Source organism: Paracoccus versutus (genome assembly GCF_000763885.1).
Taxonomy (GTDB): Bacteria; Pseudomonadota; Alphaproteobacteria; order Rhodobacterales; family Rhodobacteraceae; genus Paracoccus; species Paracoccus versutus.
In genome coordinates this window covers 1-56,058 of record NZ_JRKO01000027.1, presented here as the reverse complement: position 1 = coordinate 56,058, position 56,058 = coordinate 1, and the positions used below count along the sequence as shown (strand labels likewise).

The following is a 56,058-nucleotide window of genomic DNA, read 5'->3' as shown; positions in this document are numbered from 1 at the left end:
GGATCCGCGCCGTGCGCCAGGTCGAAAGCCGGGGTAATCCGCAAGCCGTCTCGTCGAAAGGCGCCATGGGGCTGATGCAGGTCGTGCCGGAGACATGGGCGGCGCTGCGCGCCCGCCATGCGCTCGGCAGCGATCCGTTCGATCCCCGCGACAACATTTTTGCGGGCGCCGCCTATCTGCGCGAGATGCACGACCGCTACGGCAATGTCGCCGCCATGCTGGCCGCTTACAATGCCGGGCCTGGACGCTACGACGAGCATCTGGCCTCGGGCCGGGCCCTGCCGGCCGAGACCCGCGCCTATGTCGCCACGCTGGCGCCGCTGCTGAGCGGCGACCCGCTTCCCGGCACCGTTTCCGCCGCCGCGCCGCCGCCCGACTGGCGCGAGGCGCCACTCTACGTCGGCACCTTGATCGACAGCCCGGATTCGGAGCGACCCCAGCCCGGCGGTCTGTTCGTGCGCCGATCCGATACAGAACCACCGCAGTCCGATGGCGCATTGGTTGCCGATCCAGAGCCGCCTGCCGAACCTTCCGACACCGCTCCATACGCCGTCGCACCGCAATCCGACAGCCTGTTCATTCGCCGATCCGACGCGGGATCAGTGCAATGAAAAATCATTCCATTCATCCCACGACGTGTCCACTCGGAGGGCTCGGCAGATGAAGATCGCCTATGCGGACCCGCCCTATATCGGCTGCGCACATCTCTACCGCGACCGTCCCGATTACGCCGGCGAGGTCGATCATGCGGCGCTGATCGACCGGCTGGAACGCGATTACGACGGCTGGATCCTGCACGCCGCCGCGACGCCTCGCTCTTTCGCCCTTCTCGCGCCGCTGGTCAAGCCGACGGGCGCGCGCTGGATGGCCTGGGTGAAGGGTTCCGCTGCCTTCAAGCGCAATGTCCCGGTGGCTTATGCTTGGGAACCGGTGATCGTCAAACCCGCCCGCAAGCATGCGGTCAGCAAGCGGCTGGTGCTGCGCGACTGGGTGCAGGAAAGCATCGCTCTGCGCCGCGGACTGACCGGCGCCAAGCCGGAAGCCGTCTGCCACTGGGCCTTCGAGATGGCCGCCGCGAGGCCCGAGGACAGGCTCGACGATCTGTTTCCCGGCACCGGCGCCGTCACCGCCGCGTGGCACACATGGCAGCGGAAGTTCACCCTGCCGGACGATCTGCAGCCTGCTCTGCCGCCGTCGGACAGCGCTCGTCGGGGACGATCCCGCCTGAGGAATCCGTCATGACCGCATCCGTACTTTTCCTGCACGTTGGCAGCCGCGCCGTCGCCCGCTGCTGCGATGAATGGCGACCCGTCGCCGAGTCGATGACAAGGGGAGGGGGTGAAGTCGAGCGATCCTGCTCAGCTTCGACACATGGTTCCGCCGCGAGTATGGATATCCCGCAGCATCGCCCGCAGCACGGCGAAGTCGATCCGATCGGTATTGCGATAGCGCACGCAGCCTTTGCCGCAATCGATGCCGGCAAGCCGTTCGCGAAACCGCTCGACCGTCGTGGGGCCGGCGTAGAAGGCGATGTGGCGTTTCTGTGCATTGAAGCTGACGGCATTGTCCCGGCCGGACGGGCCATAACCGGGCATGCCCCATTGCATTCGCTCCTCCCAGTTGGCCAGTTCCTGACGGCAGGCCGCCCGCAACTGCTCGAAGATCGGCCGTTCGGCTGCCGCGAGACCGTCGAGCCAGTCGTCCACGCTCGTTGCCTGCGATTGCACCATGCCCGGTCCTTCCCCGCCATCGTTCGCCGCCATCGCCGCCATCGCCGCCAGGCGGTGTCCGGCAGCCGTGCCGCCAAGGCTATCATCTCCGACCGACCGAGCGAAGGGATGAGATGCGCGCGCCGGTCGGCCTCCGCCTCATCGGCGCCCGATTGGTTGCGCGATCCGCAGCCCGCTCTGCCGCAGTCGGGCAGCGTCCGCAGGAGGCGCTCCCGCCCGGGAGGGGCCTCATGAGCCCCAATCGCCGAAATCGCACTGTAGCGTATCCCAGCGCAGGAACGGGCGGCGCGGTCCTTTGGGCCACGCCGCCCTCAGGGCTATGGCAAGGTAAAAGCCCCGGCCCGTCAAAGACCTACGCCATTGACATGGCAGGTCTTTTCCGGGGCCGGTCGGTCGGCGGCGGTGCCGCTTTTTCGGAGTTTCGCCGCGATTTCAACGCCGATTTCGGCACTGTTGCGCAACTCGCGGGGCAGGGAGGTCTGTCATGAGTCATGACGACCGTGAATTCCGCATCCGTCCGGGCAGGCCGCGCTCGACCCCGGCGCCCCGCAGCGGCAGCTTCGTCAATCAGGTGCTGCGCGCGGCGCGGAAGGCGGGGCCGGTCCGAAAGGCGGCATCGGCTGGGGGCTCGTCGTCCTCGGGGCGATCCGTCCGCACCGGCCACTCCACATTCGGGCGTGGGCGGGCCAGCTTCAGCCGCTCGCGGCTGTTCTCGCCGCAGCGCCGGGTGGTGGTGAAGGCGCGGGTGGTCCGGCACAGGGGCCGGTCCTTCCGTTCGGCACCGATGACGGCCCATCTCGCCTATCTCCAGCGCGAGGGCGTCCGCCGCGACAACGGCGACGGGCTGATGTTCGATGCCACCTCCGACGATGCCGACGATCCCGCCTTCGCGGAACGCTGCCAGGACGACCGGCACCATTTCCGCTTCATCGTCTCGCCCGAGGATGCCGCCGACATGACCGATCTGCGCGCCTTCACCCGCGATCTGGTGAAGCAGATGGAGGCCGATCTCGGCACGAAGCTGGACTGGATCGCCGCCGATCACTGGAATACCGACAACCCGCATGTGCATCTGCTGCTGCGCGGCAAGGACGAGACCGGCAAGGATCTGGTCATCTCGCGCGACTATATCAGCTACGGGCTGCGCTCGCGGGCCGAGGATCTGGTCTCCCTCGAACTCGGCCCGAAGCAGGAGCACGAGATCCGATCCGCGCTGGAACGCGAGGTGACGGCGGAACGCTGGACCCGGCTCGACGCCGCGATCCGGCGCCAGGCCGACGAGCTGGGATTCATCGACCTGCGCCCCGATGCCCCGATCAAGGGTGAACCGGCGGGCCGGAGTCCCGAACCTCGTCGGCTGATGATCGGGCGGCTGCAGCATCTGGAGAAGATGGGTCTCGCCACATCGGCCGGTCCCGGCGAATGGATGCTGGGGCTGGAGGCGGAAACCACCCTGCGCGACCTCGGCCGGCGCGGCGACATCGTCAGCCGGATGCATCGCGCCTTCGCCGGGCGCGGCGAGGAACGGGGCGTTCTGGACTATGTCACCGACAGCGGCCAGGACGGCGCGCCCGTCATCGGGAGGCTGGTCGATCTCGGGCTGCATGACGAGCTGACCGGCGAGGCCTATGCGGTGATCGACGGCACCGACGGCCGCGCCCATCACATCCGCCTGCGCGGGATCGAGGCCTTCGACCAGGCCCCGCCGCTCGGCGGCATCGTCGAGTTGCGCCGCTTCGGCGGGCCCGAGGATCCGAACCCGACCCTGCGGCTCGCCCATCGTTCCGATCTGGATCTGCAAGCCCAGATCACGGCACCCGGCGCCACCTGGCTCGATCACCGGCTGGTCGAGCGCCGGCCGATGCCGCTGGCCATGGGCGGCTTCGGCAGGGAGGTGCGCGAGGCGATGGATGCCCGCGCCGAGCATCTGGCCGGGGAGGGCCTGGCCCGGCGCGAGGTTGGGCGCATCCTGCTGCGCCGCCATCTGCTCGCCACCCTGCGCCGCCGCGAACTCGATGCCGTCGGCGCCGATCTGGCCGCCAGGACCGGGCGGCAATATGTGCAGGCCCGGCCCGGCGATCATGTCGCCGGCACCTGCGGCCGGCAGATGTCGCTCTCCTCGGGCCGCTTCGCCGTCATCGACGACGGGTTGAGCTTCCAGCTTGTGCCCTGGTCGCGGGATCTCGAAGGCCAGATCGGCCGGCATGTCTCCGGCGTGGCGAAACCCGGCGGCGGCATCGACTGGTCGCTGGGGCGCAGGCGCGACCTTGGGCTGTAGCGCAAGAACCCTTGTCGAAAGGAGGTGTTTCCATGTCCGGCACGAAGATCCTCTGGGGCCAGATCATCGTGGTTTTCCTGATCGTGCTGATCTTCGTCTGGTCCGGCACGCAATGGACCGCCTGGCGGCTCGGCTTCCAGCCCCAGCTCGGCCCGGCCTGGTTCGAGTTCTGGGGCATCCCGGTCTATTACCCGCCGGCCCTGTTCTGGTGGTGGTATTTCTACGACGCCTACGCCCCGCGCATCTTCATGGAGGGCGGCATCATCGCCGCCTCGGGCGGGTTCCTCGCCATCGGCATCGCCATCCTGATGTCGGTCTGGCGCGCCCGCGAGGCCGAGGACGTCGAGACCTACGGCTCGGCCCGATGGGCGGGGCGGGCCGAGATCGAGCGGGCGGGACTGCTCGGCCCCGACGGTGTTGTGCTGGGGCGATACGATCAGGACTACCTGCGCCATGACGGGCCGGAGCATGTGCTCTGCTTCGCTCCCACCCGATCCGGCAAGGGCGTCGGGCTGGTGGTGCCGACGCTGCTGACCTGGCCGGGCTCCGCCATCGTCCACGACATCAAGGGCGAGAACTGGCAGCTCACCGCCGGGTTCCGGGCGAAACATGGCCGCGTCCTCCTGTTTGACCCGACCAATGCCCGGTCCGCCGCCTACAATCCCCTGCTGGAGGTCCGGCGCGGGGAATGGGAGGTGCGCGACGTCCAGAACATCGCCGACATCCTGGTCGATCCCGAGGGCTCGCTGGAAAAGCGCAACCATTGGGAAAAGACCAGCCATGCCCTGCTGGTCGGCGTCATCCTGCATGTGCTCTATGCCGAGGAGGACAAGACCCTGGCGCGGGTCGCGGCCTTTCTCTCCGATCCGCGCCGCTCGATCGAGGCGACGCTGGCGGCGATGATGAAGACCCCGCATCTGGGCGAGACCGGCCCGCATCCGGTCATCGCCAGTGCCGCGCGCGAGCTGCTGAACAAATCCGAGAACGAACGCTCCGGCGTGCTGTCGACGGCGATGTCCTTCCTCGGCCTCTATCGCGATCCGGTGGTGGCGCAGGTGACCAGCCGCTGCGACTGGCGCATCTCCGATCTGATCGCAGGCGAAACCCCCTCGACGCTCTACCTCGTGGTACCGCCTTCGGACATCTCGCGCACCAAGCCGCTGATCCGGCTGGTGCTGAACCAGATCGGCCGGCGCCTGACCGAGGATCTGCATGCGAAGGACCGCCGACACCGGGTGCTGATGCTGCTCGACGAGTTCCCGGCGCTCGGGCGGCTGGACTTCTTCGAGAGCGCCCTCGCCTTCATGGCCGGCTACGGCATCAAATCCTTCCTGATCGCCCAGTCCCTCAACCAGATCGAGAAGGCCTATGGCCCCAACAACTCGATCCTCGACAACTGCCATGTCCGGGTCAGCTTCGCCACCAACGACGAGCGCACCGCGAAACGGGTCTCCGACGCCCTCGGCACCGCCACCGAGATGAAGGCGATGAAGAACTATGCCGGCCACAGGCTGGCCCCCTGGCTCGGTCATATCATGGTCTCGCGCTCGGAGACCGCAAGGCCACTGCTCACCCCCGGCGAGGTCATGCAGCTGCCGCCGGAGGACGAGATCGTCATGGTCGCCGGCACGCCGCCGATCCGGGCCCGGAAGGCGCGTTATTTTGCCGATCCGCGCTTCCGCGAGCGAGTGCTGTCCCCGCCCGATCCGCGCGAGGTCGTGCCGTCGCCACGACGGGATGACTGGACCGGGCTGAAGCCAACGAAGCAGGCGGCGGATCGGGCAGGGGCCGGCGAAGCGGCCAAGGCAAAACGTCAGGACAAGGCCAATTCCGGCCTGCGCCGCGAGCCGGAACTGCCCGAGCATGTCGAGATCGTCCATGAGAGGAAGGAACCATCGCCGGAGGACGAGTTCAGGCAGCTGCTCGGCGACGATCAGGAGGATGCCGCGCGCCAGCGCCAAGCCCTTCGCCGAAGGATGGCGGGCGTCGCTCGCCAGACCTCGATGGATCCCGGCGACGACATTCCGATGTGACGACATTCACCCGCAGAAAGGAGCCCGGCCATGCGCCAGCGTCTGAACGTCTATTTCCCACCCGCCCTGCTGCGGCAGATCTCCGATCTGGCCGAGAACAGGAAGGTCTCGCGCTCGGCCATCGTCGAGGCGGCCGTCGCATCCTTCCTCTCGCCCGACGATGCCGACCGGCGCGAGGCGGCCTTTACCCGCCGGCTCGACCGCATGTCGCGCCAGATCATGCGGCTCGAACGCGATGTCGGCCTCTGTGCCGAAACGCTGGCGCTCTTCGTCCGCTTCTGGCTGACCGTCACGCCGCCGGTCCCGGCCGAGGGCTATGCCGCCGCCCAGGCCAAGGGCCGCGAACGCTTCGAGGGCTTCGTCGAGACCCTCGGCCGCAGGCTGCAATCCGGCGAGAGCTTTCTCAGGGAAATCCCGGAGGATGTGGCGGGGGCGGGGGATGATCCGGCTAAACCCGACCCTGCTGTCGATGGCGAGGACACTGTTTCATGAATGATGGCAGTCCGCCCAACACGCATATTGCGTATTGCCGTTTGGCATATGTAAACTATATTGATGCCAGTCGCAGGAGGCGCAGATGCAGCTTCAACCCATCGCCGCAACACCGGCCCGTGTCGGCAGCCCGGTCATCACCGACGAGGAGGCCGGCGCGCTGGCGCGCACCACGGTCAATCTGTTTCGCGCCTGGGGCCTGACCGATGCCGAGGCGCGAACCCTTCTGGGCGGCATGGCGGCCCGGACCTGGGCGCGCTGGAAGGATGGCGAGATCGGCCGGATCGACCGGGACCTGAGGATGCGCATGGCCCATCTCATGGGGATTCATAAGGGGCTGCGCTATCTCTTCAAGGATCCTGCCCGGGGGTATGCGTGGGTGCGCAAGCCCAATGCGGCCTTCGGCGGTCGTTCCGCCCTCGACATCATGCTGCGCGGCGAATTGGCCGATCTGGCCCTGATGCGGGAATGGCTCGATGCCGAGCGCGGCGCATGGTGAGCGGCCTTGCCGTGAAGCGGCGGGTGAAATGGGACAAGACCTGGCGCATCATCCGCTCGATCTGGCCGCCGGTCGACCTGTTCGAGGACATCGCCGATCCGCGCGACTGGGAGGCGCTGGTCTCGGTCGAGGCCAAGACCAATCCCCGCATCCGCAACGAGGTTGGCGATCTGGGCAAGGTGCCCGCCGCGCGCCGGGTCGGCGGGCCGGGCGCCAGCCTGGTCATGGCGCCCTTCGTCCATTGCTCGACCGCGCGACCGGGGCGCTTCACCGACGGCAGCTACGGCATCTACTATGCCGGGGATCGGGAGGATGTCGCGCTGGCCGAGACCATCCATCACCACGCGAAGTTCATGGCGGCAACGGATGAGGCGCCCGGCTGGACTTCGGACTTCCGCGCGATGATCGGCTCCATCGACCGGGAGTTGCATGATGTGAACGCCGTGCCGGACGTCCTGCACCCGACGGATTACGCGCCGTCGCAGGCGGAAGGCGCGGGGCTTCGCGCGGCCGGCAGCGACGGTCTGCTCTGGAACAGCGTCCGCATGCCGGGCGGCCGATGCATCGGCGTCTTCTGGCCCGACGTGGTGAGCATCCCGGTGCAGGGCTCGCATTTCTGCTATCACTGGAACGGCGAGCGGGTGGATTTCGTCAAGCGCCACGATACCGGAGAGATTCTGGAAGTCAGTTGATGCCTGCGGCTCTATCTTAGGTATAGGTAGGATACGATGTAACCGCTTGTATCCATAGAGGCTTTCATGCGAGTCTCCTTGCAGCATTGTGGAAAGAAGCGGCCGGATTGGTTGGTTGGGGGCATCGTGGATTCTGAAAATTCCAAGCAGGGGGTGCTGTTCGATGATCGCTTCCTGGACCGCTATGCCGGGCCGATCATTTCCGATCCGGCTGTCGCAATCGTCGAACTTGTCGCTAATGCTTGGGATGCCTACGCGACTCGTGTCGATATCGTCTGGCCAAAGCGTACGGAAAACATAGCTTTCTCCATTAGAGACAATGGCAAAGGGATGACCCCGGAGCAGTTCCGGCGGCGTTGGAAGACGCTCGACTATAACAGAGTTGCCGATGAGGGCAGTAAATCGGCGCCTCCTGACGACCTGAAGGATGCACCTCCCCGACATGCATATGGTCGTAACGGCAAAGGTCGACATGCGGCGTTCAAGTTTTCCGACCCCTATCTCGTTCGAACTTGGCGTGACGGGAAAGAGGTGACCTACGAGGTGCGCCGGGGGACAACCCAGCCGTTCGACGTTGAGGAAATGGCATCGCGAGACAGTGTTTCAGGGCATGGGACAGAAATTCTGTCGACTGCGTCAGAGGGAGTGGCCTTTGACGCCGAAGCTGTCCGAGAGGTTCTCGGTACTCGTTTTCTTGCAGATCCGAATTTTGTCGTTTCCGTCGACGGCACATTGGTGACGTTTGATGATATTCCAACGCGGAATATCCAGAAGGAAACCGTGAACGTTCCCGGTTTTGGTGCGGTGGAAATTATCGTAATTGATAGCCAGAAAGCCGACAGGACAACGCGCCAACACGGCATAGCGTGGCGCGTCAAGTCACGGCTTGTGGGTACACCCGGCTGGGTTGGTTTTGATCATGAGAGGATTCTGGACGGCCGCACCTCGGAAGCGAAACGCTTTCAGTTCATCGTATCTGCGGACCATTTGGAGGATGCCGTTCTTCCCGACTGGACAGGATTCATCGTAAATCATCCAGCTTGGACAGAAACAAAGCCGCTGGTTCACGCAAAAATCAAGGAATATCTTTCGAGCTTCACAGCCGAGCGGCGACGTGAAGCCAAGGCATCTATCCGGGAAAGCAACGTGGCTACCGTCCGGAGATTGCCCCCAATCGGACGTGAGCGCTGGAACCAGTTTGTGGATGAAGTGATCGACGCCTGTCCGACCATCTCCACCGACGAGGTTGGCAAGGTTGCCGGGATTCTGGCGAATCTTGAACTGTCGACCTCGAAATACGGTTTGCTGAGCAAGCTGCATGAGCTGCCGCCGGGCGACCTGGATTCTCTTTACCAGTTGCTCGATGACTGGACGTTGCGTCTCGCCAAGGATGCATTGGACGAAATTCAGACACGTCTGAAACTTATCAAAGACCTCGAAGAGAAACTGCATGACGAGAGCTCTGACGAGGTGGGTGATCTACAACCGCTGTTTGAGCGTTCACTGTGGGTCTTTGGTCCCGAGTTTGAAAGTCTCGAGTTTACCAGCAACCGGGGTATGACAACGGTCATTCAGCAACTTTTCGGAGGGACGAGCACTGGTAGCCGCCAGCGGCCTGATTTTGCCATGCTGCCGGACGGTAGCGTAGGTCTATACAGCCGGGACGCGCATGATTTCGGCCATGATGTCGATGGCGTTGCACGACTGGTCATCGCAGAGATCAAGAGGCCTGGAGTTGTGATAGGTACCGATCAGAAAAATCAGGCCTGGCGATATGTGAGCGAGCTCATCGCGCGCGGGTACGTGACCGAGGTAACCACTACGACCTGCTATGTACTGGGTTCAAGGATTCATGCGGCCGAACGCGGAAACAGAACGGAATGGGACAGTCGTGTGACCATTATTCCCATGACCTACGATACTTTCGTGCGCCGCGCCGAGAAACGCATGCTGGGTCTGCAGGAGAAGCTGAAAGACGCGCCCTTTCTCAAGGAGCGGGGGTTGGACGGGGGAGAGTTCGTCGAAAAGCCTCAAGCCACGACGGAGGACCTTTTCGCCACACCGTCAAGATAGTCAGTGACCGGGACCTGCCATGACCACGGAACCGGAAGGCTTGTGATTCCGCTTCGTTCATAGGCATTGAGGTGTCGTGTGGATCAGGCAAAACCGCCGTTTCCCTGTCTTTCTACGCCAGACTACGACGGCAGCTGAATAGCTGTTGCGCCGCTGCGTTTTGAGGCTCTTTTAGTCGACCCCATCCGGGGGCCTTCTTCTTGCCACCCCGGGGAAACGGGGGACGGGATGGCAGGTTCGGACCACATCGAGGCAAGAGTGGAGCGCGGCGCCCGCATGCTCCGCACCGCGCTCGGGCCTGCCATCTCCGCCCTGCTGCGGGATCCCGAGATCGTCGAAGTGATGCTGAACCCGGACGGCCGGATCTGGGTCGACCGGCTGTGCGACGGGCTGGCGCAGACAGGGCAAACACTGTCCCCATCCGATGGCGAGCGGATCATCCGGCTGGTCGCGCATCATGTCGGCGCCGAGGTCCATGCCTGGTCCCCGCGCGTCTCGGCCGAACTGCCGGACACCGGCGAACGCTTCGAGGGGCTGCTGCCGCCGGTGGTCGCTGCTCCGGCCTTCGCGATCCGCAAGCCCGCCGTCGCCGTCTTCACGCTCGACGATTATGTCACCGCCGGGATCATGATCCGGATGCAGGCGGAGGCGTTGCGCCTCGCGGTCGCGACCCGCGCCAATATCCTCGTCGCCGGCGGCACCTCCACCGGCAAGACCACGCTGACCAACGCGCTGCTGGCCGAGGTGGCGAAGACGCAGGACCGGGTCGTCATCATTGAGGATACCCGCGAACTGCAATGTGCCGCACCCAATCTGGTGGCGATGCGCACCAAGGATGGCGTCGCCAGCCTGTCCGATCTGGTTCGCTCGTCCTTGCGCCTGCGCCCCGACCGCATTCCGATCGGCGAGGTGCGCGGCGCCGAGGCACTGGATCTGCTGAAAGCCTGGGGGACCGGCCATCCGGGCGGCATCGGCACCATCCATGCCGGATCCGGTCTCGGTGCGCTGCGCCGCCTCGAGCAACTGATCCAGGAAGCCGTGGTCACCGTGCCGCGCGCCATGATCGCGGAAACCATCGACCTCGTCGCCGTCCTGTCCGGGCGCGGTGCTGCGCGCCGGCTGGCCGAGCTCGCCCGCGTTGGTGGGCTGGGGCCGGACGGCGACTACCGCATCGCCTCCGTCATTCCCGATACCAACACCTCAGAAAATACTGGAGAACCAGAATGATCCGTCCTGCCCTGCGCCTCCGCCATCACGCCGCGACGGCGGCGACCGCGCTCTATGTCAGCCTGTTCATGGCCCCGACCGCCCATGCCGCCGGTTCCTCGATGCCCTGGGAGGCGCCGCTGCAATCCATCCTCGACTCCGTCGAGGGGCCGGTGGCGAAGATCGTCGCGGTGATCATCATCATCGTCACCGGGCTGACGCTGGCCTTCGGCGATACCGGCGGCGGCTTCCGGCGACTGATCCAGATCGTCTTCGGCATTTCCATCGCCTTCGCCGCATCCAGCTTCTTCCTGTCCTTCTTCAGCTTCGGCGGCGGGGCGCTGGTCTGATGGCCGGGAGTATTGAGGCGCTTGAGGCGGTTCCTGGTTTCTCGGTGCCGGTGCATCGCGCCCTGACCGAGCCGATCCTGCTCGGCGGGGCGCCCCGGAGCGTTGCGATCCTGAACGGCACGCTGGCTGGAGCGGTGGGTCTCGGCTTGCAACTCTGGCTGGGGGGTCTCCTGATCTGGGCCGTCGGCCATATCGCGGCGGTTTGGGCGGCGAAACGTGATCCGCTCTTCGTCGAGGTCGCGCGGCGCCATCTGCGCCTGCCCGGACGGCTGGAGGTCTGAGCGATGAGCGGCCCGATCAAATCAGTCTTCGCCGAACTCCTTGTCGTGAACGGGCGCATCCGCAAGCTCCCGGTCGAGCGAGGTCCGAAAGGCGATGCAGCCGCGCATGAACTTCGGCCAGGGCGGCACCGCCACGTCCGGATCGATGGGCTCGGGGAGCAGACCCCAGAGCTGCGGATGAAACCAGCACAGATCGTGGCCCGAACTGTCGCGATGCGCACGGATGCCAGCACGCAGCCGCTTCACTTCCGCGACCAGCGCATCGCGGTCCATGCCGTCGAGGTCATCGTCCATTCCTTGCTCCGTTCAGGTTGCCGCGAGGAGGTTCCAACATGATGAACCTTGCCGAATACCGCCGCAATGCCTCGCGCCTCGCCGACTACCTGCCTTGGGTGGCGCTGGTCGGCGAGGGCATCGTGCTGAACAAGGACGGCTCGTTCCAGCGCACCGCGAAGTTCTGCGGTCCCGATCTCGACAGCGCCGTCGCCGCCGAACTCGTCGCGGTCGCCGGACGGCTCAACAACGCCTTCCGCCGCCTCGGCTCCGGCTGGGCGATCTTCGTCGAAGCGCAACGCTCCGAGGCGGCAACCTATCCCGACAGCCGCTTTCCCGATCCGGCCTCGGCGCTGCTCGATGTCGAGCGCAAGGCAGAGTTCGAGCAGGAAGGCAGCCATTTCGTCTCCGGCTATTTCCTGACTTTCCTCTGGCTGCCCCCGGCCGAGGAAGCCGCCCGCACTGAGGCATGGCTCTACGAGGGGCGCGAGACGTCGGGCGTGAACCCCTGGGAACAGGTGCGTGGCTTCGCCGATCGCAGCGACCGGGTGCTGGCGCTGCTCGATGGCTTCATGCCGGAATGCGCTTGGCTCGATGACGCCGCCACGCTGACCTACCTGCATTCGACGATCTCGACCAACCGGCAGCGCGTCGCCGTGCCGAAGGTGCCGGTCTATCTCGACGCCTTGCTGGCCGATCAGCCTCTCACCGGCGGGCTGGAGCCGCGTCTCGGTGACCGGCACTTGCGCATCCTGACCCTCAACGGTTTTCCGACCGCGACGACGCCCGGCATCCTCGACGATCTGAACCGGATCGCCTTTCCCTATCGCTGGTCGACCCGGGCGATCCTGATCGACAAGCCCGAGGCCGCGCGGCTGCTGACCAGGATTCGGCGGCAGTGGTTCGCCAAGCGCAAGAGCATCGCCGCGATCCTCAAGGAGGTGATGACCAGCGAGCCCACCGCCCTGGTGGACACCGATGCTGCCAACAAGGCCGCCGATGCGGACATGGCGCTTCAGGAGCTCGGCGCCGACATCGCCGGCATGGGTTTTGTCACGGCGACGATCACTGTCTGGGACGCGGACGCCCGCGTCGCTGACGAGAAGCTGCGGCTGGTCGAGAAGATCGTCCAGGGCCGGGATTTCACCGCGATGATCGAGACGGTGAATGCCGTCGATGCCTGGCTGGGTTCGCTGCCGGGACATGCCTATGCCAACGTCCGCCAGCCGCCGATTTCGACGCTGAACCTGGCGCACATGATCCCGCTTTCGGCAGTCTGGGCCGGAGAGGCGAAGGACGTTCACTTTGATGCCCCGCCGCTGCTCTACGGGCGCACCGAGGGATCGACCCCGTTTCGGTTCTCGCTGCATGTCGGCGATGTCGGCCATACGCTGGTCGTCGGACCCACCGGCGCGGGCAAATCCGTGTTGCTGGCGCTGATGGCACTGCAGTTCCGCCGCTACGCAGGATCGCAGGTGTTTGCCTTCGATTTCGGCGGCAGCATCCGTGCGGCCGCGCTCGCCATGGGCGGCGACTGGCATGATCTCGGCGGCGAGCTGACCGAGGCAGCCGAGACCTCGGTTTCGCTGCAGCCACTGGCCCGTATCCACGAGACGGCGGAACGCGCTTGGGCCGCCAACTGGATCGTCGGCATCCTCCGGCGCGAGACCGTCGAGATCACGCCCGAGGTGAAGGAACACATCTGGACGGCGCTGACCTCGCTCGCTTCGGCCCCGGTCGGCGAGCGCACCCTCACCGGGCTTGCGGTCCTGCTGCAATCCAACGAGTTGAAACAGGCGCTGCGGCCCTATTGCGTCGGCGGTCCCTATGGGAGGTTGCTCGACGCAGAGAACGAGCATCTGGGTAATGCTTCGATTCAGGCCTTCGAGATCGAGGGGCTGGTCGGCACCGGCGCCGCGCCCGCGGTCCTGTCCTACCTGTTCCATCGCATCGGCGACCGTCTCGACGGACGGCCGACGCTGCTGATCATCGACGAGGGCTGGCTGGCGCTGGACGACGACGCCTTCGCCGAACAGCTGCGCGAATGGCTGAAGACGCTGAGGAAGAAGAACGCCTCGGTGATCTTCGCCACGCAAAGCCTGTCCGACATCGACAATTCCGCCATCGCCCCGGCAATCATCGAAAGCTGCCCGACCCGGCTGCTGCTGCCGAACGAACGCGCCGTCGAGCCGCAGATCACCGCCATCTATCGCCGCTTCGGGCTGAACGACCGCCAGATCGAGATCCTCGCCCGGGCGACGCCCAAGCGCGACTATTACTGCCAGTCCCGGCGCGGCAACCGCCTGTTCGAGTTGGGGCTCAGCGAAGTCGGTCTCGCGCTCTGCGCCGCCTCCTCAAAATCCGATCAGGCGCTGATCGGTCAGATCCTCGCCGAGCATGGGCGCGACGGTTTTCTGGTTGCCTGGCTCAAGGCGCGCGGCGTCGACTGGGCGGCGGAACTGATCCCGGATCTCGACAATCTGGCTCCCAATGAGGTTGGCGTGCCCCTTTTTGAACCGAGTGGTTCGAAGGCCGTGCCCGCTGACGCCGACATCGACGCCACCACCGCCCGCGAACCAGACGATTCCGTTCCGGCTGAACCGGAACCCGGACCCACTGACGCCACAGAGGAGATTCTTCCATGACACGAACCCGCATGCCCCGCGTCGCCAGCACCGCGGCACTGGCCCTCGCCTTGGCGGCACCGCTCGCGTTGGCCCCAATTCTCACGACACCGGCCCATGCCTTCTTCGGTGGCTTCGGGCGCATCGTCTACGACCCCACCAACCATGCCGAGAACCTGCTGACTGCGGCGCGGACGCTGGAGCAGATCAACAACCAGATCGCCTCGCTGCAGAACGAGGCGCAGATGCTGATCAACCAGGCCCGCGATCTCGCCAGCCTGCCGCATAGCTCGCTGCAGCAGTTGCAACAGAACGTCAGCCGCACGCAGCAGCTGCTCGACGAAGCCCGGAACATCGCTTTCGAGGTGCAAGAGGTCGATCAGGCGTTCGAGCGGGAATACGGCACGCCAGATCTGTCCATGTCCGAGCAGCAACTGCTGACCGACGCCCGGACCCGCTGGCAGAACAGCGTCGGCGGGTTGCAAGACGCAATGCGGGTCCAGGCGGGCGTCACTGGCAATATTGACGCCAACCGCGCGGAAATGGCTGATCTGGTCAATGAGAGCCAGAACGCGGTCGGCGCGCTGCAGGCCACCCAGGCCGGCAATCAGCTTCTGGCGCTCCAGTCTCAGCAGATCTCCGACCTGATTGCCGTGGTTTCGGCGAATGGCCGCGCCGAGGCTCTGACCGAGGCCGAGCGCGCCACCGCTGCCGAACAGGGCCGCATCCAGCGCGAGCGGTTCCTGACCCCCGGCGCCGGCTACCAGCCCGGCAATGCCCGGATGTTCAACGACTGACCGCCCAAGGAGGCGCAACCATGGAGGGCAAGGCGATGGCCCGGCTGATAGCCATCCTGTTCCTGGCGATCGTCATGACCGTGACGCTGATCCGGATGGAGCAGACCGGCGACCTGCCGCCGCTGCCCGGGCGGCAGATTCAGCCGCAGGCCGAGGATCCGCTGCGCGAGGACCAGCGCCGTTGCCAGCGGATGGGCGAGGCTGCGGCCAATGATGCCGACTGCCTGCGCATCTGGGGCGAAACCCGCGACCGTTTCCTCGGGCGGGCACCGGCGCAATCTACGCCCCGCCCTGCCACCTCCCCTGAAGCGGAGTGACGGCACATGGGCGGGTCCGGGGTCATCGACGAGTTCCTGGCGGTCTTCACCAGCTATATCGACTCGGGCTTCGGGCTGCTGGGCGGCGAAGTCGCTTTCATCGCCTCGACGCTGATCGTCATCGACGTGACCCTGGCCGCCCTGTTCTGGGCCTGGGGGGCCGAGGACGACATCGTCGCCCGGCTGGTGAAGAAGACGCTCTTCGTCGGGGTCTTCGCCTACCTGATCTCGAACTGGCACAGCCTCGCCCGCATCGTCTTCGAGAGCTTCGCCGGGCTCGGGTTGCTGGCTTCCGGCACCGGCTTCTCCGCCGCCGATCTCATGCGGCCCGGCCGTGTCGCCCAGACCGGGCTGGATGCCGGGCGGCCGCTGCTGGACTCCATCTCCGATCTGATGGGCTGGGTCGCGGTTTTCGAAAACCTGATCCAGATCCTCTGCCTGTTCTTCGCCTGGGCGCTGGTGATCCTCGCCTTCTTCATCCTCGCCGTGCAGCTCTTCGTCACCCTGATCGAATTCAAGCTGACCACGCTCGCCGGTTTCGTGCTCATCCCCTTCGGATTGTTCGGAAAGACGGCATTCATGGCCGAACGCGTGCTCGGCAATGTCGTCTCCAGCGGTATCAAGGTGCTGGTGCTGGCGGTGATCATCGGCATCGGCAGCACCTTGTTCGGAAGATTCACCACGGGCTTCGGCGGCGCCGCGCCCACTGTGGACGATGCCATGGCCATCGTGCTGGCGGCGCTGTCCCTGCTCGGCCTCGGCATCTTCGGTCCGGGCATCGCCACCGGCCTTGTCTCCGGCGGGCCGCAACTCGGCGCGGGCGCCGTGGCCGGTACCGGGCTGGCCGTGGGTGGCGCCGCGCTGGCCGCCGGCGGCGCCACGGTGCTCGGTGCCAAAGGTGTCGCAGCGACGGCGCGGGGCGGGGCCGCCACGGCGGGGGCCGCCTCCACCGCCTATAGCCTCAACTCCGCCGGACAATCCGGGATCGGCGGCGCCCTCTCCGGCGCCGCCGGCGTCGGCAAGGGCGCGGGCATCGCCGCCATGACCCCGCTGCGCCGGGCGGCGGCCAGTCTCAAGGCCAGCCGCGAAGCCGGCGTGAAGGCCGGTTTCACCAGCACCGGGGGATCGACCACGCAGGGCACGCTTGGCGGCACGAGTGCCGGTGCCGCCGGCGTGGCGCCAACCAGCGGCAATGCGCCCGCCTGGGCGCGAAGCATGCGTGGCCAGTCGCTTGCCCGGGGCGCCACCGTCACCGCCCATGCGGTGCGCTCCGGCGACAGCCATGGCCCCGGCCCCTCCATCTCCCTTTCCGAAAGCGACAAGCCATGAACCTCTTCAGACGACCGACAACGCATTTCGGCAAAACGCCCGAGCCGGTCACGCCCTATCAGAAGGCGGCGCAGGTCTGGGACGAGCGCATCGGCTCGGCCCGCGTGCAGGCGCGGAACTGGCGGCTCATGGCCTTCGCCTGCCTGTTCCTGGCCGCCGGGTTCGCCGCTGCTCTGATCTGGCAATCGGCGCGGGGCACCGTGGTGCCATGGGTGGTGCAGGTCGACGATCTCGGCCAGGCTCAGGCCGTGGCACCGGCCGCTGCCGACTATCGCCCCAGCGATCCGCAGATCGCTTGGCATCTCGGCCGCTTCATCGAGCAGGTCCGGTCCATTCCCGCCGATCCGGTGATCCTGCGCCAGAACTGGCTCCGGGCCTATGACTGGACCACCGACCGTGGCGCGGCGGCGCTGAACGACCATGCCCGCGGCAACGATCCCTTCTCGAGGCTGGGCGAGCGGCAGATCTCGGTGGAGGTGTCGAGCGTCATCCGCGCCTCGCCAGACAGTTTTAGGGTCGCCTGGACAGAAAAGCGCTACGAGAACGGCCAGCTGTCGGCCACCGAGCGCTGGACCGCCATCCTGACCGTGGTGATCCAGACGCCGCGAACCGCTGAGGCCCTGCGCGCCAATCCGCTCGGCATCTACGTCAATGCGATCTCATGGTCGCGGGAGATGAGCCAATGACCAGTGGTCTCACCGAAGGAATGAACTGGAAGCCGGTGAAGCGTTTGCCTGGATCCATGCTGGCCGCGGTCCTGCTGTCGGCCACCGTGCTGGCGGGCTGCGCTACCAGCAAGGCCCCGCAGTTCAGCTATGACGATCATGTACCAGCGCTGCCGTCGCCGCCCGCTGCCGTTGCCGACCCGGTCCCGAAACCGCTGCATGTGCCGCCGGGCTGGACTCCGGCGCGTGGCGGCAATGCGGCGGAGAGTCCGGTCGGCCGGGTGGCCAATGCCAACCTCGCCGCCCGCGTCGAGCCGCGCCGCGAGGGCTATTACAACGCCATCCAGGTCTATCCCTGGTCCGAGGGCGCGCTCTATCAGGTCTATGCCGCGCCGGGACAGATCACCGATATCGCGCTGGAACCGGGCGAGCAGCTGACCGGCACCGGTCCCATCGCAGCCGGCGACACCGCGCGCTGGATCATCGGCGATACCGAAAGCGGCAGCGGCGCGTCCCGCCGCGTGCATGTGCTGGTCAAGCCCACCCGGCCGGACATCGCCACCAACCTGGTCATCGCCACCGACCGGCGCAGCTACATGCTGGAACTGCGCGCCGGCGAGGAGACCTGGATGCCGGCGGTGTCATGGCATTATCCGGAAACTTCGTCGTCCACGGCCACGCATCGGCGCACTGTTTCTGCCGCGCCGGTGATCCCCGCCGCCGCCGCGCGCAACCACCGCTACGGCTTGCAGATCGAGGGTGCGAACCCGCCCTGGCGGCCGGTCTCGGTCTTCGACGACGGCCGCCGGGTCTATGTCGTGTTTCCCCGCGGCATCGTGCAGGGCGAGATGCCGCCGCTCTTCGTCATCGGCCCGGAGGGCAAGCCGGAAATCGTCAACAGCCGCAGCCACGGCAATGTGCTGATCGTCGACCGGCTCTTCGGCGTGGCCGAACTGCGCCTCGGCTCCGGCAAGCGCCAGCAGGTGGTGCGGATCCATCGCCTGCAGCCGGCAAAGCAAGCGGTTGTGCCGACAGACGGGCGTGTTGGCGCCGGAACTTCGCGAGGATCGTGACCATGACCGGGAAGGAATCTGCCGCAGCGCCGATGCGCCTACGGGCCGAGCCGCCCCGCGTCACCCGGCTGTCGCGAAAAGTGCTGGCGGGCCTGGCCGGGATCGGCGCGCTCGGCATCGGTGCGGCGCTGATTTATGCCCTGCAGGGCAAGGACATGGAACGAACCGGCGAGGAGCTGTTTTCCACCGAGACCCGCGCCACCGCCGACGGGCTGGCGGAATTGCCGCGCGACTATGCCGGCCCCGCCCTCGGACCGGCGCTGCCCGGCGATCTCGGCCGCCCGATCCTCAATGCCCGGAATCGCGGTGCGCCGGTGCCGGCACCGGATATCGTCGGCCCGATTGAGGCCGCACCCGCCATGGATGCGGCGGAGCAGCAGCGGCTGGCGGAAGAGGAAGCGGCGCGGCTCAGCGGCGTGTTCTTTCAAGGCGGGCCACGGCCTGCGGGCGGATCGGGTGGTGGTGCAGCCAACGCCGTTCAACCTCTCGGTGGCTATGACCCCATAGGACAGCCTGAGGCTGCAGGTGCGCAGGACCGGCACGCGGCGTTCCTAGGCGGGGCTGCCGATCGCATCACGGTGGCCCCGGATCGCGTCGAACCGCCGGCCTCGCCCTATATCCTGCAGGCCGGATCGGTGATCCCGGCGGCGCTGATCACCGGCATCCGCTCCGACCTGCCCGGACAGATCATTGCCCAGGTCACCCAGCCAGTCTACGACAGCCCGACCGGCTCGATGCTGCTGATCCCGCAGGGCACCCGCATCATCGGCGAATACGAGGACGGCGTCACATTCGGCCAGCGCCGGGTGTTGCTCGTCTGGAACCGGCTGATCTTTCCCGATGGCCGCTCGCTGGTGCTGGAGCGCCTGCCCGGCGCCGATGCGTCCGGTTACGCCGGGCTCGAGGACGGGGTCGATTATCACTGGTGGGATCTGATGAAGGCGGCCGGGCTCTCGACCATTCTGGCTGTCGGCACCGAACTTGCCGCCGGCGACGAGGAGGACCGGCTGATCCGCGCCATCCGCGACGGCGCACAGGACACCGTCGATCAGGCCGGCCAGCAGATCGTCCAGCGCCAGTTGCAGGTCGCCCCGACGCTGACCATCCGGCCGGGTTTCCCGGTCAGGATTCTGGTGGGCCAGGATCTTGTGTTCGAGAATGCCGGAGGATGACACCATGACGAAGCTGAAGCTGGGACCGATCGCGGATGATACGCCCGTGAAACTGACCGTCGAATTGCCCGCCGGCCTGCACAGGGATCTGGTGCTCTATGGTGAACTGCTCGGCCGCACTGGCTCCGGCGGGCCGGGTGCTGCGGTCTCGCCGCAGAAGCTCGTCGTGCCGATGCTGGAGCGGTTTCTGGCCTCGGATCGAGGGTTCGCGAAAGTGCGGAGAAACGTCGGTGCCGGGCGTCAGTCTGGCGATTGATCCGCTACGCCTTGCCGTCTTGTGCGGACAGGATTCGCGCCAGGCTGAGCAAGCGGCGCAGGGCCGGATTGTCGTTGCGCGGCGACCAGACCGCGCAGAAGGGCAGGGGCTCCGCCGCGAGCGGCCGAAAGACGACGCCGGGGAAGCTCACGCCGGTCGTTGCCTCGCTGGTGAGCGTCAGCCCGGTGCCCAGGGCGACCAGTTGCATCAGCGTGTCGCGGGAAACCGGGCAGCGTTCGACACTGGGATGATGGCCGAGTTCGGACAGATGCCGGACCAGATAATCGTGGATTTCCGGTCCCGGACCGGTCTCGCTGACGACGAAATGCCTGTCGCGCAACTCGGGCCAGGCGATCCGCTTTCGCACCGTCAGGTCGTCGTCCTTCGGAAGCGCCACGAAAACCCGCTCTTTCCAGAAAACCTCGACATCGCATTCCGCCGCTTCCGGGGTGCCGGTCAGGAACGCCACGTCCATGCAATGCTGGCGCACGGCGGCGATGTGATCGCTTGGGCTGCGTTCCACGATCACGCATCGCACACCGGGATGATCGTCATTGTAGCGGCGCAGCAGATCGGCGAGGAAGCCCGAGGCCAGCGAGGCGAAGATGCCGATCTGCAACACGCCATGCTCGACCCGGCCGGCCGCCCCGACATCCTTGATGGCAAGGTCGACCTCGTTGAGCGCCCGTCGGGCGTGGATCAGAAATCGCCTCCCGGCATCCGTCAACGTCACGCCGCGCTTGTGGCGGATGAACAGCGCCGCGCCGGTCTCGTCCTCCAGATCGCGGATGCGCCGGCTGATCGCGGATTCCCGCACGCCGAGCTCACCCGCCGCCGCGCTGAAGCTGCCATGCTCCACCGCCGCGACGACATAGCGGAGGTGGCGCAGCTCGATTATCGTTCTGCCGGATCGCGGTACCATTCGCAGGCGTCCATTAGCGATTCGTAAACTGTGGTGCACGTTTTTCCGCGAAGGCAGTCATCCCCTCGCGACGGTCGTCCAGGGCGAAGGTCGCGTAGAGCAGGCGGCGTTCGATATAGAGGCCCTCCTGCAGGTGGGTCTCATAGGCCTTGTTCACTACCTCTTTCGCAAGTTGCACCACGGGTCGTGACGAGGCGGCAATCTGGGCGGCCAGTGCCACCGCCTCTGCCAGATGGGTGCCGGCAGGGACGACCCGACTGACGAGCCCGAAGGACAGCGCCTCGGCTGCTGACAATGCGCGACCAGTCAGGATCATGTCCATCGCGACCGCCTTGCCGGCGATCCGGGTCAGGCGCTGCGTGCCTCCGGCGCCGGGAATGATGCCAATGCCGGTCTCCGGCAGCGCGAATCGGGCGGTCTCCGACGCGATGATAATGTCGCACATCAGTGCAATCTCGCAGCCGCCGCCGATCGCATGGCCGGAAACAGCCGCGATGACCGGCTTGCGCACCCTACTGATGCCCTCCCAGGTCGCGGTGATCAGCTGTTCCTCGTAGACCTCGGCAAAGGTCTTGTCCTTGATTTCCTTGATGTCCGCGCCGGCGGCGAAGGTGCGCTCGGATCCGGTGACGACGATTGCGCCGATTTTGGGATCCGCGTCGAATTCGGCTGCAGCCTGTGACAGTTCTGTCGTCAGCTGCCGGTTCAGCGCGTTCAGGGCCTCGGGGCGGTTCAACGTGATGATCCCGACGGCGTCTTGGGTCGAGACAAGGATGTTTTCATAGGTCATGGCATGTCTCATGCGATGTGAACAAGGATCTTGCCCATGCGGGCGGGATCTTCGAGGTGGTCGAAGGCCGCCGACATCTCGGCCAGCGGAAAGGCGCGGTCGATCAGCGGAACGAAACCTCCCGCCTCCCAGGCGCGGATCAGCCGGCGGAGCTCCTCCAACGAGCCCATGGTCGAGCCGTGGACCGACAGCTGCCGCACGAATAGCCGCTGGATGTCGGCCGACGGATGCGCCCCGGTGGTGGCGCCGCAGGTCACCAGATGACCGCCGCGCGCCAGGCTGCGCAGCGAGCCGGCCCAGGTTCTTTCACCGACATTGTCGATGACGAGGTCGGCGCCCTCGTTACCCGTCAGGTGCAGCACCGCCTTCGGCACATCCTGGGCGCGGTAATCAATGGCCTCGATCCTGAGAGCGCGAAAATGCGCCAGTTTCTCGTCACCTGTGGTGGTGACGATCACTCGCGCGCCCGCCATGCGCGCCAGTTGCATCGCCGCATAGGCGACGCCGCCGCCCGCGCCTTGCACCAGAACGACACGGCCGGGCGCTGCCGGCATCTGGCCGAAGACCATGCGCCAGGCGGTAAGATAGGCCACGCCCAGAACCGCCGCCTGCTGCATGTCGGCATGAGGCGACAGCCTAACCAGAGAACGGGCCGGCAACACCACCTGCTCGGCGAAGGTGCCATGGCGATGCTCGCCCAGGATGCGGGCGGAATGGCAAAGCGGCTGGTCCCCGGCAAGGCAGGGCCGACAGGCGCCGCAGAACTCGTAGGGATAGAGGATGACCCGGTCCCCCGACGCCAGCCCGGAATCGCCCGGCGCCTCGATCACCTCGCCTACGCCATCCACGCCCATGATCAGCGGAAGGTCGTGGGTGATGCCGGCACCATTGTCGCGCATGTAGAGATCGACCCGATTGACCGAGGCCGCAACCATGCGCACCCGCGCCCAGCCTTGCGGACGATCCGGTGCCGGCAGGTCATGCAGGCCGACCCCGTCGAGACCCCGCTGATGCAGAACGATAGCTTTCATGCAGATTCCTCCCCTTGGCTGAAGGGTAGATGCATTGCCACAATATGGCAACAGGGTTGCGTATCATCGCTGCCAATATGGCGTTTATTTCGATAATTTCTGACTTGATAGAGGCATTAAGAGAGAATATATATAAATATATTGTCACAAATGGGGAGGATGAGATGGCGATGGATCCCGATACGCTCGTGCAGCTTTGCGCGACCTTGCGCCGCTTCGTGGACGAGCAGTTGATTCCTGCCGAGGCCGAGGTTGCCGAAACCGACGCCATTCCCGAGCGGATCGTTGCCGGCATGCGCGAGTTGGGCCTGTTCGGGCTGACCGCACCCGAGGAATACGGCGGGCTGGGCCTGGCGATGGAAGAGGAGGTCATGGCCATCTTCGAGCTTGGCCGCGCCGCTCCTGCCTTCCGCTCGATGTTCGCAACCAATGTCGGCATCGGCATGCAGGGCATCGCCATCGACGGCACGCCCGAGCAGAAGGCGAAATACCTGCCGCGGCTGGCCTCGGGCGAGCTGATTGGCTCATTCGCGCTGACCGAGCCGGATGTCGGCTCGGATGCCGGTTCGGTCAAGGCGACGGCCCGGAGGGACGGCGATTTCTATGTGCTGAACGGCACCAAGCGCTTCATCACCAACGCCCCCCATGCCGGGCTGTTCACTGTCATGGCGCGCACCGATCCCGGGCAGAAGGGCGCCGCCGGCGTCTCGGCCTTCGCGGTCGAGCGCGGCGCGCCCGGCCTGTCCCTGGGCAAGCCGGAAAAAAAGATGGGCCAGCAGGGCGCCCATGTCTGCGACGTGATCCTCGAGGATTGCCGCGTGCCGGCCTCGGCGCTGATCGGCGGGGTCGAGGGGCGGGGGTTCAAGACGGCGATGAAAGTGCTGGACAAGGGGCGGCTGCATATCGCGGCGGCCTGCGTCGGCTTGGCCGAACGGATCATCGATGACATGCTGGACTACGCCGTTGCCCGTCGGCAGTTCGGCCGGCCGCTGGCGGATTTCCAGCTGCTGCAGGCGATGTTCGCCGATTCCCGCGCCGATGCCTATGCGGCGCGCTGCATGGTGCTGGACGCGGCGCGCAAGCGCGATGCCGGCCGGGATGTTGGCCTCGAGGCCTCCTCTGCCAAGATGTTCGCCTCGGAAGCGGTGGGCCGGATCGCTGACCGCAACGTGCAGGTGCATGGCGGCAATGGCTATATCCGCGAATACCGGGCCGAGCAGCTCTATCGTGACGCGCGGCTGTTCCGCATCTATGAGGGCACGACGCAGATCCAGCAGATCATCATCGCCAAGGCGATGGCGGCAGAGGCGCGGGTGCGTGCCGGCCTCTAGCGCGGCTGGTGCGGCGGGCTATTCCGCCGCCTTCCTGTCCGGTCCGGCTTCTAGGTCGATGTCCTTGAAATTCCGCAGCATCTTGTCGAGGTAATGGATCATGTGGATCCGGTCCTCGGTCGAGAAGCCGCGCAGCGCCTTGTCGTAGTAATCCGAGATCACCGGCCGCATGTCCTCGTCCCAGAGGCTGCGGCCCTTGTCTGTCAGTCGGATCAGGCGCGAGCGGTTGTCGTTTTGGTCCACCGCGCGCTCGATGTAATCCATCGCCTCCAGTCGCGTCAGGACGCCGGTCAGGTTCTGCCGGCTGACCAGCAGAAAGGCTGCCAGATCGCCCACCGCGACGCCGTTCTCGAAGGCGGGGCGGGTCAGCGCCCCCAGTACTGCCCATTGCTGCGTGGTGATGTGGTGCGCGTCCAGCGCCCGAGTGCCCGTCTTATGCAACATGTTGGCGCATTGGTAGAGGCGGAAAAAAAGCCGATTGCTCAGCCCCGATCCCAGATTCCCGATTTTCCTGCCGTTTTTCGTCATGCTGACAATCTGGCCGCAGTTGCTGGCAAGGTCAAGCCGCGCCGATGTGGCAAAATAAAGTAAATATATTGACATAAATTTGCAACTGCTGCAGGATGCTGGCAGGGAGGCCGTCCAGGGATTCGGACAAGGCATTTCGACAGGAATATCGCAAGAAATGCGATTTCTCTGGCCGAATCCCTATGGCCTGAAGTCAGGAAGGAGATCGCTTTGCGTGGCCTGAAAGGGAAAGTAGTTGTCGTAACTGGCGGCGGTGGTGGCATCGGTTCGGCCACCTGCCTGCGCTTCGCCGAGGAGGGGGCCCGGATCGTCGTGGCCGATGTCGGTGCCGAGGCCGCTGGTAAGGTCGTGGAAGCGATCCGCGCGGTTGGAGGCGAGGCCGCCGCGATGGTGGTGAATCTGGTCGATTACGATGCCACCGCCGCCGCTGTCGCCCGGATCGAAGCCGAGTTCGGCCCCATCGACGTGCTGGTGAACAACGCAGGTTGGGATCTGTTCACGCCGTTCCTGAAATCCGGCCCGGATTTTTGGAACAAGATCATCGACATCAACCTGCGCACGATGCTGAACATCACCAAGCCGGTTCTGGAATCGATGGTCTCGCGCGGCACCGGCGGACGCATCGTGTCGATCGGCTCGGACGCCGGCCGTGGCGGCTCGTCGGGGGAATCCGTCTATGGCGCCTGCAAGGCGGGGGTCATCGCCTTCATGAAAACACTGGCGCGCGAACATTCCCGCCACGGCATCACCTTCAACACCGTCTGCCCAGGCGTCACCGAAACCGGGATGCTGGAAAACTTCATGGAAGCGGCCGGCGACAAGGAAAAGCTGCGCGTGGCCTTTGCCAAGGCTGTCCCGCTGGGACGGCTGGGCAAGCCTGAAGATCTGCCCGGCGCGATCCTGTTTCTGTCCAGCGACGACGCGGCCTTCATCACCGGCCAGGTGATCTCGGTCTCGGGCGGTCTGACCATGCACGGATGAAAAGGAGAAGCCATGACCTATGAAGACATCATCTATGAAGTGAAGGACGGCGTCGCCACCATCACCATCAACCGCCCCGACAGGATGAACGCCTTTCGCGGCCAGACCTGCGAAGAGCTGATCCACGCCTTCAACAAGGCCGGCTGGGACAAGTCCATCGGGGTCATTGTCCTGACTGGTGCCGGAGACAGGGCTTTCTGCACCGGCGGCGACCAATCCGCCCATGAGGGGCAGTATGACGGGCGCGGCACCATCGGCCTGCCGATGGAGGATCTGCACTCCATCATCCGCGACGTTCCGAAGCCGGTGATCGCCAAGGTGCGCGGCTTTGCCGTCGGCGGTGGCAACGTGCTGTGCACGATCTGCGATTTCACCATCGCGGGGGAAAGCGCGCAGTTCGGTCAGGTCGGTCCCAAGGTCGGTTCGGTCGATCCGGGTTTCGGCACAGCCTTCCTGGCCCGCGTGGTGGGCGAGAAGAAGGCGCGCGAGATCTGGTACATGTGCCGCCGCTACAAGGCGGCCGACGCCCTGGCGATGGGGTTGGTCAATGCCGTGGTGCCCGACGACCAGCTCGATGCCGAGGTTGACCGCTGGTGCGCCGAGATCATGGAGAAATCGCCCACCGCCATCGCCATCGCCAAGCGCAGCTTCAACATCGACACCGAGCATCAGCGCGGCATTGCAGGGCTCGGGATGTATGCGCTCAGCCTCTACTACGACACCGACGAAAGCAAGGAAGGAGGCATCGCGTTCAAGGAAAAGCGCAAGCCAAATTTCCGAAAATTCTCAAAATAAAATAAGTGGTTACCAAGCAACTTTGGGAGGAGTTCATGCTTGAGAAGAACAAGAAAGCCGTTGTCGCCGTGGCGCTGGCAGCCCTGGCCACCTCTGCTGGGGCGCAGGACGGGCCGGTCAAGGTCGGCTTTGCCGCCGACCTGACCGGGGCTTGCGCGGCCCTGTCCGAAGACGGGCTGAACGGCGCGAAGATCGCTGCCGAAGAGATCAACGCGGTGGGCGGCATCCTCGGCCGTCAGGTCGAACTGATTGTGCGCGACACCCAGACCAAGCCCGACGAAGGCGCCAAGGTCGCGCGCGACCTGATCACCAACGACAGGATCGACGTGTTGACCGGTGTGTGTTCTTCAGCGGTGATGCTGGCGGAAAGCGCAGTCTCGGCCGAGTTGAAAGTGCCGTTCTATGCCGCCATCGGCTCGACCCAGCGGGCCAATATCGAACTGTTTCAGCCCTATTTCTGGCAGGTGCAGGCCAATGCCACGATGGAGGCCTATGCTGCGGCCGAGTATGTGGCGAAGAAGCCCGAATGGGAGAAGATCTCGGCGCTTGGTTCCGACTACGAATGGGGCCATACCTCGGTCGCGGCCTTCACCGAGCGACTGAAGGAGCTGCGCCCCGATATCGCCTTTGCCGATCCGATCTATGCCAAGGTTGGCGAGACCGCGATGGCGCCCTATATCACCGCGACGCTCGCGCAGCAGCCCGATGCGGTCTTCGCACCGCTGTTCGGTCCCTCGCTGGGCGCGACGCTGAAGCAGGGGCAGGGGTTCGGCTTCTTCCAGAAGACCAATCTCGTGACGCTGATGACGGTGGACACATTGCAATCGCAAGGCGCGTCGATGCCCGCCGCCAACGTCTATGGCATCGCCCGCGCACCGTTCTTCGCGCTGGAACAGTCGCCAGAGGTGACCGCCTTCATCGAGACGTATCGCGCCGCCTATGGCGAATATCCGACCGACTGGGCGATCAACGCCTATGACGGGCTGCATTTCTATGCCGCGGTGGCCGAAAAGGCCGGCACCGTCGAAGCCGAAGCGATCATCGCGGCGCTGCCGCAGGTCAGCTTCGACGGGCTGCGCGAAAAGGGCCTGACCATCCGCGCGCTGGACGGCCAGATGAACGCGCCGGTCTATGTCGGCAAGGCGGCCAAGGTCGAGGGCTACGACTTCCCGATCCTGACCGAGGTGGAAAAGTTCGAAGGCGCACCGCTGATGCCGGCCGAGGATCTGATCCTCCAGGCCCGCGAAGCCGCCAGGTAAGCCACTCTGCGAACCCGTCCCGGCGGGATGATCCGCCGGGACCAGCCAGAGGAAATCCAGATGGTTCTGATCCAGCTCGTCAATGGGCTCATGGAAGGCATGACGCTTTTCCTGATCGCCTCGGGATTGACGCTGATCTTCGGCGTCACCCGCATCATCAACTTCGCCCATGGTTCCTTCTACATGCTCGGCGCGTTCCTGACCTATGAGCTGGTGCCCTTGATCGCGCCGGGCACGCTTTGGGGCTTTTTCGTCGCCGTGGCGGTCTCGGCGGCGGCGGTCTCGGCCCTGGGCGTCCTGTTCGAGACGACCGTGCTGCGCCGCATCTACGGCAAGGACGGTATCCTGCAACTGATCGTCACCGTGGCGCTGGTGCTGATCATCCGCGACCTGGTGCGCATGACCTGGGGCGCGAACAGCGTCTCGGTGCAGATGCCCGATGCGCTGATGGGGGCGCTGGTTGCCGGCAACACCTATTTCCCGCTGTTCCCCATCGCGATTTTCGCCGCCGGGCTCACCGTGGTGTTCGCGATGATCTGGGTGATCTACTTCACCCGGGCGGGCATCCTTCTGCGCGCGGGCACCGATGACCGCGGCATGGTCGCGCTTCTGGGCGTGAACGAGAAGCTGATCTTCACCGCCGTCTTTGCAGCCGGGGCGTTTCTTGCCGGTCTGGCCGGGGGGCTGAGCGCGCCCTACGGCGAAGTGAACTACCTGCTCGACACCACCGTCATCGTCTCGGCCTTCATCGTCTGCGTGATCGGGGGGCTTGGCAACCTGTACGGTGCGCTGGCCGGTGCCCTGGTGGTCGGCGTCACCAAGGCGATGGGGGTGATGTACTTCCCGCGCCTGTCGATGGTCCTGATCTTCCTGATCATGGCCGCCGTTCTCATCGCTCGCTCGATGGGCCGTCAGGGAGGCCCGGCACGATGACCGCGCAGGATCTGAGAACCCTCTGGGCCAGGGTGGCCCGCGCCACCGTCAGCTGGCAATTCGTGGTTCCGGCACTGGCCGCGGTGCTGGCGATCAACTGGATGGCGTCGACCTCGACCTCGACCATGATGACCGAGATCATGATCATGGCGCTTTTCGCCTCGTCGCTGAACCTGCTGATGAGCTTTGGCCACATGGTCAGCTTCGGCCACGCCGCTTATTTCGGCCTCGGCGCCTATGGCTTTACCCTGGCCGTGGTGCGGGGTGGGGTGCCGCCGGAACTGGCGCTGGCTGTCGGCCCGCTGGCAGCGGCGCTCGGCGGGCTGGTCTTCGGCGCGCTTTGCGTGCGGCTGACGCAGATCTACTTTGCCATGCTGACGCTGGCCTGTGCGCAGATCACCTATACCGTGCTGTTCCAATGGTATGCCTTCACCGGCGGCGATACCGGCATCACCGGTTTCATGATCCCGCGCTTCGGTCTTTCCGAAAAGGGTTATGCGACTGCGGTGCTTGTGGTGGTGACACTCTGCCTGCTGGCGCTGTGGGGGATCGTGAAATCCCCGCTCGGCCTGTCGATCCGGGCGGTGGGGCAGGATCGCTACCGGGCCGAGGCGCTTGGTCTGGGCGCGCGGCGGGTGCAACTGGTAGCCTTCGTCATCGCCGCCTTTTTCGCCGGCGTTGCGGGCACGCTTTACTCGGTGCTGCATGGCGCGGCCTTCCCCGACTATGCCGGTCTGGGCATCACGCTGGACGGGCTGATCATGGTCGTCATCGGCGGCTTGAACAGCTTTGCCGGCGGTATCTGGGGCGCCATCATCTACGAAGTGCTGGCCACCTTCGTCTCGAAGGTGATCCATGAATGGGAGCTGGTGCTGGGCCTGATCCTGCTGGCGATCTGCCTGGTGGCGCCGGCCGGCTTCGCCGGTGTCTCGGCCCGGCTGCGGGCGATGCTCGGGGGGATCTTCTGATGGAGCCGATCCTCTCCGCCCGCCACATCCGCAAGGCCTACGGCGCCTTCATTGCGCTGAAGGACATCTCCTTCGACATCCCCAGGGGCGAACGCCACGCCCTGATCGGCCCCAACGGGGCAGGGAAATCCACCTTTATCGCCTGTGTCGCCGGACAGTTGCCGGGGGTGGAGGGGAAGATGGTTTTCAAGGGTGAGAACATCCTGTCGCTGCCGCCCGCGCGGCTGGCGAAAAAGGGGATCGGCCGTACCTTCCAGATCAGCCGCGCCTTCCTGCACATGACGGTGCTGGAAAACATGATGGTGGCTTACGTCATCGCCTCGGGCAAATGGGCTTCGCTCTCGGGCCGGGTTTATGCCGAAAGGATCGACAGCGCTCATGCCATGCTGGAAACCGTGGGCCTCGCCGAGCGGGCGCGGGACACGGTCGCGGACCTGAGCCTCAGCGACCGCAAACGTCTGGAATTCGGCATGGCGCTGGCTGCCGACCCGGACCTCCTGCTGCTGGACGAGCCTACCGCCGGGATGTCGATCAAGGAACGCCACTTCCTGATGGAGATGGTGGCCGAACGGGTCGATGCCACCGGCAAGACGCTGATCTTCGTCGAGCACGACATCGACGTGGTGATGAAGATCGCCGGGCGCGTCACCGTCATGGTGCGCGGCGCGATCCTCGCACAGGGCACACCCGAGGAGATCAGGGCCAATGACGAGGTGCAGGCCGTTTATCTGGGAGGGGGGCACTGATCATGCTGCGCATTTCAGATCTGCACGCCGCCTATGACAAGGCCGAGGTTCTGCAAGGGATCGACCTGGAGGTCGGCCCCGGCGAGGTGATCTGCCTGATCGGACGCAACGGCGTCGGCAAGTCGTCGACCATGAAGTCCATCGTCCGCGACCAGATCGTCGTCACCGGGGGCGAGATCGTCTTCGACGGCCAGTCGCTGGCCGGGGTGCGGCCGCATGACGTGATCCGCCGGGGCGTGGGCTACGTGCCCGAGGACCGGCGCGTCTTCGCTTCGCTCTCGGTGCTGGAAAACCTGAAGGTGCCGCGTCCCGTCGCCGCCCCCGACCGCCGGCGCTGGACGGTGGACGAGGTGTTCCGCCTGTTCCCGCAATTGCATGACTATCGTCACCGCAGCGCGGGAGTGATGAGCGGGGGCGAGCAGCAGATGCTGTCCATCGCCCGGTCGCTGCTGACCTGCCCGAAGCTCCTCCTGCTCGACGAGCCGCATGAGGGGCTGGCCCCGAAAATCGCCGAGGAGGTGGTCGACGCCATCGTCGCGCTGAAGCGCGAGGGGGTGTCGATGATCGTTTCCGAACAGGCGCTGAACACGATCCGGCGCTGCGCCGACCGGGTTTACGTCATCGACCGGGGCATGACGGTCTGGAACGGCAGCGTCGACGGCTTTTACGCCGACCCGGAAATCACCCGGAAATTCCTTATGGTTCAATGAGGCAGCCCATGTATCCCACCATCTTCGACACCGAGGAACTGAACGCGCTGCGCGATCTTGCCCGCAAGTTTGCCGCCGAGAAACTGGCCCCCGGCTATCAGTCCCGTGAAAAGGCGGGTGGCTTTGGCCCCGACCTGCTGCGCGGGATGGGCAGCCTCGGCCTGATCGCGCCGGAACTGCCCGAGGAATTCGGCGGCCTCGGCTCGGGCGCGATCTATTCCGGTGTCATCATCGAGGAAATCGCCAGGGGCGATTTCAACATGGGCTATGTCAATATCCTCGCCTCGCTCAACGGCCAGATCCTGGCGAATTTCGCCAGTCCCGAGATCAAGCGCGAATGGTTGCCCAAGCTGATCGGGGGCGAGTTGATCGTCGCCATCGCCTTGACCGAGCCGCGTGGCGGTTCGGATGCCGCGAACCTGGGCTTGCGGATGGAACGCGCCGGCGACCATTATGTGATCAGCGGCGAGAAAACCTCGATCTCTTGCGCCGATCAGGCGAAAGGCGCGGTGGTCTTTGCCCGCACCGGCAGGCCCGAGGACAAGGCGCGCGGCATTTCCGCCATCTTCGTGCCGATGGACACGCCCGGCATTTCCACCACCCGCTTCACCGACCTGGGCCAGCACGCCATCGGCCGCGGCTCGATCTTCTTCGACAACGTGCGCGTGCCCGCCGATCACCTGCTGGGAGAGGAGGGCAAGGGCTTCGTCCAGGTCATGCAGGGCTTCGACTTCTCGCGTTCGCTGATCGGGCTGCAATGCCTGGGCGCCGCGCGGCAATCGCTGGACGAGACTTGGGCGTATATCGGAGAGCGAAAGGCCTTTGGGAAGCCGTTGGCGGCCTTCCAGGGCATCAGCCACCAGCTCGCCGATTTCGACACCAAGGTCGAGGCGGCGCGTTTGCTGTCGTTGAATGCGCTTTGGCTCAAGGACAACGGCCTGCCGCATGTGGCCGAAGCCGCGATGGCGAAATGGTGGCCGCCGCTTCTGGCCTACGAGGCGATCCATGCCTGCCTGCTGATCCATGGCCATGCCGCCTATTCCAACGAATTGCCGTTCGAGCAGCGGCTGCGCGACGTGCTGGGCCTGCAGATCGGCGACGGCACCGCGCACATCATGAAGAACATCATCGCCCGCGAGCGGGCCGGCAAGGCCGTCACCGGCTGAGCCGCCGACATAGAGGGGAGGAGGAACCCATGAAATTCGATGCCGTCCTGATCGAACCGCGCCGTGCCCGGATGGAGGCCGAGGGCCTCTGGCCCGGCAAGACGCTGCTCGACTATTTCGAGGAATGCCTGCGCGAAAAGCCGCAGGCGGTGGCGCTGACCAGCATCGTGACAGCGACCGGCGACCGCCGTGACCTGACCTGGGCCGAACTCGACGCGCTGTCCTGGCGCGTGGCGGCGGGACTGCACCGGCTCGGCCTTGGCCGCGACGATGTGCTGGCCTGCCAGCTTTCCAACAGCTGGGAGTTCGTCGCGCTCTATATCGGTTGCCGCAAGCTAGGCGTGGTCTTCAATCCGGTGATGCCGATCTTTCGCGAACACGAGCTGCTGTTCATGCTGAAGCATGGCGAGGCCAAGGCCTTTGTGGTGCCGAAACTGTTTCGCGGCTTCGATCATGAGGCCATGGCCGAGGGCATGCGGCCGGATCTGCCCGATCTGCGCCATGTCATCGTTGCCAGCGGCAATGGTCCGAACAGCTTCGATGCGCTGTTGCTGGATCCGGCGCTGGAGGTCACCGAGGATCTGCGCGTCGTCTCGGCCCGCGACCGGGGCGACGCGAACGACGTTTGCCAGCTGATCTACACCTCGGGCACCACGGGCGAGCCCAAGGGCGTGATGCATACGGCGAACACGATGTATTCCAACCTCGTGGCCTATGCCGACCGGCTGCATCTGGGCGCGGATGACACCGTGCTGATGTTCTCGCCGATGGCGCACCAGACCGGCTTCATGTATGGGTTCCTGATGCCGGTGATGCTGCGCGCCCGCATGATCCTGATGGACAGCTGGGACAAGGATCTCGCAGCGCGGCTGATCCAGGACGAGCGGGTCAGCTTCACCATGGCCTCGACCCCCTTCCTGATGGACCTGTCCTCGGCGGTCGATGAGGGCGCCACCGATCCTTCCTCGCTGCGCATCTTCCTTTGCGCCGGCACTGCGATCCCCGGACCACTGGTCGAACGGGCCCAGCGGATATTGGATGCCAAGGTCATTTCGGCCTGGGGCATGACCGAGAACGGCGCCGTCACGGTGGTCGCACCCGAGGATCCTGACGAGCGTTCGGTGCAGACCGACGGCTTTGCCCTGCCGGGGATGGAACTACAGATCCGCGGCCCGGACGGTGTGCCGCTGGGCCCGGGGCAGGAGGGAGAGCTGTTCGTGCGCGGCTGTTCGAACTTCGCCGGCTATCTCAAGCGGCCGCAATGGAACGCCACCGATGCCGAGGGCTGGTTCGATACCGGCGACATCGCGCGCATGGACGAGCAGGGCTATATCCGAATCTGCGGCCGCTCCAAGGACGTGATCATCCGGGGCGCCGAGAATATTCCGGTCGTCGAAGTCGAGGCGCTGCTTTACAAGCATCCGGCCGTGCAGCAGGTGGCCATCGTCGCCTATCCGGACGAAAGGCTGGGCGAGCGTGCTTGCGCCTTCATCGTGCCGAAGCCCGGCCAAAGCATCGATTTCCCGTCGATGGTGGACTTCCTGTCCGGCCTTCATCTGGCCAAGCAGTATTTTCCCGAGCGGCTGGAAGTTCGCGACCGCCTGCCTTCGACCGCATCGGGCAAGATCCAGAAATTTGCGCTGCGCAACGAACTGCGGGCCGAATACGAGGCCATGAAGAAATGACCCGTATCGCAGGACCACGTGTCGTGTTGACAGGGGCAGGCGGACCGATGGGTCGCGCCGTCGCCAGGCGGCTGCTGCAGGACGGGGCCGAGGCTTTGGCCCTGGCCGACATCTCGGGTTCCCGGCTGGCGGAAACCGTGGCGCTTCTAGGCGCCGAATATCCTGCCGCGCGCATTGTTTCGTTGCGTTGCGACATTACCGCCGCGACCGAGACCGAGGCGTTCTGCGCCCTGGCGCTGGAAGGCTTCGGCGGCGCCGATGTGCTGGTCAATACCGTGGGCGGCATCCGCTCGCCCCGGCTCTACACTCGGTTTCTGGAAATGGACGAGGCGCAGTTCCGCTCGACCTTCGACCTGAACCTGATGGGGAATTTCCACCTGATCCGCACTCTGGCGCCGGGGATGGTCGAACGCGGGCTCGGCCGGATCGTCAACTTCGCCACAGTGGTGTTCGGCGGTGAGGCGGGGCAGGTGGATTACGCGGCCGCCAAGGCTGCCACCGCTTCGCTGACACGCAGCCTTGCGGCCGAGCTGGCCCCCGCCGTGACCGTCAATGCCGTCGCGCCTGGGCTGACCCGCACCTCGGTCACGCAGAACATGCCCGCAGACGAGGCTGCGCGCCTGACTGCGCTGGCCTTCAATCGCCGCATGGCCGAACCCGAGGAAATCGCCGAAGCGGTGGCCTTCTTCTCATCCGAGGTGGCCCGCTTTGTCACCGGCGAAATCCTGGCCGTCTCTGGCGGCATCCACCCGCATCTCTGAAAGACACACATGACCGACGCGGTTCACCTTTCCCTTGCCGACGACATCGCACTGATCACCATCGACAATCCGCCGGTGAACGTCACCTCGCGCGCGGTGCGCGAGGGGCTGATGGTGGCGCTGGACCGGGCGGAAGCAGCCGGTGTCGCGCGCGTGGTGCTGACCGGCGCGGGAAAAACCTTTGTTGCCGGGGCGGATGCGAAAGAATTCTCTGCCCCGCCGCAGCCACCGCATCTGCCCGAGATCGTAAACCGGATCGAGAGCTTCCCGGTGCCGGTCGTTGCCGCGATCAACGGGGCGGCACTGGGTGGAGGACTGGAAGTGGCGCTGGCCTGCACCGCGCGGGTGGTGGCATCCAGGGCGACCCTGGGCCTGCCCGAGGTGACGCTGGGCGTCGTCCCCGGTGCGGGCGGCACGCAGCGGTTGCCCCGGCTGGTCGGGCTGGAGCAGGCCCTGTCGCTGATCGCCGAGGGCCGGGTGATCGGCGCGGCCGAGGCGCTGCGGATCGGCCTCGTCGATGCCGTGGCCGACGACCCTGTGGCCGCCGCTCGCACATTGGCTCTGCCGGACCGTCCCGCGACCGGCGCGCAGCCCGCACCCGCCTGCGATCCCGCAGCCATCGAGGCGGCCCGCAAACGGGCCGCCCGGCGCAGCCCGCAGCAGATCGCCCCGCAAAGGGCCATCGACCTGATCGAGGCCGCCCTGCGCCTGCCCTTGGCCCGAGGGCTGGCGCTGGAACGCCAGACCTTTCTGGATCTGAAGACCGGCGATCAGGCTGCTGCCTTGCGCCATGTCTTCTTTGCCGAACGCGCCGCGATGGGGCAGGGCAAGGCCCAAGGGGCGGATGTCCGCTCGGCCGTGGTTGTGGGCGGCGGCACGATGGGCGCGGGCATTGCCTATGCCCTGGCCGGTATTGGTGTCACCGTCACGCTGATCGAGACCGACGCCGCCGCTGCGGAACGCGCCCGTGCCAACATCGCGCGGTTGTTCGACGATGCGGTCAAGCGCGGCAAGGCCAGTGCGGAAAGCGCCGCTTCGGACATGGAGCGGCTGTTCACCTTCCGCGCCGGCTATGACGACCTGCCCCCGGTGGACATCGCCATCGAGGCCGTGTTCGAGGATCTGTCGATCAAGCGGCAGGTTTTCGCCGCGCTGGATGCGGCTTTGCCGGAAACCGCGATCCTGGCAACCAATACCTCTTATCTGGACCCGGACCGGATCGCCGGGGGTGTGCGCAATCCTGCGCGCTTCCTCGGCCTGCATTTCTTCAGTCCGGCGCATGTGATGAAGCTGGTCGAGGTGATCCGGGCGCGGGACACCGGGCCGGAAACCCTTGCCACCGCCCTGCGGCTGGCAGCACGGCTGAAGAAGATCCCGGTGCTGGCGGGGGTCTGCGACGGCTTCATCGGCAACCGTATCCTGACCCGCTATCGCCAATGCTGCGACGTGATGCTGATCGAGGGCGCGCTGCCCGCGCAGATCGACGCAGCGATGCGCGGCTTCGGCATGGCGATGGGACCCTATGAGGTGCAGGACCTGTCGGGGCTGGACATCGCCTATGCCAATCGCAAGCGGCTGGGCTGGAAGACCAGGCCGGGCTTTCGCTACATCCCCATCGCCGACCGCATCGTCGAGGAGACCGGCCGCCTGGGCCGCAAGACTGGCGCCGGCTGGTATGATCACGCGGGCGGCAGGCCCGCACCCTCGGCGCTGATCGACGGAATCGTGGTGGAGGAAAGCGTGCGGGCAGGGATCGTGCGGCGTCGCTTTGGCGAGGACGAGATCGTGGCTCGTGCGACCGCCGCGATGGTCGAGGAAGGCTTCCGCATCCTGGACGAGCGGATTGCCGAACGCTCGGCCGACATCGACCTTGTGATGATCCATGGTTACGGCTTTCCGCGCTGGCGCGGCGGGCCGATGCATTGGGCGGGCCGCGCGGGCCTGTCTGAAATCCTGCGGCGGATCGAAGGCTATGCCGCCGAAGACCCCCTGTCCTGGGGCGTTCCCGACCTGCTGACCCGTGCCGTGGCCGAAGACAAAACCCCCGAAGAGTTGTGAGGATCCGATGACCGACGCCTTCATCTGCGATTATATCCGCACGCCAATCGGCCGCTATGGCGGGGCGCTGGCCCCGCTGCGCACCGACGATCTGGCCGCGCTGCCGCTGGCGGCGCTTTTGGCGCGCAATCCCGACCTCGACCCGGCGGCGGTCGAGGAGGTCTGGCTGGGCTGCGCCAACCAGGCGGGCGAGGACAACCGAAACGTGGCGCGCATGGCGCTGCTGCTGGCGGGTCTGCCGGAAACCGTGCCGGGGGTTACGGTGAACCGCCTCTGCGGCTCGGGGCTCGAGGCTGTCGCGGCCGCCGCTCGCGCGATTCGGTCGGGCGACATGGATCTGGCCATCGCCGGAGGCGTGGAAAGCATGACTCGGGCGCCTTTCGTGATGTCCAAGGCGCCGGGCGCCTGGAGCCGTGCGAACGAAATCCATGACACCACCATCGGATGGCGCTTCGTCAATCCGCGGATGCAGGCGCAATACGGCACCGACTCCATGCCCGAGACCGCGCAGAACCTGGCCGACGACCACGCGATCAGCCGCGAGGATCAGGATGCCTTCGCCCTGCGGTCGCAACAGAAGGCCGGTGCGGCGCAGGCGAATGGCCGGTTGGCGCAGGAAATCCTGCCGGTGACCGTTGCGCTCGGCCGCGGCAAGACGACCGAAGTGACTCGGGACGAACATCCCCGCGCCACCATGCTTGAGGATCTGGCCCGGCTGAAGCCGATCACCCGGCCTGAAGGGTCGGTTACTGCCGGCAATGCCAGTGGGGTAAACGATGGCGCGGCGGCACTGATCGTAGCATCGGAGATGGCGGTGAAGCGCCACGGGCTAAGACCGCTGGCGCGGATCGTGGCGGGTGCCTCGGCCGGTGTCGCGCCACGCGTGATGGGCTACGGCCCGGTGCCGGCGGTGCAGAAGCTGCTGGAAAAGGCCGGGATCGGCCTCGATGCGCTGGCGCTGATCGAGCTGAACGAGGCCTTCGCAGCGCAGGCGCTGGCCGTCATCAGTAGCCTTGGGCTTGCGGACGATGACCCCCGGGTGAACCCCAACGGCGGCGCCATCGCGCTTGGCCATCCGCTGGGGATGTCGGGCGCCCGCATCGCCGGCTCTGCCGCCCTCGACCTGTCGCAGGGCACCGGCCGCTATGCCCTGGCCACGATGTGCATCGGTGTCGGCCAGGGCGCGGCACTGCTTCTCGAACGTGTTTGATTCCCGGAGGATTTCTGATGACCGAGAAACCGAAACTCAAGCCGAAGGACGCCCCCGGCCTTGGCCGTTTCAATTGGGAGGATGCCTTCCGTCTGGACGGCCAGCTGACTGAGGATGAGCGGATGCTGCGCGACGCGGCGCGCAACTTCGCTCAGGAGAAACTGCAACCACGCGTCATCAGGGCCTTCGCCGAGGAAGAAACCGATCCGGCGATCTTCCGCGAGATGGGCGAGATGGGCCTTCTGGGTGTGACGGTGCCTGCGGAATACGGCGGGCTGGGCGCCAGCTATGTCGCCTACGGCCTCGTTGCCCGCGAGGTCGAGTGGGTCGATTCCGGCTATCGTTCGATGATGTCGGTGCAGTCGAGCCTGGTGATGTATCCGATCTACGCCTACGGATCCGAGGAACAGCGACAGAAGTATCTTCCCAAACTGGCCTCGGGCGAGTTCGTCGGCTGCTTCGGCCTGACCGAGCCCGATGCCGGCTCGGACCCGGCGGGCATGAAGACAGTCGCGAAAAAGACGGCGGACGGCTATGTGTTGAACGGCACCAAGACTTGGATCTCGAACAGCCCTATTGCGGACGTGTTCGTGGTCTGGGCAAAATCCGAGGCGCATGGCGGCAAAATCCGCGGCTTCGTGCTGGACAAGGGCGCAAAGGGCCTCTCGGCGCCGAAGATCGGCGGCAAGCTAAGCCTGCGCGCCTCGATCACCGGCGAGATCGTGATGGACGCTGTTGAAGTGGGTGAGGACGCGCTGCTGCCGCATGTCGAGGGGCTGAAGGGTCCGTTCGGCTGCCTCAACCGCGCCCGCTACGGTATTTCCTGGGGGGTGCTGGGCGCAGCAGAGTTCTGTTTCCATGCCGCGCGACAATATGGCCTCGACCGGAAACAGTTCGGCCGGCCCTTGGCGAACACGCAGATCTACCAACTCAAGCTGGCAAATATGCTGACCGAGATCAGCCTGGGCCTTCAGGCTTCCTTGCAAGTGGGGCGCCTGCTCGACGATGCGAATGCCGCGCCCGAGATGATCTCCGTCGTCAAGCGCAACAACTGCGGCAAGGCGCTGGAGATCGCGCGGGTTGCCCGCGACATGCATGGCGGCAATGGGATTTCCGAGGAATTCCAGGTGATCCGGCACATGGTCAATCTGGAAACCGTCAACACCTACGAAGGCACCCATGACGTGCATGCCCTGATCCTGGGCCGCGCGATCACCGGGCTGCAGGCGTTCTATTGAGGAGCATCCGATGAAAATACTCGTGCCGGTCAAACGCGTGATCGACTACAACGTGAAGGCCCGTGTTCGGGCGGATGGTTCGGGCGTTGATCTTGCGAATGTGAAGATGAGCATGAACCCGTTCGACGAGATCGCGGTCGAGGAGGCGATCCGGCTGAAGGAGAAGGGCGCGGCCAGCGAGGTCATCGCGGTCAGCATTGGCGTCAAGCAGGCGGCCGAGACGCTGCGCACGGCCCTGGCGATGGGCGCGGACCGGGCGATCCTGGTGGTCGCGGCCGATGACGTACACCAGGACATCGAGCCGCTGGCCGTGGCGAAGATCCTCAAGGCGGTGATCGACGAGGAGCAGCCGAAGCTGGTCATCGCCGGCAAGCAGGCGATCGACAACGACATGAACGCGACCGGCCAGATGCTGGCGGCGCTGCTGGGCTGGGGCCAGGCGGCCTTCGCCTCGAAGATCGAGATCGAGGGCGAGGCGGCGAAAGTCACCCGCGAGGTCGACGGGGGGTTGCAGACCATCGAGGTCAGGCTGCCGGCGATCGTGACGGCGGATTTGCGCCTGAACGAGCCGCGCTATGCGAGCCTTCCGAACATCATGAAGGCGAAGAAGAAGCCGCTGGAGGAGAAGACGGCCGCCGATTACGGCGTCGATACCGCCCCGCGGCTGGAGATCGTGACCACCCGCGAGCCCGAGGGCCGCAAGGCCGGGATCAAGGTCGGCTCGGTCGACGAACTGGTGGGGAAACTGAAAGAAGCGGGGGTGCTCTGATGGCCGTTCTTCTGTTGGGTGAAGTCACCAATGGCGAGCTGAACCGCGACGCCACGGCGAAATCCGTCAATGCGGTCAAGATCTTGGGCGATGTGACGCTGCTCTGCGCCGGCGCCCATGCGAAGGACGCCGCCGCCCAGGCCGCGACCATCGCCGGCGTCGCCAAGGTGCTGGTCGCCGAGGACGCGCGCTACGGCCACCGCCTGGCCGAGCCGACCGCGGCGCTGATCGTGTCGCTGGCGGGGGATTACAGCCACATCGCCGCGCCCTCGACCACGGATGCCAAGAACGTGATGCCGCGGGTTGCGGCGCTTCTGGACGTGATGGTGATCCCGGACGTCTCGAAGGTGGTCGATGCCGAGACCTTCGAGCGCCCGGTCTATGCCGGCAACGCCATCCAGACGGTCAAGTCGCGCGACGGCAAGAAGGTGCTGACGGTGCGCGTGGCCAGTTTCGACGCGGCGGGTGACGGCGGCGCGGCTGCGGTCTCGGACGCCACGCTGGCCGAGGACCCCGGCCTGTCGCAATGGCTGGGCGACGAGGTTGCGGCCAGCGACCGCCCCGAGCTGACCTCTGCGGGCCGTGTGGTCTCGGGCGGCCGCGGCGTCGGCTCCAAGGAGGATTTCGCGATCATCGAGGCGCTTGCCGACAAGCTCGGCGCCGCCGTCGGCGCCTCGCGCGCCGCGGTCGACAGCGGCTATGCCCCGAATGACTGGCAGGTCGGCCAGACCGGCAAGGTGGTCGCCCCCGAGCTCTACGTGGCGGTGGGCATCTCCGGCGCCATCCAGCACCTGGCCGGCATGAAGGACTCGAAAGTGATCGTGGCGATCAACAAGGACGAGGAGGCCCCGATCTTCCAGATCGCCGATTACGGCCTCGTCGGAGACCTGTTCACAACCGTCCCCGAACTCACCGAAAAGCTCTGACCGCTTCTTCGTTGCTCAAATACCCAATGGCGCCCCCGCCCGTCCGGGGGCACCCGATCCGGCCCCAAGCCAGCGGAGTTTCCCAGCCATGCCCACACCCACCCGCGAGTCGATGGACTACGACGTTGTGATCGTCGGCGGTGGACCGTCTGGCCTGTCTGCGGCGATCCGGCTGAAGCAGGTCGACCCGGATCTGCAGGTGGTAGTGCTGGAGAAGGGCTCCGAGATCGGGGCGCATATCCTGTCGGGCGCGGTGCTGGACCCCTCGGGGCTGGACCGGCTGATCCCCGACTGGCGCGAAAAGGGCGCGCCGGTCACGACCGAGGTGGTGGACGACAATTTCTTCATCCTCGGGCCGGCGGGCCAGGTGCGGGTGCCGAACTGGCCGATGCCGCCCCTGATGAACAACCACGGCAATTACATCGTCTCGATGGGCAATGTCTGCCGCTGGCTGGCCGAACAGGCCGAGGAACTGGGCGTCGAGATATTCCCCGGCATGGCCGCCAGCCAGATCGTCTGGGAGGGCGACCGCGTCAAGGGCGTCGTCGCCGGCGAGATGGGGCTGGAAGCCGACGGCACGCCCGGCCCGATGTATGAGCCCGGCATGGAGCTTCACGGCAAATACGTCTTCATCGCCGAGGGCGTGCGCGGGTCGCTGGCCAAGGAGATCATCGCGAAGCTGGACCTGTCCAGGGGCCACGAGCCGCAGAAATTCGGCCTCGGCATGAAGGAGATCTGGGAGGTCGCGCCCGAGAAGTTCCACAAGGGCCGCGTGGTGCATACGATGGGCTGGCCGCTTGGCAAGAACGCGGGCGGCGGCAGCTTCATCTATCACCTTGAGAACAACCAGGTCCTGGTCGGCTTCGTGGTGCATCTGAACTATGCCAACCCCTATCTGTATCCCTATATGGAGTTCCAGCGCTTCAAGCATCACCCGATGGTCGCGGAACTGCTGGAAGGAGGCAAGCGCGTGGCCTACGGCGCCCGCGCGATCAGCGAAGGCGGCTGGCAGTCGATCCCGGAACTGTCCTTCGACGGCGGCGTGCTTCTGGGCTGCTCGGCGGGTCTGGTGAACGTGCCGCGGATCAAGGGCAATCACAATGCGATGCTCTCGGGGATCGCGGCGGCCGAGGCGGCGGCCGAGGCCATCGCCGCGGGTCGCGAGGGCGACCGGCTGGAAGCCTATGACGCGGCGGTGCGGACCGGCGCGATCGCGAAGGACCTGAAGCGGGTCAGGAACGTCAAGCCGATCTGGTCGAAGCTTGGCCTCTATCCCAGCCTGATGCTTGGCGGGTTCGACATGTGGGTGGCGAACCTGACCGGCTGGAACCCGCTGGGGACCTGGAAGCACGGCAAGACGGATGCGCAGGCGACCGGCAAGGCGGCGGATTTCCAGCCGATCGACTATCCCCGCCCGGACGGCAAGCTGTCCTTCGACCGGCTGACCAACGTGGCGTTCTCCTTCACCAACCACGAGGAATCGCAACCCTGCCACCTGAAGCTGCGCGATGCCTCGGTTCCCATCGCGGTGAACCTGCCGGTCTATGCCGAACCCGCGCAGCGCTATTGCCCGGCGGGGGTCTACGAGGTGCTGGAAGGGCCGGAGGGGCCGAAGTTCCAGATCAACTTCCAGAACTGCGTCCACTGCAAGACCTGCGACATCAAGGACCCCAGCCAGAACATCGACTGGACAACCCCGCAGGGCGGAGACGGGCCGAATTACCCGAATATGTGAGGAACTCAATGATAGAGGCTTTTGTCTGGCAACGACGTGTCGGTTTCGGCGACTGTGATCCGGCATTGATCGCCTATACTGGAAGGATCGCCGATTTCGCGCTGGAGGCCCTCGATGCCTTCTGGGACGATCTGCTGGATGGACGAGGATGGTATCACATGAACGTACACCAAGGGTACGGAATGCCCTTCGTGCGGATGGAATACGAATTCGCGGCACCGATTACCGCTAAAGCACCGTTGATGTGCTATGTCACACCTGAACTGATCGGTAAGACCTCGGTCACGATGCGTGTCGAGGGTAGGCAAAGCGGCCGGACCTGTTTCAACGGACGGTTCGTTTCCGTATTCACCGAGACGGAAAGCATGCAAAAAATATCCGTTCCAGCATCAGTACGCTCGGCTTTTGAAGCACGTTTTCCGAGTTTTTCACGATAAATCAATTAACGAAAGTCCAGAGCCGGACAGTTTTCGCGAATGAAAATATCGAACGGCGTATGTTCGGTCTCGGAACCTTTTGGCTCAGCACGCTGAAAATGTCGTCCGAGCACCTCGATCGCCCGCAGAGCTTCCTGTCGGGGGTTCTGATCGATGATCGCGTCGAGGACGCCATCGCGCAGCAAGCGTCGCCGGGATGGTGTGAGTTCATGAGTGATCATCACGATTTCCTGGGCGAGGCCCATCTCCTCGATCGTCCCGGCGATGGCAACGTTCCCTGCGGAGACGTTGTAGATTCCCCGGATCCCCGGATGGTTTTTCAAGGCTGCCGCAACGACCTCGCCGGCGCGGGCGGGATCCTCGCCGCTTTCCAGCGAAAGCACGATGCGACAGTTGGGAAAGCGCTCACGCAGCACTGAGCGGAATCCCATCTCACGCTCCTCATGCCCGATGATCCGCTGCATCCCCAGAACGATGACGACATCACCCCCGCCGGGGCCGATGAAGCGTCCCATCAACTCGCCGACAACACGTCCCATCTGGCGGTTGTCCGGTCCGACATAGGCAATGCGTCCGCTGTTTGGCAGGTCTGTCACCAGGGTCACGACGGGCACGCGGCCAGAGATCAGCCGCAGCGCATCGGACAGGCGCGGGTCGTCCGGGCATGTCAGAATGATTCCGTCATAGGATTCGGCCACCTCCTCGATCTTCTTTCGGGTAGCCGGAATGTCGGTGACGTCGATGTAGTGCAGAAAACAGGTCAGACTGAGATCGGCCAGCGTGGTGCTGAGGTCGGAGAATGCGTCGCGCATCGCTTGGTAAAACGGATTGTGCGGCGACTGCATAAGCACGGCAATGCGCAAGTTTCTCAGATGGCTGCGGAAGATCTTGCGATCCAGATTCAGCCTGCTTGCCCATTCCAGAACCTTGGCTTCGGCCTTGGGGGAAACGCCGCCACGTCTGTTCACCACCCGGTCGACAGTGGAAAGGCTGACGCCCGCGGCCTCGGCGATCTTGATCAGTGTGGTTCGGTTGGTCATGGGACCACTTTGAAGGTTTCCCTTCAAAATGCAACTGTATCGATTGCTACCCATCAGATAAGTTCTACTCATCAAGTTGGAGGAGGAACGAATGGTAGAGCAATCGCCGCTTTCGGCGACGTCATCCGTGCGCCTTGGTGTCAGCCCGCTGTCTTGGGTGAACGAGGTTCTTGACGATCTCGGTAAGGACACGATGGCCGAAACCTGTCTCACGCAGGCGGCGGCCGCGGGTTACGCGGGAGTGGAACTGAGCAGGATTTTTCCGAAGGAACCCGCCGCTCTGAAGGGGCTGCTCGGTGGTCACGGGCTTGGTCTGGTATCTGGATGGCACAGCGGTTTTCTGGCCGACCGCACAGTCGAGGAAGAAATTGCAGCGGTGCGCGAGCATGCAAGCCTGCTGAAAGCATGTGGCGCGTCGATCATGGTCTATGGCGAATGCGGCCGAATGCCGGAGAACGCGCTCGACATCGGAATGTCCAACCGGCTGCGGCTTGGAGCGGACGAATGGACCGCCTATGGCGAACGGCTGACCCGCTTCGCCCAGGCACTGCATGACGAATTCGGGCTTGGCATGGCCTATCACCACCATCTGATGATGGTGGCGGAAACCCTGGACGAGGTTCGCGCGGTCATGTCGGCAACCGGGCCTGCGGTGGGGCTGCTGCTGGATACCGGACATGCCTTTGCGGCAGGCTATGATTATGCGGCGCTGATCAAGGAATTTGGCCCCCGCATCAATCACATCCATCTGAAGGATGTGCGCGAGCAGATCCTCGCGGACGTCCGCACCGGCGATCTGTCCTTCAACGATGCGGTGCGCGCCGGAATGTTCACGGTGCCGGGCGATGGTGCGGTCGATTATGGTCCGCTGGCCGGCTTCCTGTCGGAAGGCACATATTCCGGCTGGCTCGTGGTCGAGGCCGAGCAGGATCCGCAAAAGGCTCCGCCGGCCGAGACGGTCGCGCGCGCATATCGCTTCGTCACCGAAAACATCCTGAAACCCGCCTTGGCGAGGGCATGAGGACATTATGACCCGCAAGACATTGAATATCGGCCTGATCGGATCGGGCTTCATGGGACAGGCCCATGCCGACGCCTTTCGGCGCGCGGCCCTGCTCTATCGCGACCTTCCGGCAGTGCCGGTGCTGCACACGCTGGCCGATGCCACGCAGGAGCTGGCGGATGCGGCGGCGGCGCGCTTCGGCTTCGCGAAGGCGACGGCCGACTGGCGCGCGATGATCGCCGATCCCGAAATCGACGTGGTGGATATCACCACGCCGAACGCCATGCATGTCGAGATGGCGATGGCAGCCATCGATGCGGGCAAGCATGTCTATTGTGAAAAGCCGCTGACGGTGAAGCTCGAAGACGCGAAGGCTCTGGTCGAGGCGGCGGAAAAGCGCGGCGTCAAGACCATGGTGGCCTTCAACAACATCAAGACTCCGGCAGCTTTGCTGGCGAAGAAGCTGATCGAGCGCGGCGACATTGGCACGCCGACCCGGTTCCGCGGCTGGTTCGATCAGGGCTTCTTCAACGACCCGGATATGCCCTGGAGCTGGCGTTGCTCGCGCGATCAGGCGGGCTCAGGCTCGCTTGGCGACCTGGGTTCGCATGTCATCAGCGTGGCACAGTTCCTGATGGGCGACGTCGAAAGCGTCGCGGGGCAGGAACAGACCTTTTTCGCCACGCGCCCGGCGCCGGGCGGTGGCTCGGGCTATGGGGCCAGCGTGGATGCAAGCGGTCGGCGGCTCGATGTCGAGAACGAGGACCAGTTCCAGGCGCTGGTGCGTTTTGCCAACGGTGCGGGTGGAACGATTGAATCCTCGCGCATCGCGGCGGGCAAGATCTTCGGCGTCTATTGGGAGGTTTCGGGAACAGAGGGCACCATCGTCATGGACGGTGAGCGGTTCAACGAACTCAAGATCGCCCGCTACAGCGATGAAAAGCACGACCGCGGCTTCAAGACGCTGCTGGCCGGCAGCCAGGTCGAGCAGTTCAACGGCTTCTTCGGCTTCGATTTTGCCGGCGGCGGCCTGGGCTATTTCGATGTCAAGGTGATCGAGGTGCATGACCTCATCCAGGGCATTCTGGGGCGGGAAGGCTGCTTTCCCGATTTTCGCTTCGGCTACGACAACCAGCGGATCATCGCGGCAATGGATCGTTCCGCCGCCGAGGATCGTCGCATCACTATCGGAGACATGGCATGACAGGCATCGCCATCATGGGGGCAGGACGCATGGCAAGGGTCCATGCCGCCTCGATCATCGGCGCGGATGCGCATATCGCCACGATCTACGATCCGGTCCTCGAGGCGGCAGAGGCGCTGGCCGCGTCCACCGGTGCGCGGGCAGCGCCCTCGGCGGTAGAGGCCATGGCCGATCCCGCAGTGGACGCGATCATGATCGCGACCTCCTCGGACACTCATGTCGAGTTGCTCTACGAGGCGGTAAAGACCGGCAAGCCGGTCCTGTGCGAAAAGCCGTTGGCCTCCAGCTATGACGCCAGCCGCGAATTCGTCGCGACCGTGGGCGAAGCAGCGGCGCGCAAGGTCTTTCTCGGCTTCAACCGTCGCTTCGATCGGGGCCATGCTTCGGTGCGCGAAGGAGTTCATGCCGGCCGCATCGGCCGACTGGAGCAACTGACCATCACCAGCCGTGACCCCTTTCCGCCGCCGCTGGAATATGTGCCGCGCTCGGGCGGACTGTTTCGTGACATGATGATCCACGATTTCGACATGGCGCGGTCCATCGTAGGCAAGGACATGGTCTCGGTCACGGCGCACGGATCGTCCATCGTGGATCCCGAGATCGGCAAGCTGGGCGATGTCGATACGGCCAGCGTCACCATGCTGGCCGAAGACGGCACCATCGTCACCATCCTGAACTCGCGCCGCTGCGCCTTTGGCTTCGACCAGCGTATCGAAGCCTTTGGGGCGGAAGGAATGCTGGTCTCGAACAATCCGCGCCAGTCCGGCTTCACGACCTACACCAAGGATGCGCCCGGTACCGCGGCGCCGATTCTCGAATTCTTCCTCGAACGCTACGGCCCGTCCTATACTGCCGAGATCCGCCTGTTTCTCGACTGCGCACGCGAGGGCCGCGATATGCCGGTCAACGCCATCGACGGGCTGATGGCCGCCTATCTGGCCGAAGCGGCGACCGCCTCGCTGAAGCAGGGGAAGACCATCCATCTTACCGGCCCCGATCAGGAGTTCTGACATGTCGGATCTGAATACCCGCCACAAGGATACCGCGGCCGTCGTAACCGGTGGAGCACAGGGCGTCGGCCTTGCCATCGCACGGCAATTGGTGGCCGAAGGCTGCCGCAAGGTGATGCTGGCCGGCCGCGATGCGGAGAAGGGTGCAAGGGCGGTGGCCGAACTGGCCGCGCTCGGCGCGGATGCCGTCTTCACCGCGGTCGATCTTCAGGACACGCAGGCCTGCCTGGATCTGATTGACGCGGCAGTCGGGCGTTTCGGCACCGTGACGGTACTCGTCAATGCGGCGGCACTCGGCGCACGTGGCACCCTGACCGATACCTCGGTCGAACTCTGGGACCAGATGTTCGACACGAACGCCCGCGCGCCCTTCTTCCTGATGCAGGGCTTCGTCAGGCATCGGCAGGTGCAGGGCGGCGGCGGCTCGATCGTCAACATTCTGTCGCAATGCGCTCATTGCGGGCAGTCTTATCTCGCCCCCTATTCGGCCTCGAAAGGCGCCTTGGCGGCGCTGACCAAAAACGTCGCCAATGCCTATCGCTTCGACCGGATCCGCTGCAACGCGATCCTGCCGGGCTGGATGGATACGCCGGGCGAGGACATCACCCAACGCAAGTATCACGGCGCGACCGACGGCTGGCTGGAGCGAGCGGAGGCCGCCCAGCCTATGGGTCAACTGTGCAAGCCGCATCAGCTTGCAGGACTCGCGAGCTATCTGCTCAGCCCGGATGCCGGCGTCATGACCGGCGCCCTGATCGACTACGACCAGAACATCGCGGGTTCCTATCCGGAATAGATCCGCATGTGACGCCCTTCGGGGCACCTCAAGACAGGGAGGAGAACCTTATGAGGAAAGTGCTTCTTGCGGCAACTGCGGTAACGGCTCTGGCCGCGGCCGCGCATGCCGAACGTTATGTCCTGATCACGCATACCCAGGGCACCGATCCGTTCTGGCCCGTGGTCGAGCGTGGAGCGCGTGACGCGGCGACGGCGGTCGGAGCCGAATTCGATCATCTTTTCGCACCGTCGGGCGATATGGCCGACATGGCGCGCCTGATCGAATCGGCCACGGCAAGCCAGCCGGACGGGCTGATCGTTTCGCTGCCGGACGCGGCGGCGCTTGGTCCTGCGATCAAAGCGGCCTCCGAAAGCGGCATTCCCGTCATCACGATCAATTCCGGACTCGAGCATTATCAGGAGGTCGGCGCACTCATGCATGTCGGACAGCCTGAGCGCCTTGCCGGAGAGGCGGCTGGCCAGAGGGCAAAGACGGAGGGCGCGAACAAGGCGCTGTGTCTCAATCACGAGGCGTTCAACACGCCGATGGTGGAACGCTGCGAGGGCTATTTCGAGGCGATCGGGCAGACGCTGAACATGATCGACGTTTCGAACGATGTCGCCCAGATCAAGACGCGCACCGCGGCCGCACTTCAGGCCGATCCCGAGATCGACGCGCTGCTCGCCGTCGGTCCGCACGTCTGCGAAGCCGCGGCCGACGCGGTGCGCGAAGTCGGTGCGGAAGTGCATCTGTCCTGCTTCGACCTGACACCGGGCGTGATCAACCTGATCAAGGAGGGCCGTGCAGCCTACACGATCGACCAGCAGCAGTATCTGCAGGGATACATGCCGGTGACGTTGCTGCATGTCTACAACACCAACGCCCAGATGCTGCCGGGATCGAACATTCCTTCCGGACCCGGTTTCGTCGATGCGTCCAACGCCGAGGCTGTCGAGGCCCTGGCGGGCGAAACGCGCTGAGCGCGGCAAGGCGGGGCAACGCTCTGGCGCTGCCCCTGCCAATCGAAGGAAGGAGAGCAATCCATGACACAGACACAAGCCGCCGCCGGCAGACGCGAAACCGACCGGCTGAACAAGGGTGGGACACTGCGTCGCCTGTCCAGACGGCCCGAGATCGGCGCTTTCGCGGTGATGGTCCTGGTCGTCGCGGCGATCGCGATCGCAAGCGGGGGCACGGCATTCAATCCGCTTGGCCTCAAGAACAATATGGCGGTCATCGCCCAGTTCGGCATCATCGCGACGGCCGCCTGCCTTCTGATGATCGCCGGCGAGTTCGATCTTTCCATCGGCTCGATGATCGGCTTCGCCGGCATGTCGATGACGATGATGCTCAAATGGGGGCTTCCGTTCGGCCTGGGCGAGGCGACGCCCTTCACGGCCTTCGCGCTGACGTTGGTCATGACTCTCGGCATCGGCTGGCTGATCGGGACGATCGTCGTCAGGTCGGGCCTGTCCAGTTTCATCGTTACCCTCGCGTTCCTGTTCTTTCTGCGGGGCGTTACCGAAGTCGCCTTTCGCGTCATAAACAATTCGACGCAGATCTCGGGCCTGCCCGACTACAAGCAGACAAGCTGGTTCGCCGATCTGTTTGGGGGGCAGACTTTCGGCTGGTTCTATGACGCCTGGTTCTGGCTGGGCGGCAACATCAATCGCGCCGGCGCACAATGGGTCACTGGCTTCGACGCACGCGTGATGTGGTGGATCGTCATCGCGCTTGCCGCATGGTTCGTGCTGGCGCGCACCCAGGCAGGCAACTGGATCTTCGCGACCGGCGACAATCGTGAAAGCGCCCGCGCCAATGGCGTGCCGGTCAACAAGGTACGGATCGCTCTGTTCATGTTCACCGCCTTCGCCGCCACGATCTTCGCCGCCTGCCAGGTTTTCGAAACCAATACCGCCGATGCCTCCAAGGGCAATCTCAAGGAACTCGAGGCGATCGCCATCGCCGTGGTGGGAGGCACGCTGATGACCGGCGGCTTCGGCTCTGTGCTGGGCGTGGTCTTCGGTGCCATTACCTTCGGGTTGGTCGCGAATGCCGTCTTCTTCATTCCGGCCATCGACGGCAGCTATTATCGGGTCTTTGTCGGCGCGGTTCTGCTTCTGGCCGTATTCCTCAACGAGAACCTGCGCAAGCGCATCACCGGAGGGCTTTGAAATGAGGACTCCCGTCATTCGCACCGAACGGTTGATCAAGCGTTTCGGTCCCTTTACCGCCCTCAACGGCATCGATCTGGAAGTCTACGCAGGCGAAGTCCACGCGCTTCTCGGAGATAATGGCGCCGGGAAATCCACGCTGATCCGTCTCCTGTCCGGTGTTCATCAGCCGACCGAGGGGCAGATCTACGTGGACGGCGAGCCTGTCAGCTTCCGCTCGCCGCGCGATGCCAGTAAGGCGGGTATCGGCACGGTCTATCAGGATCTGGCGCTGAACCCGTTGATGAGCGTGACCCGCAACTTCTTCATGGGCCGCGAGCTCTACACCGGCCCCAGGCCTTTCGGGGCCTTGCGCATGGCAGAGATGGATCGGATCACGCATGACGAGATGATCAAGATCGGCATCGATGTTTCCGACCCGCAGCAGGCCGTCGGCACCATGTCCGGCGGTCAGCGACAGACCCTCGCCATCGCCCGCGCCATCTATTTCGGCGCCAAGGTGCTGATCCTGGATGAGCCGACCTCGGCGCTTGGCCAGAAACAGCAGATGGAAGTGCTGAAGACGATGATGCGGGTGCGCGCACGAGGCGACATCGCCATCATCTTCATCACTCATAACGAAGTTCATTCAAAACTGGTCGCGGACCGTTTCACCTTTCTGGCCCTGGGCGAGGTGATCGGGAAGGGCAGCCGGGATGAACTCGCGGGTGAAGATATCCGCCATCTGATGGCAGGGGGCGTCGAGATGCGCGATCTCGAAAAGGAACTGGCTGACATTCAGGCGATGTAAGCGGAATGCGGCTGTTGGTCCGAGAGCGCCTCGGCCGCTGCCTGCAGCAGGAAGAAGTGGGAAACCGGCCAACGCGGTGTCCGGATCCTGCTTCGAGGGGATTTGAAATGAGCAAGACTCTAGACTTAATCACTATTGGCCGTGCCAGCGTTGACCTATACGGCCAGCAGGTTGGCGGTCGTTTGGAGGACATGGGTTCGTTTGCGAAGTATATCGGCGGGTCTCCGACCAACATCGCCTGCGGAACGGCGCGGCTGGGGCTGCGCGCGGCGGTGATCACGCGGGTCGGCGACGAGCATATGGGCCGGTTCATCCGCGAGCAGCTTTCGCGCGAAGGCGTCGACACCCGCGGGGTCGCGACCGATCCCGAGCGGCTGACGGCGCTGGTGCTGCTGGGCATCCGCGACGAGGACAGCTTCCCGCTGATCTTCTATCGCGAGAACTGCGCGGACATGGCGCTGAGCGTGGATGATATCGACGAGGGGTTCATCGCCGAGGCGCGTTCGGTGCTGGCGACCGGCACGCATCTGTCGCATCCGCGGACCGAGGAGGCGGTGCTGAAGGCGCTGAACCTCGCCCGCAGGCACGGCGCGAAGACGGCGCTGGACATCGACTATCGGCCGAACCTCTGGGGCCTGGCCGGGCATGGCGCGGGCGAGAGCCGCTTCGTCGAAAGCGCCGCGGTGACGGCGAAGCTGCAATCGACACTGCATCTCTTCGACCTGATCGTCGGCACCGAGGAGGAATTCCACATCGCCGGCGGCTCGACCGACACCATCGCGGCGCTGCGCGCGGTCCGCGCGGTCAGCACCGCCACGCTGGTTTGCAAGCGTGGCGCAGCGGGCGCGGTGGCCTTCGAGGGCGCGATCCCGGACAGCCTCGACGAAGGCCAGGCCGGCCCCGGCTTCCCGATCGAGGTGTTCAACGTGCTGGGGGCGGGCGACGGCTTCTTCTCGGGGCTGATGAAGGGCTGGCTCGACGGCGAGCCCTGGCCGCGCACGCTGGAATACGCCAATGCCTGCGGCGCCTTCGCGGTCTCGCGCCACGGCTGCACGCCGGCCTATCCGTCGCTGGCGGAACTGGAATTCTTCCTCAGGCGCGGCGTGCTGCGGCCGGACCTGCGCAACGATGCCGAGCTTGAGCAGATCCATTGGGCCACCAACCGCCAGGGCCGGATGGGCGGCGACTGGTCCACCATGCGGGTCTTCGCCTTCGACCATCGTGTCCAGTTGGAAGAAATGCCGGGCTACACGCCGGAAAAGGGCGGCGCGTTCAAGGAATTGTGCCTGCAGGCGGCGCTGCAGGTCGCCGATGGCCGGCCGGGCTACGGGATCCTCTGCGACGACCGCATCGGGCGGCGGGCGCTGCATGCCGCCTCGGGGACGGGGCTGTGGATCGGTCGGCCCTGCGAATGGCCGGGCTCGCGGCCGCTGGAGCTGGAGCCGGAACTGGGCCCGGATTGCGGCGCGCTGTCCGAATGGGCGCGCGAGAACGTGGTCAAGCTGCTGTGCTTCTGCCATCCCGATGATGACGCGGAAACCCGCGCCGCGCAGGAGGCCACGGTCAAGCGCCTGTTCACGGCCGCGCGCCGCAACGGGCTGGAATTCCTGCTGGAGGTGATCCCCTCGAAGGTCGGTCCGGTCGATGACGACACGACCGCGACCCTGATCGGGCAGTTCTATGCCGCCGGGATCTTTCCCGACTGGTGGAAGCTGGAGCCGATGCAGTCTGCCGCCGCCTGGCGGAACGCCATCGCCGCGATCGAGGCGCATGACCGCCACACGCGCGGCATCGTGGTGCTGGGGCTGGACGCGCCCGAGGCGGAGCTTGCCGCCAGTTTCCGCGTCGCGGCGGGGTTCGATCTGGTCAGGGGCTTCGCGGTCGGGCGCACGATCTTCGGCGCGGTGGCGCGGGACTGGCTGGCGGGCGAGGTGTCGGACGAGGAGGCCGTGGCGCGGATGGCAGAACGCTTCGCGCGGCTCTGCGGCATCTGGGACGAGGCGCGCCGGGCGGCGGCGGCGGCGGCATGAGCGGCGGGGCGGGATTGCGTCCCGCGACGGCAGGGGGGCCAGCCCCCCATCCCTTGCGGGATTCCCCCCGGGATATTTGGACCAAGATGAAAGAGGGCGGCCGCGGGGCGGCAGTGTGGAGGAAGGTGCGATGAGCGGGACGGTGCGGTTGACGGCGGCGCAGGCGATGGTGCGCTGGCTGTCGGTGCAGATGACCGAGGAGGGCGAGCGCTTCGTCGAGGGCGTCTGGGCGATCTTCGGCCATGGCAATGTGGCGGGACTGGGCGAGGCGCTGCACGGGATCGGCGATGCGCTGCCAACCTGGCGCGGCCAGAACGAGCAGACCATGGCCCATGCCGCCATCGCCTATGCCAAGGGCAAGGCGCGGCGGCGCTGCCAGGCGGTGACCAGCTCGATCGGGCCGGGGGCCACGAACATGGTCACGGCGGCCGCGCTGGCGCATGTCAACCGCCTGCCGGTGCTGCTGATCCCCGGCGATGTCTTCGCCAGCCGCCGGCCCGATCCGGTGCTGCAGCAGATCGAGGATTTCGACGACGGAACCGTCAGCGCCAATGACTGCTTCCGCCCGGTCAGCCGCTATTTCGACCGCATCCAGCGGCCCGAGCAATTGCTGACCGCGCTGCCCCGCGCGCTGCGGGTGATGACCGATCCGGCCGAATGCGGGCCGGTCACGCTGGCCTTCTGCCAGGACGTGCAGGCCGAGGCCTGGGACTGGCCGGAAAGCTTCTTCGCGCCGAAGACCTGGCGGATCCGCCGGCCCGAGCCGGATGCCTCCGACCTGGCCCATGTGGCCGGGCTGATCCGCGCGGCCAGCGCGCCGGTGATCGTCTGCGGCGGCGGGGTGGTCTATTCCGGCGCCGAAGGCGCGCTGGGGGATTTCGCGGCCCGCCACGGCATCCCGGTGATCGAGACCCAGGCCGGCAAGTCGGCGCTGGCCCAGGCGCATGTGATGAACTTCGGTGCGGCGGGGGTGGACGGCTCGGCCGCGGCGAATGCCCTGGCCCGGCAGGCCGACCTGGTGATCGGCATTGGCACCCGGTTCCAGGATTTCACCACCGGATCCTGGGCGCTGTTCGCCAATCCGGCCCGCAAGCTGGTCTCGATCAACGTCCAGCCCTATGACGCCGACAAGCATGGTGCGGTAGGTCTGGTTGCGGATGCGCGGGTGGCGCTGGAGAAGCTGGGCGCGCTGCTGGAGGGGTATCGCGCCGCCCATGCCGACGCGCAGGCCCGCGCCGCATGGCTGGCGGCGGTCGATGCCCATTGCGCGCGGCCCACCGACACCAACGCCCTGCCGAGCGACGCGCAGGTGATCGGCGCCGTGCAGCGCGCGGCCCCCGAGGCGATCGCCATGTGCGCGGCAGGCACCATGCCCGGCGCGCTGAAACTGCTGTGGCAGCCGGCGCAGGGCGGCTATCACATGGAATACGGCTATAGCTGCATGGGCTATGAGGTGGCGGGGGCGATGGGGCTGAAGCTGGCGCGGCCCGATCGCGAGGTGATCTGCTTCGTGGGCGACGGCAGCTACATGATGGCCAACAGCGAGCTGGCCACGGCGGTGATGCGCCGCGTGCCCTTCACCGTGGTGCTGACCGACAATCGCGGCTATGGCTGCATCAACCGCCTGCAGCAGGGCTGCGGGGGCGAGCAGTTCAACAACCTCTATGCCCATTGCAACGTCGAGGCGCAGCCCGAGATCGACTTCGTGGCCCATGCCGCCTCGATGGGCGCCCATGCGGTCAAGGCCCAGGGCATCGCCGATCTGGAAGCCCGGATCGCCGAGGCGCGCAGCCGCGACATCCCCACCGTGATCGTCATCGACACCAGTGCCGAGCCCGGCCCCGGCGACGGCCTCGAGGGCGCCGGGCACTGGTGGGACGTCGCCGTGCCCGAAAGCGGCGAGAGCGGGAAACTGAAACGGGCTTACGCGCGCTATCTGGAAGCGGCAGCGAAGCAGAACCTTGTGAACTGAGAGCCACGCCATGATCCTTTACGGCACCAATCCCATCGCCTGGTCCAATGACGACGACCAGAGCATCGGCGCGCATCTGAGCCTTGACGACTGCCTGTCCGACTGCCGGCGCATCGGCTTCGACGGCATCGAGAAGGGCCACAAGATGCCCGGCGACGGCGCCGCGCTGAAGGCCGTGCTGGGCGGCTATGGGCTGCGCTTCATCGGCGGCTGGCATTCGACCGCCATCCTGGCGCCGGGCCGGGGCCTGGACGAGGAAAAGGCGGCGCTGGACCGGCATATCGCCATGACCAGGGCCGCGGGCGGCGACCTGGCGATCATCTGCGAATGTTCGAACACGGTGCATGGCGACGACGCCGTGGCGGTCAGTGACCGGCCGGTGCTGGACGATGCGGGCTGGGAGAGGTTCATGGCCGGGATCAATGCGCTGGCGGATCACGCGGCCGCGCAGGGCATGCGCTTCTGCTATCACCACCACATGGGCAGCGTGGTCGAGAGCGGGCCGGACATCGACCGCTTCATGGCGGCGGCGGGGCCGAACGTGCGGCTGCTGCTGGATACCGGCCATTGCACCTTCGGCGGCGCCGATCCGGCCGCGGTGGCGGCGAGATACATGGACCGCATCGGCCATATCCATTGCAAGAATATCCGCCGCCCGGTGATGGAGCAGGTCCGGGCCGAGGGGCTGAGCTTCCTGGAGGGCGTGCGGCGCGGGGCCTTCACCGTGCCCGGCGATCCCGAGGGCTGCGTGGATTTCGCGCCGGTGCTGGAGGCGGCGGCGGATCACGGCTATCGCGGCTGGCTGGTGATCGAGGCCGAGCAGGACAGCCTGCTGCGCGATCCGTTCCGCTACCAGGACATGGGGCTACGGGCGCTGAAAGCCCTGGCGCGGCAGGCTGTCCTGCTCGGCCTCGATCACCAGCCAGCCGCGATAGCCG

General features: G+C 65.6%; 54 protein-coding genes (1 of these 54 only partly in view). 47 read left to right on the top strand and 7 right to left on the bottom strand.

Annotated features, from left to right (window positions below; translation table 11 throughout):
* Both IT40_RS13575 and IT40_RS13570 read left to right on the top strand, forming a co-directional pair.
* Nucleotides 1-611, top strand: partial view of a lytic transglycosylase domain-containing protein gene (locus IT40_RS13575; RefSeq protein WP_052095927.1) — the 3' portion only. Its footprint begins 208 nt before the window's first position; the window shows 611 of its 819 coding nt (coding positions 209-819); the start codon falls outside the window, past its left edge; it ends in the stop codon at nt 609-611.
* Nucleotides 612-660: 49 nt separating this feature from the next.
* Nucleotides 661-1,242, top strand: coding sequence for a hypothetical protein (locus IT40_RS13570; RefSeq protein WP_036756008.1), 582 nt, complete (start codon nt 661-663; stop codon nt 1,240-1,242).
* Between the two features lie 116 nt (nt 1,243-1,358).
* Here the strand turns inward: IT40_RS13570 and IT40_RS13565 are convergent, their stop codons facing one another.
* Nucleotides 1,359-1,730 carry an iron chaperone gene (locus IT40_RS13565; protein WP_036756101.1) on the bottom strand — a complete coding sequence of 124 codons (372 nt, stop codon included), beginning with the start codon at nt 1,728-1,730 and terminating at the stop codon, nt 1,359-1,361.
* A 484-nt stretch (nt 1,731-2,214) separates the two neighbouring features.
* Here IT40_RS13565 and IT40_RS13560 point away from each other — a divergent pair, with 484 nt between their 5' ends.
* From IT40_RS13560 to IT40_RS13520, 9 genes are all read left to right on the top strand, one after another.
* Nucleotides 2,215-4,008 carry a relaxase/mobilization nuclease domain-containing protein gene (locus IT40_RS13560; protein ID WP_036756006.1) on the top strand — a complete coding sequence of 598 codons (1,794 nt, stop codon included), beginning with the start codon at nt 2,215-2,217 and terminating at the stop codon, nt 4,006-4,008.
* A 32-nt stretch (nt 4,009-4,040) separates the two neighbouring features.
* The gene (locus tag IT40_RS13555; protein WP_036756004.1) at nt 4,041-6,041 is read left to right on the top strand and encodes a conjugal transfer protein TraG; all 2,001 of its coding nucleotides are present in this window, start codon (nt 4,041-4,043) and stop codon (nt 6,039-6,041) included.
* A gap of 30 nt (nt 6,042-6,071) precedes the next feature.
* A complete protein-coding gene (locus tag IT40_RS13550; RefSeq protein ID WP_036756001.1) occupies nt 6,072-6,533 on the top strand; it encodes a ribbon-helix-helix domain-containing protein in 462 nt (153 codons plus the stop codon).
* Between the two features lie 85 nt (nt 6,534-6,618).
* Nucleotides 6,619-7,032: an MbcA/ParS/Xre antitoxin family protein gene (locus tag IT40_RS13545; RefSeq protein WP_036755999.1), complete on the top strand. Its 414-nt coding sequence runs from the start codon at nt 6,619-6,621 to the stop codon at nt 7,030-7,032.
* Nucleotides 7,026-7,724, top strand: coding sequence for an RES family NAD+ phosphorylase (locus IT40_RS13540; protein WP_036755998.1), 699 nt, complete (start codon nt 7,026-7,028; stop codon nt 7,722-7,724). Before IT40_RS13545 ends, IT40_RS13540 begins: the two co-directional genes overlap by 7 nt.
* Nucleotides 7,725-7,790: 66 nt before the next feature.
* Nucleotides 7,791-9,797, top strand: a complete 2,007-nt coding sequence (locus IT40_RS13535) for an ATP-binding protein (RefSeq protein ID WP_116171194.1) — start codon at nt 7,791-7,793, stop codon at nt 9,795-9,797.
* A gap of 276 nt (nt 9,798-10,073) precedes the next feature.
* A complete protein-coding gene (gene trbB, locus IT40_RS13530) occupies nt 10,074-11,024 on the top strand; it encodes a P-type conjugative transfer ATPase TrbB (protein WP_425272525.1) in 951 nt (316 codons plus the stop codon).
* Nucleotides 11,021-11,353: a TrbC/VirB2 family type IV secretion system protein gene (locus IT40_RS13525; RefSeq protein ID WP_036755992.1), complete on the top strand. Its 333-nt coding sequence runs from the start codon at nt 11,021-11,023 to the stop codon at nt 11,351-11,353. Before trbB ends, IT40_RS13525 begins: the two co-directional genes overlap by 4 nt.
* Nucleotides 11,353-11,634, top strand: coding sequence for a VirB3 family type IV secretion system protein (locus IT40_RS13520; protein WP_036755988.1), 282 nt, complete (start codon nt 11,353-11,355; stop codon nt 11,632-11,634). Before IT40_RS13525 ends, IT40_RS13520 begins: the two co-directional genes overlap by 1 nt.
* A gap of 21 nt (nt 11,635-11,655) precedes the next feature.
* On the opposite strand, the gene IT40_RS13515 is transcribed toward IT40_RS13520, so the two are convergent.
* Nucleotides 11,656-11,928, bottom strand: coding sequence for a hypothetical protein (locus tag IT40_RS13515; RefSeq protein ID WP_036755984.1), 273 nt, complete (start codon nt 11,926-11,928; stop codon nt 11,656-11,658).
* A 38-nt stretch (nt 11,929-11,966) separates the two neighbouring features.
* Here IT40_RS13515 and trbE point away from each other — a divergent pair, with 38 nt between their 5' ends.
* Genes trbE through IT40_RS13475 form a run of 8 tightly spaced genes read left to right on the top strand, consistent with a single transcriptional unit; the run spans nt 11,967 to nt 20,140 of the window.
* A complete protein-coding gene (gene trbE / locus IT40_RS13510) occupies nt 11,967-14,552 on the top strand; it encodes a conjugal transfer protein TrbE (RefSeq protein WP_052095923.1) in 2,586 nt (861 codons plus the stop codon).
* A complete protein-coding gene (gene trbJ / locus IT40_RS13505; RefSeq protein WP_036755981.1) occupies nt 14,549-15,328 on the top strand; it encodes a P-type conjugative transfer protein TrbJ in 780 nt (259 codons plus the stop codon). Before trbE ends, trbJ begins: the two co-directional genes overlap by 4 nt.
* A 20-nt stretch (nt 15,329-15,348) precedes the next feature.
* Nucleotides 15,349-15,645, top strand: coding sequence for a putative entry exclusion protein TrbK-alt (gene trbK-alt / locus IT40_RS13500; RefSeq protein WP_036755977.1), 297 nt, complete (start codon nt 15,349-15,351; stop codon nt 15,643-15,645).
* Between the two features lie 6 nt (nt 15,646-15,651).
* The gene (gene trbL / locus IT40_RS13495) at nt 15,652-16,974 is read left to right on the top strand and encodes a P-type conjugative transfer protein TrbL (RefSeq protein WP_036755974.1); all 1,323 of its coding nucleotides are present in this window, start codon (nt 15,652-15,654) and stop codon (nt 16,972-16,974) included.
* Complete coding sequence (trbF, locus tag IT40_RS13490; protein WP_036755971.1) at nt 16,971-17,660, top strand: conjugal transfer protein TrbF; 690 nt, start codon at nt 16,971-16,973, stop codon at nt 17,658-17,660. The genes trbL and trbF overlap by 4 nt, the downstream gene beginning before the upstream one ends.
* 20 nt (nt 17,661-17,680) lie before the next feature.
* Nucleotides 17,681-18,712 (top strand): P-type conjugative transfer protein TrbG, encoded by a 1,032-nt coding sequence (trbG, locus tag IT40_RS13485; RefSeq protein WP_052095921.1) that lies wholly within the window; start codon nt 17,681-17,683, stop codon nt 18,710-18,712.
* A 2-nt stretch (nt 18,713-18,714) separates the two neighbouring features.
* Entirely contained in the window at nt 18,715-19,884 is a 1,170-nt protein-coding gene (locus tag IT40_RS13480) for a TraB/TrbI/VirB10 family type IV secretion system protein (protein WP_208021365.1), read from the top strand.
* 4 nt (nt 19,885-19,888) lie between these two features.
* Nucleotides 19,889-20,140, top strand: coding sequence for a DUF2274 domain-containing protein (locus IT40_RS13475; protein ID WP_036756084.1), 252 nt, complete (start codon nt 19,889-19,891; stop codon nt 20,138-20,140).
* A 4-nt stretch (nt 20,141-20,144) separates the two neighbouring features.
* Here IT40_RS13475 and IT40_RS13470 read toward each other — a convergent pair whose 3' ends face one another.
* From IT40_RS13470 to IT40_RS13460, 3 genes are read right to left on the bottom strand one after another with little or no spacing between them, the layout of a single operon-like run.
* Nucleotides 20,145-21,062, bottom strand: a complete 918-nt coding sequence (locus IT40_RS13470) for a LysR family transcriptional regulator (protein WP_052095920.1) — start codon at nt 21,060-21,062, stop codon at nt 20,145-20,147.
* A gap of 13 nt (nt 21,063-21,075) precedes the next feature.
* Nucleotides 21,076-21,852 carry an enoyl-CoA hydratase-related protein gene (locus IT40_RS13465; RefSeq protein WP_036755968.1) on the bottom strand — a complete coding sequence of 259 codons (777 nt, stop codon included), beginning with the start codon at nt 21,850-21,852 and terminating at the stop codon, nt 21,076-21,078.
* 8 nt (nt 21,853-21,860) lie between these two features.
* Nucleotides 21,861-22,883 (bottom strand): zinc-binding dehydrogenase, encoded by a 1,023-nt coding sequence (locus IT40_RS13460; RefSeq protein ID WP_036755965.1) that lies wholly within the window; start codon nt 22,881-22,883, stop codon nt 21,861-21,863.
* Nucleotides 22,884-23,047: 164 nt separating this feature from the next.
* Between IT40_RS13460 and IT40_RS13455 the strand changes: the two genes are divergently transcribed.
* Nucleotides 23,048-24,214 (top strand): acyl-CoA dehydrogenase family protein, encoded by a 1,167-nt coding sequence (locus IT40_RS13455; protein WP_036755962.1) that lies wholly within the window; start codon nt 23,048-23,050, stop codon nt 24,212-24,214.
* Nucleotides 24,215-24,232: 18 nt separating this feature from the next.
* On the opposite strand, the gene IT40_RS13450 is transcribed toward IT40_RS13455, so the two are convergent.
* Nucleotides 24,233-24,658 (bottom strand): MarR family winged helix-turn-helix transcriptional regulator, encoded by a 426-nt coding sequence (locus IT40_RS13450; RefSeq protein WP_243700226.1) that lies wholly within the window; start codon nt 24,656-24,658, stop codon nt 24,233-24,235.
* A gap of 294 nt (nt 24,659-24,952) precedes the next feature.
* On the opposite strand from IT40_RS13450, the gene IT40_RS13445 reads away from it, so the two are divergent.
* The 17 genes from IT40_RS13445 to IT40_RS28650 all read left to right on the top strand — a co-directional run bounded on the left by IT40_RS13445 (nt 24,953) and on the right by IT40_RS28650 (nt 43,119).
* The gene (locus IT40_RS13445) at nt 24,953-25,723 is read left to right on the top strand and encodes an SDR family NAD(P)-dependent oxidoreductase (RefSeq protein WP_208021364.1); all 771 of its coding nucleotides are present in this window, start codon (nt 24,953-24,955) and stop codon (nt 25,721-25,723) included.
* A gap of 12 nt (nt 25,724-25,735) precedes the next feature.
* Nucleotides 25,736-26,518 (top strand): 2-ketocyclohexanecarboxyl-CoA hydrolase, encoded by a 783-nt coding sequence (gene badI / locus IT40_RS13440; protein ID WP_036755956.1) that lies wholly within the window; start codon nt 25,736-25,738, stop codon nt 26,516-26,518.
* A gap of 35 nt (nt 26,519-26,553) precedes the next feature.
* Entirely contained in the window at nt 26,554-27,777 is a 1,224-nt protein-coding gene (locus IT40_RS13435; RefSeq protein WP_116171193.1) for an ABC transporter substrate-binding protein, read from the top strand.
* 60 nt (nt 27,778-27,837) lie between these two features.
* Nucleotides 27,838-28,710: a branched-chain amino acid ABC transporter permease gene (locus IT40_RS26780; RefSeq protein ID WP_166436118.1), complete on the top strand. Its 873-nt coding sequence runs from the start codon at nt 27,838-27,840 to the stop codon at nt 28,708-28,710.
* The gene (locus IT40_RS26775) at nt 28,707-29,678 is read left to right on the top strand and encodes a branched-chain amino acid ABC transporter permease (protein WP_052095916.1); all 972 of its coding nucleotides are present in this window, start codon (nt 28,707-28,709) and stop codon (nt 29,676-29,678) included. Before IT40_RS26780 ends, IT40_RS26775 begins: the two co-directional genes overlap by 4 nt.
* The gene (locus IT40_RS13425; RefSeq protein ID WP_052095915.1) at nt 29,678-30,424 is read left to right on the top strand and encodes an ABC transporter ATP-binding protein; all 747 of its coding nucleotides are present in this window, start codon (nt 29,678-29,680) and stop codon (nt 30,422-30,424) included. Before IT40_RS26775 ends, IT40_RS13425 begins: the two co-directional genes overlap by 1 nt.
* Nucleotides 30,425-30,426: 2 nt before the next feature.
* Entirely contained in the window at nt 30,427-31,134 is a 708-nt protein-coding gene (locus tag IT40_RS13420) for an ABC transporter ATP-binding protein (RefSeq protein WP_052095914.1), read from the top strand.
* An 8-nt stretch (nt 31,135-31,142) separates the two neighbouring features.
* Nucleotides 31,143-32,300 (top strand): cyclohexanecarboxyl-CoA dehydrogenase, encoded by a 1,158-nt coding sequence (gene aliB, locus IT40_RS13415; protein ID WP_036755945.1) that lies wholly within the window; start codon nt 31,143-31,145, stop codon nt 32,298-32,300.
* A 29-nt stretch (nt 32,301-32,329) separates the two neighbouring features.
* Nucleotides 32,330-33,985, top strand: a complete 1,656-nt coding sequence (gene aliA / locus IT40_RS13410; protein ID WP_036755943.1) for a cyclohexanecarboxylate-CoA ligase — start codon at nt 32,330-32,332, stop codon at nt 33,983-33,985.
* Nucleotides 33,982-34,746, top strand: coding sequence for an SDR family NAD(P)-dependent oxidoreductase (locus IT40_RS13405; protein ID WP_084197112.1), 765 nt, complete (start codon nt 33,982-33,984; stop codon nt 34,744-34,746). Before aliA ends, IT40_RS13405 begins: the two co-directional genes overlap by 4 nt.
* A 9-nt stretch (nt 34,747-34,755) precedes the next feature.
* Nucleotides 34,756-36,804, top strand: a complete 2,049-nt coding sequence (locus IT40_RS13400) for a 3-hydroxyacyl-CoA dehydrogenase NAD-binding domain-containing protein (RefSeq protein ID WP_036755940.1) — start codon at nt 34,756-34,758, stop codon at nt 36,802-36,804.
* A 7-nt stretch (nt 36,805-36,811) separates the two neighbouring features.
* A complete protein-coding gene (gene pcaF / locus IT40_RS13395) occupies nt 36,812-38,014 on the top strand; it encodes a 3-oxoadipyl-CoA thiolase (RefSeq protein ID WP_036755936.1) in 1,203 nt (400 codons plus the stop codon).
* A gap of 17 nt (nt 38,015-38,031) precedes the next feature.
* On the top strand, nt 38,032-39,252 hold the full coding sequence (locus IT40_RS13390) for an acyl-CoA dehydrogenase (RefSeq protein WP_036755933.1): 1,221 nt from the start codon (nt 38,032-38,034) through the stop codon (nt 39,250-39,252).
* Between the two features lie 10 nt (nt 39,253-39,262).
* The gene (locus IT40_RS13385; RefSeq protein WP_036755930.1) at nt 39,263-40,021 is read left to right on the top strand and encodes an electron transfer flavoprotein subunit beta/FixA family protein; all 759 of its coding nucleotides are present in this window, start codon (nt 39,263-39,265) and stop codon (nt 40,019-40,021) included.
* Nucleotides 40,021-40,947, top strand: coding sequence for an electron transfer flavoprotein subunit alpha/FixB family protein (locus IT40_RS13380; protein ID WP_036755927.1), 927 nt, complete (start codon nt 40,021-40,023; stop codon nt 40,945-40,947). The genes IT40_RS13385 and IT40_RS13380 overlap by 1 nt, the downstream gene beginning before the upstream one ends.
* Nucleotides 40,948-41,035: 88 nt before the next feature.
* The gene (locus IT40_RS13375) at nt 41,036-42,682 is read left to right on the top strand and encodes an electron transfer flavoprotein-ubiquinone oxidoreductase (protein WP_036755924.1); all 1,647 of its coding nucleotides are present in this window, start codon (nt 41,036-41,038) and stop codon (nt 42,680-42,682) included.
* Between the two features lie 8 nt (nt 42,683-42,690).
* Nucleotides 42,691-43,119, top strand: a complete 429-nt coding sequence (locus IT40_RS28650) for an acyl-CoA thioesterase (RefSeq protein WP_116171192.1) — start codon at nt 42,691-42,693, stop codon at nt 43,117-43,119.
* Nucleotides 43,120-43,124: 5 nt separating this feature from the next.
* On the opposite strand, the gene IT40_RS13370 is transcribed toward IT40_RS28650, so the two are convergent.
* Nucleotides 43,125-44,159 (bottom strand): LacI family DNA-binding transcriptional regulator, encoded by a 1,035-nt coding sequence (locus IT40_RS13370; RefSeq protein ID WP_036755922.1) that lies wholly within the window; start codon nt 44,157-44,159, stop codon nt 43,125-43,127.
* Between the two features lie 91 nt (nt 44,160-44,250).
* On the opposite strand from IT40_RS13370, the gene iolE (IT40_RS13365) reads away from it, so the two are divergent.
* From iolE (IT40_RS13365) to iolE (IT40_RS13320), 10 genes are all read left to right on the top strand, one after another.
* A complete protein-coding gene (gene iolE, locus IT40_RS13365; RefSeq protein WP_036755919.1) occupies nt 44,251-45,180 on the top strand; it encodes a myo-inosose-2 dehydratase in 930 nt (309 codons plus the stop codon).
* A gap of 7 nt (nt 45,181-45,187) precedes the next feature.
* The gene (locus IT40_RS13360) at nt 45,188-46,366 is read left to right on the top strand and encodes a Gfo/Idh/MocA family protein (RefSeq protein WP_036755916.1); all 1,179 of its coding nucleotides are present in this window, start codon (nt 45,188-45,190) and stop codon (nt 46,364-46,366) included.
* Entirely contained in the window at nt 46,363-47,376 is a 1,014-nt protein-coding gene (gene iolG, locus IT40_RS13355) for an inositol 2-dehydrogenase (RefSeq protein WP_036755913.1), read from the top strand. The genes IT40_RS13360 and iolG overlap by 4 nt, the downstream gene beginning before the upstream one ends.
* Before the next feature lies 1 nt (nt 47,377).
* The gene (locus tag IT40_RS13350) at nt 47,378-48,172 is read left to right on the top strand and encodes an SDR family oxidoreductase (protein WP_036755910.1); all 795 of its coding nucleotides are present in this window, start codon (nt 47,378-47,380) and stop codon (nt 48,170-48,172) included.
* Nucleotides 48,173-48,222: 50 nt separating this feature from the next.
* Entirely contained in the window at nt 48,223-49,134 is a 912-nt protein-coding gene (locus tag IT40_RS13345) for a sugar ABC transporter substrate-binding protein (protein WP_024845702.1), read from the top strand.
* 63 nt (nt 49,135-49,197) lie between these two features.
* A complete protein-coding gene (locus IT40_RS13340) occupies nt 49,198-50,328 on the top strand; it encodes an ABC transporter permease (RefSeq protein WP_036755907.1) in 1,131 nt (376 codons plus the stop codon).
* Between the two features lies 1 nt (nt 50,329).
* Complete coding sequence (locus tag IT40_RS13335) at nt 50,330-51,118, top strand: ATP-binding cassette domain-containing protein (RefSeq protein ID WP_036755904.1); 789 nt, start codon at nt 50,330-50,332, stop codon at nt 51,116-51,118.
* 107 nt (nt 51,119-51,225) lie between these two features.
* A complete protein-coding gene (locus IT40_RS13330; RefSeq protein ID WP_036755902.1) occupies nt 51,226-53,148 on the top strand; it encodes a bifunctional 5-dehydro-2-deoxygluconokinase/5-dehydro-2-deoxyphosphogluconate aldolase in 1,923 nt (640 codons plus the stop codon).
* A gap of 130 nt (nt 53,149-53,278) precedes the next feature.
* Complete coding sequence (iolD, locus tag IT40_RS13325) at nt 53,279-55,120, top strand: 3D-(3,5/4)-trihydroxycyclohexane-1,2-dione acylhydrolase (decyclizing) (protein ID WP_036756071.1); 1,842 nt, start codon at nt 53,279-53,281, stop codon at nt 55,118-55,120.
* A 10-nt stretch (nt 55,121-55,130) separates the two neighbouring features.
* Nucleotides 55,131-56,058, top strand: a 928-nt coding sequence (iolE, locus tag IT40_RS13320) for a myo-inosose-2 dehydratase (RefSeq protein WP_157034075.1), incomplete at its 3' end; no start/stop codon positions are given.

Bases quoted from the DNA above. Each gene is read 5' to 3' on its own strand.
- IT40_RS13515 (WP_036755984.1), bottom strand. From the start codon at position 11,928: ATGGACGATGACCTCGACGGCATGGACCGCGATGCGCTGGTCGCGGAA.
- IT40_RS26775 (WP_052095916.1), top strand. From the start codon at position 28,707: ATGACCGCGCAGGATCTGAGAACCCTCTGGGCCAGGGTGGCCCGCGCC.
- trbG (WP_052095921.1), top strand. From the start codon at position 17,681: ATGAACTGGAAGCCGGTGAAGCGTTTGCCTGGATCCATGCTGGCCGCG.
- IT40_RS13350 (WP_036755910.1), top strand. From the start codon at position 47,378: ATGTCGGATCTGAATACCCGCCACAAGGATACCGCGGCCGTCGTAACC.
- IT40_RS13380 (WP_036755927.1), top strand. From the start codon at position 40,021: ATGGCCGTTCTTCTGTTGGGTGAAGTCACCAATGGCGAGCTGAACCGC.
- IT40_RS13550 (WP_036756001.1), top strand. From the start codon at position 6,072: ATGCGCCAGCGTCTGAACGTCTATTTCCCACCCGCCCTGCTGCGGCAG.
- iolE (WP_036755919.1), top strand. From the start codon at position 44,251: ATGGTAGAGCAATCGCCGCTTTCGGCGACGTCATCCGTGCGCCTTGGT.
- IT40_RS13335 (WP_036755904.1), top strand. From the start codon at position 50,330: ATGAGGACTCCCGTCATTCGCACCGAACGGTTGATCAAGCGTTTCGGT.
- IT40_RS13345 (WP_024845702.1), top strand. From the start codon at position 48,223: ATGAGGAAAGTGCTTCTTGCGGCAACTGCGGTAACGGCTCTGGCCGCG.
- IT40_RS13340 (WP_036755907.1), top strand. From the start codon at position 49,198: ATGACACAGACACAAGCCGCCGCCGGCAGACGCGAAACCGACCGGCTG.
- trbJ (WP_036755981.1), top strand. From the start codon at position 14,549: ATGACACGAACCCGCATGCCCCGCGTCGCCAGCACCGCGGCACTGGCC.
- IT40_RS13460 (WP_036755965.1), bottom strand. From the start codon at position 22,883: ATGAAAGCTATCGTTCTGCATCAGCGGGGTCTCGACGGGGTCGGCCTG.
- IT40_RS13385 (WP_036755930.1), top strand. From the start codon at position 39,263: ATGAAAATACTCGTGCCGGTCAAACGCGTGATCGACTACAACGTGAAG.
- IT40_RS13465 (WP_036755968.1), bottom strand. From the start codon at position 21,852: ATGACCTATGAAAACATCCTTGTCTCGACCCAAGACGCCGTCGGGATC.
- IT40_RS28650 (WP_116171192.1), top strand. From the start codon at position 42,691: ATGATAGAGGCTTTTGTCTGGCAACGACGTGTCGGTTTCGGCGACTGT.
- IT40_RS13525 (WP_036755992.1), top strand. From the start codon at position 11,021: ATGATCCGTCCTGCCCTGCGCCTCCGCCATCACGCCGCGACGGCGGCG.
- IT40_RS13330 (WP_036755902.1), top strand. From the start codon at position 51,226: ATGAGCAAGACTCTAGACTTAATCACTATTGGCCGTGCCAGCGTTGAC.
- IT40_RS13520 (WP_036755988.1), top strand. From the start codon at position 11,353: ATGGCCGGGAGTATTGAGGCGCTTGAGGCGGTTCCTGGTTTCTCGGTG.
- IT40_RS26780 (WP_166436118.1), top strand. From the start codon at position 27,838: ATGGTTCTGATCCAGCTCGTCAATGGGCTCATGGAAGGCATGACGCTT.
- trbB (WP_425272525.1), top strand. From the start codon at position 10,074: ATGCTCCGCACCGCGCTCGGGCCTGCCATCTCCGCCCTGCTGCGGGAT.
- IT40_RS13560 (WP_036756006.1), top strand. From the start codon at position 2,215: ATGAGTCATGACGACCGTGAATTCCGCATCCGTCCGGGCAGGCCGCGC.
- IT40_RS13435 (WP_116171193.1), top strand. From the start codon at position 26,554: ATGCTTGAGAAGAACAAGAAAGCCGTTGTCGCCGTGGCGCTGGCAGCC.
- iolG (WP_036755913.1), top strand. From the start codon at position 46,363: ATGACAGGCATCGCCATCATGGGGGCAGGACGCATGGCAAGGGTCCAT.
- IT40_RS13400 (WP_036755940.1), top strand. From the start codon at position 34,756: ATGACCGACGCGGTTCACCTTTCCCTTGCCGACGACATCGCACTGATC.
- trbE (WP_052095923.1), top strand. From the start codon at position 11,967: ATGATGAACCTTGCCGAATACCGCCGCAATGCCTCGCGCCTCGCCGAC.
- IT40_RS13455 (WP_036755962.1), top strand. From the start codon at position 23,048: ATGGCGATGGATCCCGATACGCTCGTGCAGCTTTGCGCGACCTTGCGC.
- badI (WP_036755956.1), top strand. From the start codon at position 25,736: ATGACCTATGAAGACATCATCTATGAAGTGAAGGACGGCGTCGCCACC.
- IT40_RS13425 (WP_052095915.1), top strand. From the start codon at position 29,678: ATGGAGCCGATCCTCTCCGCCCGCCACATCCGCAAGGCCTACGGCGCC.
- IT40_RS13540 (WP_036755998.1), top strand. From the start codon at position 7,026: ATGGTGAGCGGCCTTGCCGTGAAGCGGCGGGTGAAATGGGACAAGACC.
- IT40_RS13565 (WP_036756101.1), bottom strand. From the start codon at position 1,730: ATGGTGCAATCGCAGGCAACGAGCGTGGACGACTGGCTCGACGGTCTC.
- IT40_RS13535 (WP_116171194.1), top strand. From the start codon at position 7,791: ATGCGAGTCTCCTTGCAGCATTGTGGAAAGAAGCGGCCGGATTGGTTG.
- iolD (WP_036756071.1), top strand. From the start codon at position 53,279: ATGAGCGGGACGGTGCGGTTGACGGCGGCGCAGGCGATGGTGCGCTGG.
- pcaF (WP_036755936.1), top strand. From the start codon at position 36,812: ATGACCGACGCCTTCATCTGCGATTATATCCGCACGCCAATCGGCCGC.
- IT40_RS13405 (WP_084197112.1), top strand. From the start codon at position 33,982: ATGACCCGTATCGCAGGACCACGTGTCGTGTTGACAGGGGCAGGCGGA.
- trbL (WP_036755974.1), top strand. From the start codon at position 15,652: ATGGGCGGGTCCGGGGTCATCGACGAGTTCCTGGCGGTCTTCACCAGC.
- aliA (WP_036755943.1), top strand. From the start codon at position 32,330: ATGAAATTCGATGCCGTCCTGATCGAACCGCGCCGTGCCCGGATGGAG.
- IT40_RS13450 (WP_243700226.1), bottom strand. From the start codon at position 24,658: ATGTTGCATAAGACGGGCACTCGGGCGCTGGACGCGCACCACATCACC.
- IT40_RS13390 (WP_036755933.1), top strand. From the start codon at position 38,032: ATGACCGAGAAACCGAAACTCAAGCCGAAGGACGCCCCCGGCCTTGGC.
- IT40_RS13360 (WP_036755916.1), top strand. From the start codon at position 45,188: ATGACCCGCAAGACATTGAATATCGGCCTGATCGGATCGGGCTTCATG.
- IT40_RS13545 (WP_036755999.1), top strand. From the start codon at position 6,619: ATGCAGCTTCAACCCATCGCCGCAACACCGGCCCGTGTCGGCAGCCCG.
- IT40_RS13470 (WP_052095920.1), bottom strand. From the start codon at position 21,062: ATGGTACCGCGATCCGGCAGAACGATAATCGAGCTGCGCCACCTCCGC.
- IT40_RS13570 (WP_036756008.1), top strand. From the start codon at position 661: ATGAAGATCGCCTATGCGGACCCGCCCTATATCGGCTGCGCACATCTC.
- IT40_RS13375 (WP_036755924.1), top strand. From the start codon at position 41,036: ATGCCCACACCCACCCGCGAGTCGATGGACTACGACGTTGTGATCGTC.
- IT40_RS13475 (WP_036756084.1), top strand. From the start codon at position 19,889: ATGACGAAGCTGAAGCTGGGACCGATCGCGGATGATACGCCCGTGAAA.
- aliB (WP_036755945.1), top strand. From the start codon at position 31,143: ATGTATCCCACCATCTTCGACACCGAGGAACTGAACGCGCTGCGCGAT.
- IT40_RS13420 (WP_052095914.1), top strand. From the start codon at position 30,427: ATGCTGCGCATTTCAGATCTGCACGCCGCCTATGACAAGGCCGAGGTT.
- IT40_RS13555 (WP_036756004.1), top strand. From the start codon at position 4,041: ATGTCCGGCACGAAGATCCTCTGGGGCCAGATCATCGTGGTTTTCCTG.
- trbK-alt (WP_036755977.1), top strand. From the start codon at position 15,349: ATGGAGGGCAAGGCGATGGCCCGGCTGATAGCCATCCTGTTCCTGGCG.
- trbF (WP_036755971.1), top strand. From the start codon at position 16,971: ATGAACCTCTTCAGACGACCGACAACGCATTTCGGCAAAACGCCCGAG.
- IT40_RS13480 (WP_208021365.1), top strand. From the start codon at position 18,715: ATGACCGGGAAGGAATCTGCCGCAGCGCCGATGCGCCTACGGGCCGAG.
- IT40_RS13370 (WP_036755922.1), bottom strand. From the start codon at position 44,159: ATGACCAACCGAACCACACTGATCAAGATCGCCGAGGCCGCGGGCGTC.